43 protein-coding genes (1 of these 43 cut by a window edge) are annotated in these 57,671 nt (G+C 37.7%); 14 read left to right on the top strand and 29 right to left on the bottom strand.

Annotation, left to right across the window (positions count from 1 at the left end; all coding sequences use genetic code 11):
* Window positions 1-324: 324 nt before the first annotated feature.
* The gene (locus H1R81_RS09550) at window positions 325-2,769 is read left to right on the top strand and encodes an exonuclease domain-containing protein (RefSeq protein WP_181840480.1); all 2,445 of its coding nucleotides are present in this window, start codon (window positions 325-327) and stop codon (window positions 2,767-2,769) included.
* A 28-nt stretch (window positions 2,770-2,797) separates the two neighbouring features.
* Here the strand turns inward: H1R81_RS09550 and H1R81_RS09545 are convergent, their stop codons facing one another.
* Window positions 2,798-5,767 (bottom strand): 3-coathanger stack domain-containing protein, encoded by a 2,970-nt coding sequence (locus tag H1R81_RS09545; protein WP_181840479.1) that lies wholly within the window; start codon window positions 5,765-5,767, stop codon window positions 2,798-2,800.
* Window positions 5,768-6,342: 575 nt separating this feature from the next.
* Here H1R81_RS09545 and H1R81_RS09540 point away from each other — a divergent pair.
* The 3 genes from H1R81_RS09540 (at window position 6,343) to H1R81_RS09530 (ending at window position 8,436) form a co-directional block, all read left to right on the top strand.
* On the top strand, window positions 6,343-6,954 hold the full coding sequence (locus tag H1R81_RS09540; protein ID WP_181840478.1) for a hypothetical protein: 612 nt from the start codon (window positions 6,343-6,345) through the stop codon (window positions 6,952-6,954).
* Between the two features lie 79 nt (window positions 6,955-7,033).
* Window positions 7,034-7,447 carry a hypothetical protein gene (locus tag H1R81_RS09535; protein WP_220275197.1) on the top strand — a complete coding sequence of 138 codons (414 nt, stop codon included), beginning with the start codon at window positions 7,034-7,036 and terminating at the stop codon, window positions 7,445-7,447.
* A gap of 131 nt (window positions 7,448-7,578) precedes the next feature.
* Entirely contained in the window at window positions 7,579-8,436 is an 858-nt protein-coding gene (locus H1R81_RS09530; protein WP_181840476.1) for an alpha/beta hydrolase, read from the top strand.
* 176 nt (window positions 8,437-8,612) lie between these two features.
* Here H1R81_RS09530 and H1R81_RS09525 read toward each other — a convergent pair whose 3' ends face one another.
* From H1R81_RS09525 to H1R81_RS09455, 15 genes are all read right to left on the bottom strand, one after another.
* Window positions 8,613-11,231 carry an ABC transporter permease gene (locus tag H1R81_RS09525; protein ID WP_310588063.1) on the bottom strand — a complete coding sequence of 873 codons (2,619 nt, stop codon included), beginning with the start codon at window positions 11,229-11,231 and terminating at the stop codon, window positions 8,613-8,615.
* Between the two features lie 118 nt (window positions 11,232-11,349).
* Window positions 11,350-13,989: an FtsX-like permease family protein gene (locus tag H1R81_RS09520; protein WP_181840475.1), complete on the bottom strand. Its 2,640-nt coding sequence runs from the start codon at window positions 13,987-13,989 to the stop codon at window positions 11,350-11,352.
* A gap of 123 nt (window positions 13,990-14,112) precedes the next feature.
* Window positions 14,113-16,755, bottom strand: a complete 2,643-nt coding sequence (locus tag H1R81_RS09515; protein WP_181840474.1) for an ABC transporter permease — start codon at window positions 16,753-16,755, stop codon at window positions 14,113-14,115.
* 106 nt (window positions 16,756-16,861) lie between these two features.
* Window positions 16,862-19,519, bottom strand: a complete 2,658-nt coding sequence (locus H1R81_RS09510; protein WP_310588062.1) for an ABC transporter permease — start codon at window positions 19,517-19,519, stop codon at window positions 16,862-16,864.
* A gap of 97 nt (window positions 19,520-19,616) precedes the next feature.
* On the bottom strand, window positions 19,617-22,214 hold the full coding sequence (locus H1R81_RS09505; protein WP_181840473.1) for an ABC transporter permease: 2,598 nt from the start codon (window positions 22,212-22,214) through the stop codon (window positions 19,617-19,619).
* 89 nt (window positions 22,215-22,303) lie between these two features.
* On the bottom strand, window positions 22,304-24,913 hold the full coding sequence (locus H1R81_RS09500) for an ABC transporter permease (RefSeq protein WP_181840472.1): 2,610 nt from the start codon (window positions 24,911-24,913) through the stop codon (window positions 22,304-22,306).
* Window positions 24,914-24,983: 70 nt separating this feature from the next.
* Window positions 24,984-25,319, bottom strand: a complete 336-nt coding sequence (locus H1R81_RS09495) for a PadR family transcriptional regulator (RefSeq protein ID WP_181840471.1) — start codon at window positions 25,317-25,319, stop codon at window positions 24,984-24,986.
* A 308-nt stretch (window positions 25,320-25,627) separates the two neighbouring features.
* On the bottom strand, window positions 25,628-25,831 hold the full coding sequence (locus tag H1R81_RS09490; protein WP_181840470.1) for a DUF2892 domain-containing protein: 204 nt from the start codon (window positions 25,829-25,831) through the stop codon (window positions 25,628-25,630).
* A 58-nt stretch (window positions 25,832-25,889) separates the two neighbouring features.
* Complete coding sequence (locus H1R81_RS09485) at window positions 25,890-26,093, bottom strand: hypothetical protein (protein ID WP_181840469.1); 204 nt, start codon at window positions 26,091-26,093, stop codon at window positions 25,890-25,892.
* A gap of 12 nt (window positions 26,094-26,105) precedes the next feature.
* Window positions 26,106-26,312: a hypothetical protein gene (locus H1R81_RS09480; RefSeq protein WP_181840468.1), complete on the bottom strand. Its 207-nt coding sequence runs from the start codon at window positions 26,310-26,312 to the stop codon at window positions 26,106-26,108.
* 11 nt (window positions 26,313-26,323) lie between these two features.
* The gene (locus H1R81_RS09475) at window positions 26,324-26,650 is read right to left on the bottom strand and encodes a rhodanese-like domain-containing protein (RefSeq protein WP_181840467.1); all 327 of its coding nucleotides are present in this window, start codon (window positions 26,648-26,650) and stop codon (window positions 26,324-26,326) included.
* Between the two features lie 98 nt (window positions 26,651-26,748).
* The gene (locus H1R81_RS09470) at window positions 26,749-28,170 is read right to left on the bottom strand and encodes a rhodanese-like domain-containing protein (RefSeq protein WP_181840466.1); all 1,422 of its coding nucleotides are present in this window, start codon (window positions 28,168-28,170) and stop codon (window positions 26,749-26,751) included.
* A 275-nt stretch (window positions 28,171-28,445) separates the two neighbouring features.
* Window positions 28,446-29,081 (bottom strand): Crp/Fnr family transcriptional regulator, encoded by a 636-nt coding sequence (locus H1R81_RS09465; RefSeq protein ID WP_181840465.1) that lies wholly within the window; start codon window positions 29,079-29,081, stop codon window positions 28,446-28,448.
* A 147-nt stretch (window positions 29,082-29,228) separates the two neighbouring features.
* Window positions 29,229-29,981, bottom strand: a complete 753-nt coding sequence (locus H1R81_RS09460; RefSeq protein WP_181840464.1) for an NYN domain-containing protein — start codon at window positions 29,979-29,981, stop codon at window positions 29,229-29,231.
* Between the two features lie 35 nt (window positions 29,982-30,016).
* The gene (locus H1R81_RS09455) at window positions 30,017-30,265 is read right to left on the bottom strand and encodes a hypothetical protein (protein ID WP_181840463.1); all 249 of its coding nucleotides are present in this window, start codon (window positions 30,263-30,265) and stop codon (window positions 30,017-30,019) included.
* A 251-nt stretch (window positions 30,266-30,516) separates the two neighbouring features.
* Here H1R81_RS09455 and H1R81_RS09450 point away from each other — a divergent pair, with 251 nt between their 5' ends.
* Window positions 30,517-30,906: an STAS/SEC14 domain-containing protein gene (locus tag H1R81_RS09450; RefSeq protein ID WP_181840462.1), complete on the top strand. Its 390-nt coding sequence runs from the start codon at window positions 30,517-30,519 to the stop codon at window positions 30,904-30,906.
* A 167-nt stretch (window positions 30,907-31,073) separates the two neighbouring features.
* On the opposite strand, the gene H1R81_RS09445 is transcribed toward H1R81_RS09450, so the two are convergent.
* The 3 genes from H1R81_RS09445 to H1R81_RS09435 form a co-directional block, all read right to left on the bottom strand.
* Entirely contained in the window at window positions 31,074-31,814 is a 741-nt protein-coding gene (locus H1R81_RS09445) for a LytTR family DNA-binding domain-containing protein (protein WP_181840461.1), read from the bottom strand.
* On the bottom strand, window positions 31,811-33,556 hold the full coding sequence (locus tag H1R81_RS09440; RefSeq protein ID WP_181840460.1) for a tetratricopeptide repeat protein: 1,746 nt from the start codon (window positions 33,554-33,556) through the stop codon (window positions 31,811-31,813). Before H1R81_RS09440 ends, H1R81_RS09445 begins: the two co-directional genes overlap by 4 nt.
* A 493-nt stretch (window positions 33,557-34,049) precedes the next feature.
* Window positions 34,050-35,393 carry a flavin monoamine oxidase family protein gene (locus tag H1R81_RS09435; RefSeq protein ID WP_181840459.1) on the bottom strand — a complete coding sequence of 448 codons (1,344 nt, stop codon included), beginning with the start codon at window positions 35,391-35,393 and terminating at the stop codon, window positions 34,050-34,052.
* Window positions 35,394-35,522: 129 nt separating this feature from the next.
* On the opposite strand from H1R81_RS09435, the gene H1R81_RS09430 reads away from it, so the two are divergent.
* Window positions 35,523-36,632 carry a carboxypeptidase-like regulatory domain-containing protein gene (locus tag H1R81_RS09430; RefSeq protein ID WP_181840458.1) on the top strand — a complete coding sequence of 370 codons (1,110 nt, stop codon included), beginning with the start codon at window positions 35,523-35,525 and terminating at the stop codon, window positions 36,630-36,632.
* A gap of 234 nt (window positions 36,633-36,866) precedes the next feature.
* Here the strand turns inward: H1R81_RS09430 and H1R81_RS09425 are convergent, their stop codons facing one another.
* Window positions 36,867-37,421 (bottom strand): dihydrofolate reductase family protein, encoded by a 555-nt coding sequence (locus H1R81_RS09425; protein WP_181840457.1) that lies wholly within the window; start codon window positions 37,419-37,421, stop codon window positions 36,867-36,869.
* Window positions 37,422-37,715: 294 nt separating this feature from the next.
* Between H1R81_RS09425 and fusA the strand changes: the two genes are divergently transcribed.
* Window positions 37,716-39,806 carry an elongation factor G gene (gene fusA / locus H1R81_RS09420; protein ID WP_181840456.1) on the top strand — a complete coding sequence of 697 codons (2,091 nt, stop codon included), beginning with the start codon at window positions 37,716-37,718 and terminating at the stop codon, window positions 39,804-39,806.
* A gap of 98 nt (window positions 39,807-39,904) precedes the next feature.
* Here fusA and H1R81_RS09415 read toward each other — a convergent pair whose 3' ends face one another.
* Both H1R81_RS09415 and H1R81_RS27785 read right to left on the bottom strand, forming a co-directional pair.
* Window positions 39,905-40,750: a UbiA family prenyltransferase gene (locus H1R81_RS09415; protein WP_181840455.1), complete on the bottom strand. Its 846-nt coding sequence runs from the start codon at window positions 40,748-40,750 to the stop codon at window positions 39,905-39,907.
* Window positions 40,751-40,901: 151 nt separating this feature from the next.
* Window positions 40,902-41,033: a 3-coathanger stack domain-containing protein gene (locus H1R81_RS27785; protein WP_409013552.1), complete on the bottom strand. Its 132-nt coding sequence runs from the start codon at window positions 41,031-41,033 to the stop codon at window positions 40,902-40,904.
* A 503-nt stretch (window positions 41,034-41,536) separates the two neighbouring features.
* On the opposite strand from H1R81_RS27785, the gene H1R81_RS09410 reads away from it, so the two are divergent.
* From H1R81_RS09410 to H1R81_RS09400, 3 genes are all read left to right on the top strand, one after another.
* Window positions 41,537-43,171 carry a sensor histidine kinase gene (locus H1R81_RS09410; RefSeq protein ID WP_220275196.1) on the top strand — a complete coding sequence of 545 codons (1,635 nt, stop codon included), beginning with the start codon at window positions 41,537-41,539 and terminating at the stop codon, window positions 43,169-43,171.
* Window positions 43,168-43,950, top strand: coding sequence for a response regulator (locus tag H1R81_RS09405; protein ID WP_181840453.1), 783 nt, complete (start codon window positions 43,168-43,170; stop codon window positions 43,948-43,950). The genes H1R81_RS09410 and H1R81_RS09405 overlap by 4 nt, the downstream gene beginning before the upstream one ends.
* Before the next feature lie 165 nt (window positions 43,951-44,115).
* Window positions 44,116-45,432: a glucoamylase family protein gene (locus H1R81_RS09400; protein ID WP_181840452.1), complete on the top strand. Its 1,317-nt coding sequence runs from the start codon at window positions 44,116-44,118 to the stop codon at window positions 45,430-45,432.
* Between the two features lie 46 nt (window positions 45,433-45,478).
* On the opposite strand, the gene H1R81_RS09395 is transcribed toward H1R81_RS09400, so the two are convergent.
* From H1R81_RS09395 to H1R81_RS09385, 3 genes are read right to left on the bottom strand one after another with little or no spacing between them, the layout of a single operon-like run.
* A complete protein-coding gene (locus H1R81_RS09395; RefSeq protein ID WP_181840451.1) occupies window positions 45,479-46,027 on the bottom strand; it encodes an NADPH-dependent FMN reductase in 549 nt (182 codons plus the stop codon).
* A 2-nt stretch (window positions 46,028-46,029) separates the two neighbouring features.
* Window positions 46,030-46,332 (bottom strand): DUF1330 domain-containing protein, encoded by a 303-nt coding sequence (locus tag H1R81_RS09390; RefSeq protein ID WP_181840450.1) that lies wholly within the window; start codon window positions 46,330-46,332, stop codon window positions 46,030-46,032.
* Between the two features lie 35 nt (window positions 46,333-46,367).
* The gene (locus H1R81_RS09385; protein ID WP_181840449.1) at window positions 46,368-47,672 is read right to left on the bottom strand and encodes a hypothetical protein; all 1,305 of its coding nucleotides are present in this window, start codon (window positions 47,670-47,672) and stop codon (window positions 46,368-46,370) included.
* A 168-nt stretch (window positions 47,673-47,840) separates the two neighbouring features.
* Between H1R81_RS09385 and H1R81_RS09380 the strand changes: the two genes are divergently transcribed.
* Both H1R81_RS09380 and H1R81_RS09375 read left to right on the top strand, forming a co-directional pair.
* Complete coding sequence (locus H1R81_RS09380) at window positions 47,841-48,479, top strand: hypothetical protein (RefSeq protein ID WP_181840448.1); 639 nt, start codon at window positions 47,841-47,843, stop codon at window positions 48,477-48,479.
* Window positions 48,480-48,607: 128 nt separating this feature from the next.
* On the top strand, window positions 48,608-50,218 hold the full coding sequence (locus H1R81_RS09375) for a serine hydrolase (RefSeq protein WP_181840447.1): 1,611 nt from the start codon (window positions 48,608-48,610) through the stop codon (window positions 50,216-50,218).
* 43 nt (window positions 50,219-50,261) lie between these two features.
* Here H1R81_RS09375 and H1R81_RS09370 read toward each other — a convergent pair whose 3' ends face one another.
* The 4 genes from H1R81_RS09370 to H1R81_RS09355 form a co-directional block, all read right to left on the bottom strand.
* Window positions 50,262-51,782 (bottom strand): leucine-rich repeat domain-containing protein, encoded by a 1,521-nt coding sequence (locus H1R81_RS09370; RefSeq protein ID WP_181840446.1) that lies wholly within the window; start codon window positions 51,780-51,782, stop codon window positions 50,262-50,264.
* Window positions 51,783-51,846: 64 nt separating this feature from the next.
* Entirely contained in the window at window positions 51,847-53,175 is a 1,329-nt protein-coding gene (locus H1R81_RS09365; protein WP_181840445.1) for a leucine-rich repeat domain-containing protein, read from the bottom strand.
* Between the two features lie 118 nt (window positions 53,176-53,293).
* Window positions 53,294-53,587: a LytTR family DNA-binding domain-containing protein gene (locus tag H1R81_RS09360; RefSeq protein WP_181840444.1), complete on the bottom strand. Its 294-nt coding sequence runs from the start codon at window positions 53,585-53,587 to the stop codon at window positions 53,294-53,296.
* 378 nt (window positions 53,588-53,965) lie between these two features.
* Window positions 53,966-54,310: a four-helix bundle copper-binding protein gene (locus H1R81_RS09355; RefSeq protein ID WP_181840443.1), complete on the bottom strand. Its 345-nt coding sequence runs from the start codon at window positions 54,308-54,310 to the stop codon at window positions 53,966-53,968.
* Between the two features lie 557 nt (window positions 54,311-54,867).
* On the opposite strand from H1R81_RS09355, the gene H1R81_RS09350 reads away from it, so the two are divergent.
* Both H1R81_RS09350 and H1R81_RS09345 read left to right on the top strand, forming a co-directional pair.
* A complete protein-coding gene (locus H1R81_RS09350) occupies window positions 54,868-56,001 on the top strand; it encodes a hypothetical protein (RefSeq protein ID WP_181840442.1) in 1,134 nt (377 codons plus the stop codon).
* Between the two features lie 214 nt (window positions 56,002-56,215).
* Window positions 56,216-57,671, top strand: partial view of a TonB-dependent receptor domain-containing protein gene (locus tag H1R81_RS09345; RefSeq protein WP_181840441.1) — the 5' portion only. 1,121 nt of this gene lie beyond the right edge of the window; 1,456 of the gene's 2,577 nt are visible here — the first part of the coding sequence; its start codon is at window positions 56,216-56,218; its stop codon lies beyond the right edge, outside the window.

Raw genomic sequence — 57,671 nt, 5'->3', positions numbered from 1 at the left:
CAGACAAAAATTTCAGATAAAATCTGTACAAAGCCATTAAAATTAAGTAATACTCAAGACTCAATCAGATATTTTTAAATAGAATTAATCAGGTATTGATTTACCGAATAATTAAATAAACAAAACAATAACTGAGAATGAAAAAAATAATATCTATGCCATAAAACGGACAATAATACTATTGGCTTATTCATAAATTTATTTGTTAAAATCAAAAAAAATCCTTTGATTTAATCTCCTTTTCTATCGGTATTCTCATACATATGTTTCACACACCATAAAATTATATGCTATCCTGACAGAAGCATATTAAAGAGAAAATTCATGGAAAAAATTCTATTCTATGATACCGAAACAACAGGGTTACTTCCTACTTCAGACCGTCAGACAGAAAGACTTGAACTCTATCCGTGGCTTCTTCAAATCTCTGCTATCTTATATACTGAAAATGGTAATGAGCTAAGGCATATTAACTACTATGTTGAACGTGGCGGTATTAAAATCAATAATTCAAATATACATGGCATTACTCCTGAATTATTAGAGAAAAAAGGCAAATCAATTGGTCATGTGCTCAACAGATTTAAAGAAATATGCTCTGAAGCTGATTTAATTGTTTGTCACAATTATGTCTTCGACTCCACTGTTATCCGGACGGAATTGAAAAGAAATAAAATTCCTGACTTTCTTTCTGTTAAACCTTCTTTTTGTACTATGACAGAGTGTAGTCGGCTTTCGCGGGGTGTTGGCTTACAGAATTTGCATTTTGACGTATTTGGTAAAAGATTTGATAACCATCATAATTCCTTGTATGATACACGAGCTACGGCTGATTGTTTCTTCGAAATGATTAAAAAGGGATGGCTTGAAAAAAAGAACGGCACTTATCATTTTAATAAGCAGGCAGATACATTTGAAAGTAAGCCTGAATTTAATCTCGACCGACATAATGACAAATTTTACAATGCCTTCTCTGTTATTAATGAAAGCCGGAAAAACATTTTTCTGACCGGAAAAGCAGGAACTGGGAAAACAACTTTTCTGAAATATCTAAGGCGAAAAACTTCAAAAACAAGTATTACTCTTGCATTTACAGGTGCTGCAGCTATTAATGCAGGTGGGCAAACCATCAATAGTTTTTTTCAGTTAGATTACAGGCCTTTTTTACCGGATGACCCATTTCTAAGTAAAGAAAAAATATACAGTACTCTGAAATACACTACCAATAAAAGAGAAATATTAAATAAATTAGAGGTAATTATTATAGATGAAGTATCAATGGTCAAAGCTGATACGATAGATGCAATTGACAAAATTCTTCGGGTGTATCGTAAGAGGGAAACACAGCCATTCGGAGGAGTCCAAATGATTTTTATAGGTGACTTATTTCAATTGCCTCCTATTACTGGTGCTGAGTGGAGTGTTGTTTCTGAATTCTATGATTCAAGCTATTTTTTCGATGCCAAAATTATTCACAAACTAATTGAAAACAACAATCTGGTTTGTATGGAGTTGGAAAAGGTTTATAGACAAACCGATGTAGAATTTATTGATATTCTTAATAGAATAAGAATAGGGAATCATACCATTGATGATTTGAACAGACTTAATCAGAACAGAATCGATGCTGGTAATCTTAATAATCTGTTATTTGAGAACTATATTGTTCTGACAACTACAAATGCCAAAGTCAATGCAATTAATCATAAAAAGCTATCAGAAATTGATAGTCCGGAAGTAATCTTTACGGGATTACCAGAAGGAGTGTTCCCGGAAGATTTGAAAATTGCTCCTCAACAATTAAAATTAAAAGTTGGTGCTCAGGTTATGTTGCTGAAAAATACAGGTCGAAACTACAATGGTAAAATTGGCAAAATTGTAACAATTCAGGATCTTTATATTGAAGTACTTTTTGAGGGAGAAAAAACACCAATGCCAGTAGATATGGTTATGTGGGAAAATATTAAATATACCTACAACAAAGAAAAATATATTATTGACCAGGAAGTAATCGGGACTTACATACAGTTTCCGCTGAAATTAGCCTGGGCAATTACTGTGCATAAAAGTCAGGGACTGACTTTCGATAAGGCAATATTAGATATAGCTGAATCTTTCTCTGTAGGACAAGTATATGTGGCTTTAAGCAGATGTACTTCCCTGAGCAATTTGAAACTAATAGGTGGATTATCAAATGAGGTAATACAAATTGACCCCACAGTAGTTACTTTCTCAAAGATACGAACGCCAGATAACAAGATTACCATATATTTGAATGAAGGCAAAACCGATAAACTGTACAGCACTTTCAAATCTCTCATGTTCGACCAGAGAATAGATGAGGTTTTCAATCTTCTTCAGAATGCTGTTTATTTCCAGAATGATATTTTCTCTTCAATCTTCATGTATTCTTTGCAGGAATATATAGACAAGCACAGAAATTACCAGCAATCAATCATTAATCTCTGTAAAACAGAGAATGAGGCCACAGATGAAGACAAAAGACATAATATTTGGGTAGATAAGCAATCTTTGCTGAAAAATGATTTTAACAAACTGGCGGGAGCCATTCTGCCTTTGTCAGAAAAACTAAAAAGCATAGCTGAAGGCATGAAAATTCTCAGAAAAGAAGACTTGATATTCTCTCTTGTAAAACCAAAAATTAATAGAAATCTGGACCTTTGTATTGATGCCTACAATGATAAACAAAAAGAATATGATGAAGTAGAAAAAGAGTTGGAAGCCTTAAAAAACAAATGGTTCAATTAGTTTTTCTGGTTCTTCATATTCTGAATCTTTACTGCCCGCACCCACCGATATAAGCCCTGAAAACACTTCCATTCTGAGCTTCGAAACCCGCTTGTAATGTAATAGAATTACCCGCATTCATGGTTACAACCGAAGAGGTCAAAACTCTGGAGACTGTATTATTCGGCGTTTGGATAACCGTAGCTGCATCATATTTACCTGCCTGTATATTACCAGATAAGGTCCGGTTATTAGGACAGGGAGCACCAGTCTCCTCAACCAGTATATTATCTAAAAATAGACGATTCCCATTTCCGCCTACGTCTTCAAAAACTATCTGCACTGCACGCCCCGCAAAGGCCGATAGGCTTACCGTCTCCTTTCGCCATTGATTACAATCTATAGGTGTAAATAAAGAAGTCTGATCCGGAACTGTCGCCAGAGCACTGCCTGCTTTATCATATACAAGTTGCTGGGTGCCATCACAGGCTATAATCCATACACGTAATCTATCAAATCTGGTGGCGTCGTAGCGGGCATAGGCAACATCAAAGGTAAGCGTGGCTACGTCCATATTTGTCATATCAATAATACGTCTCAATCGGTCTATCCGACCTGTATTATCAATAGCAAGGTTATTAATCATGGCCGCATTTGTATGACAAGTAGTATTAAGGGTAGTCCACGCTACAGCATCATTGTTCAGGTTCTCGTTTATCCAGTTCACTAAGTTAGATGTAAAATTTTCATTCACAGCCTCAGCGATCTGTTTATTCGAATCACTCGGGAATGCATCATAAATATCTGTCACGCCATCGTTATCAGTGTCTATTACTTTGATATGATTGAGCAAAGTACTCAATGCCTGCGGCGCATTGGTCGGCGAAGTTTGTCCTGCCTGATTCAAGGTACTTTCACCGTGGCAGGAGGTACAGGTTCTTACTTCGCCAGGTCTGGCACTTAGCCATAAGCGTTCACGCACAATTCCTTTATTGTTCTGATCAGTCAGCTGCCAGGTAATAGCACGCTTGGCAGGTACTACCATCGCTACTGAGCCGTCGGCATGGATATTGGCACTTCCTTGTGCCCCTGTAGTTGGTGGGTTATATAGTGTAGCTACAGGATCATGAAGAAACTGGGCAATACCTCGCCTCCCCGGCCTTGGAGAATTCATTCCGCCAATACCCCGGATCTGGTCTGATTGCAAAAATTGCAGATGCTTTACTTCATATAGCGGAGTTGGGTAAGCCTGCTTAACGGTCTGATGAGCAAAACCAGCTACTTTCAGATTAAAAGGTTGTTGCTCATCTGCATCATCACGACTTGTGACATCTCTGATAGCTAAAACAGCGAGATTATTCCGACGAAGGAATTTACGGAAATCATGGAGGTTTACTCCTGCGGCTGTAAAAAGTGCCTGCTCTGATGGAGCTACATGCTCTGGATTTGTAGTCGGATTATCCGGGCGAGGTCTTGCCCTTACCTCAACGGGATACGTTTCCCAAAGGACTCCATTAAATCTTACAGAATCATCCGGGCTCCACCACCATACATTTTTAGTAATTCCTGTGCCTGTTAAAGCTGTTGCATTCGCTACAAAATATCCGCTCGCTGTAGAATCCAACAAACGAATCCGGTAATCATAGCGACTGACCGGAGCATTTGTTGTTCCTATATTCTGGTCATATTTTGGCGAATGTGAGTGTGCTGCGATTAATTTCCCATCAGATAAAGGGATTGGGTTACGATACATGCCCGAATGATTGGGAGAAGGAGGGGTATTGTCGTCTGTGGATCTTGTAGCCGGATGTGTAACATACTGAAATGTAATTTGCTCAGGATGCCTGCCAGGAGGAGCATTAACTTTTACTACCATGCCCGACCCATGTGTACCAAACTCAGGCGCTTCTATGCCATAATAAATACCCGGATATACAGGTGATTCCTGAATGTGAAACATCCCCCTGATAGGCGTTGGACTAATGGGTGTGTAGAAATCGTGCAGATTAGGGTCGTTCGTGAAATTCTGTGTCATATAATTCCCCATTTCATGCCTGCCCAGATGATTAAGAATTTCTAATTCACTGCCATCTTCATTCATCATCCAGGGGTTAAATATATTAAAGTTCTGAGGATTGGTATTTGCCCATTGAGGCAATGCCAATAAATCGTCACGCCCCGGACGAGGTTCAGGAAAAATCTCTATATCAGTAGAATTACTATATTTAGTTGCCCCGGCAGTTTCATCAGAATAATTAAACGTATTATAAACAGGAGCTTCCGTATCAGCATCTGCCTGTTGGTCACGCTGCAAATGATCCCATCGGGTAAAAATCACACGTCCGGCACGGTCGATTATAGGTGTGAAATCTCCTGATGGTGAATGCGTAAGCATTTCCAGACCGTCGGTCATTGAACAAGCCTTCGGGTCAAGCCGCCAGATACCTGTAACAATGGCTGATGACTCGTATTCATCATGCTGAGGATACAAGTGAGCTGCCCCGTTGCGAGGACGATCTGATATGAAGAGAATACGGTCGTCTGTACCATAAATAGGTTGTACATTATTATAATTAGCCGGTTGATTCGGCACTTTAGTGATCACAGGGGTTTCGTTTTCGCCTAAACCTGTAATTTCATAAATCTGCCAGTAATAGCTATTTACCTGATAACGGGCTGTAGCAGAACCAATTACCATGCTGAATAAAGCTTTTGTACCATCCCAATGCACCGATGGGTCACGCACAGCTATTGATGTTGCGCCCTGAAAACCAGCTTGTCCAAATCCTGCTGCCTGAGTCAGGTTTTTTAAAGTTCCGTTAGGGTATCTGATATACAGGTCTCCTCCTCTTGGAGCTGAAGAAGTGCTTCCATGATGATTTCCGAAGGTTTCTAAAGAAGTAGCAAAGCCATCAGGCTCAGGAATCTGTGTACAGAAAATAATCGGATTAGGTAACGTTTGTGCTCTGAGAAGTAAAGAACAAATAAATAACAGGCTAATAGTAAAAATTCTTTTCATGGTCTATTATGATTGGATGCTTAGGAAAAATCATTATCAAAGTTTAGTGTTTTGAACGACAATATTTCAAAGCAGCAGGTATTTGTATGCGTTATTTTACTAAGCGGCAATCTGGGAGTAATGCCTTAAAGTTTCTGAGGACTTTATCAATTATCACGATAACACATAATCGGCAAAGCCAATGACTCAATAACTTATATCCTTATTTTGGTGGAAAAATCACATAAGTATATCGCATAGCCGGAGGACGTTTTTCATAGCTTGAATTTTCATCAAAGGAACAATACAGAAGAATAAAAATCAATCACGGTTTGCCGTGATTTTACATTATAATTATTCGTTTGTTATCATCTCTGCATTCTATACTGTGTATTTCAGGGGTACTGGATTCCTTCTCACTACCTGTTCGTATGGTAAAAGAGAAAAGGCCTTTTATTGGTAGTTGCTTAAAAGCCCAGAAAAAATAATATTGATTAATCGCCTTATGCACAAAATGTTAAATGTCCTTAAAATACCAGCAAGGCCATTCAGAGAAGTTGTATTATACTTAAGTTTGCCCCACAAAAAAATTTAAAATGAAACCTTTAGCATTTATACTACTCGCTATATTTACTCTTGACCTTTATGGACAACAATCTAAATTTGATGAACATAACTGGAAAGCTCCGTATGAGCTTCCGTCCCCAAAAGGGTGGGCTATTGAAAGATTTATTATACCCATTAGTTTTGCACCTCAAATTCCGTACAAAGGGGTTGAGGACATTCGCTTTACTCCGGGCTGGGGTAAAGCAACCAGTGATGAGTATTGGAGCTACGCGTTTTTGTGGTATCTGGATGGAGAAGTAAATATGAGCGCCACTACGCTGAATAATAACCTGAAGGCATATTATACAGGATTAGTCAAGACTAATGGCCGTAATATTCTGAAAATTAGCCCAGTTGTCACTTCATTTAAAGAAATAAAGAAAGATAACGGAGATATACAAACTTATGTAGGGAGTATTCAAATGACGGATTATATGAGTCAGATGCCTATAACGCTTAATTGTAAAGCACATATAAAGTCTTGCTCGGACAAGCATAAAACTTTTGTTTTTTACGAATTATCCCCTAAACCATTATCGCATAAAGTCTGGATAAGCCTTGATAAATTATGGTTTGACTTCAAATGTAATAAATCAAGATAAAGAATAATTACTATCTTTGATTTAGATTTTCTTTTTAAATACTTGAGCTATGGGCACAACCTTTATAAGGCTGGTACTGATGAGTAGCATACTTCTCTTCGCTATTTGCAGTATTAAGATGCATGAGTATTCCGGTAGCATAAATCATTGCTTTTCGGTATCAAAGCAAGTATCTGACACTACTTTTATACTTAAAATAGAAAATGAAAAAAGAATAGTTGATGCCGCCCTGCGAGCTAAATTAACTCATGAGCTAAAAGCGGTAGTTGCCAAATACAAGCTAAAAAAGCCCTACAAAATTGCTATGGGTTTTACGAAGGGAGCAAGAGATGTAGAAACTTTTCTTTTCGGAGAACAGATTTTTTACACTTTAGCCGAAAGTGGCTTTGCTATTACTGGCATCCCCCTTGATATGCCGGACGAAAAGCCAAACGCAATTCCTCAAATAAGAGTAATGAATAATATCATTTATATTATTCTTTCTAAAATGTAAAGAAAATGTCTTTATGAAGATTAAAGTTTTATAAAATATTCTTCAATTTAACATTCTGTTCTATAAAAAGATAAATTTGTTTAAGTAAGGCAACCTTGCTTAAATTGGCATCCTGAAAGTATTACCTGACTATGAAACCTCTGCAAATCTTTTTACTGTTTTTCTTTCCTATTATTAGCTTCGGACAAAACAATAACTCTCCAATCAATAGTAAACCATTTATATTAGGGCAAATTGATGAAATTCAGTCAGAGCAATTATCAGAAAAAAGAATACTCAATATATACATACCTGAAGGATATGGGCTGGATACCCTTGGTTATGATGTTGTGTATCTATTAGATGGTTCACAAGACGAAGACTTTATTCATATAGTAGGTCTTTACCAATTTAATACTTTTCTCTGGATAAACCGTGTTCCAAAATCTATTGTAGTCGGCATTGCTAATGTAGACCGCAGACGAGATTTCACGTATCCAACCACTATTACGAAAGATAAAGAAAAATTCAAAACTGCTGGTAATTCAGATAAATTTATTGCTTTTATTGAAAAAGAATTACAACCCTATATCGAAAAAAAGTTTAAAGTTAATAATAAAACCATTATTGGCCAGTCTCTGGGAGGCTTATTAGCCACTGAAATTTTATTAAAAAAACCTACTCTATTCAATCAATACATTATTATAAGCCCAAGTATATGGTGGAATAATGGTTCTTTACTAAACCTTGATTCTGTTGTTCTGCGAGAGAATTTTCTACAGCCAACCAAGGTGTATATTGGTGTGGGGAAAGAAGGACTTACTCCAACCGAAATCCCGAGAGTAATGGAAGTAGATGCAAATTTACTGGCTGAAAAGCTAAGAAAGACTAATAGTAAAAACCTAAAAGTTTATTTCGATTACCTCCCAGAAGAAGACCATGCCACTATTACACATCAGGCTGTTTTTAATGCTTTACGCTTGTTAAATCCAGTTTCAAATACTCATTAAATTATTTATGGGCATCACCGGCTATAACGAACAGGTGTATAAACAGGGAATGTTCTCCAGGGAATTATTCTCAATAAACTTCCAAATGTGCTGCATAATTGCAATAACTACTTAATCTTGCAGGCTGGTCCATGATTATCTGATGCGGCTCTCTTCACTGTTCGAGCCTTTGTAATCTACTCTGACCTCAATGATCTCACCGGATTCATCAGTGCAGCTTTAATTGCCTGAAAACTTACAGTTAGCAGAGTAATAAGTAAAGCCCCTGCTCCGGCAGCAGCGAAAATCCACCATGAGATACCTGCCCGGTAATCATACCTCATCATCCATTGATTCATAAAATAATAAGCAACCGGTGAAGCAATAAATAAGGCTAAAATTACTAACATCACAAAATCTTTTGATAGCAACGCCCAAAGATGTGCTACCGATGCCCCTAATACTTTTCTGACGCCTATTTCTTTGGTACGTTGCTCGGCTACAAATGACGCTAAGCCAAATAAACCCAGACAACTGATAAGCACCGCCAGAATAGTAAAGAAAAGGGCTAATTTACCGATTCGTTCTTCATCACCGAATTTTTTACCATAGAGATCATCAACAAAGCTATATACAAACGGACTCTCAGGATTATGCTTTCTGAAAACAGTTTCTACTTTGCTTAGAGCTTCTGAAGTACTCATAGCAGGAGCAAGTTTAACCAGAATCACATTAACAAATCGGGAGTCTGCAATAAAAAATGAAGGAGCCACAGGTCTGAAAGGGTTTTCTTTAATCATGTCTTTAATTACCCCTATTACTTTATACGCTCTACCGTTGGTGGTGACAATTTCATTAAGTGGGTCTTTAAAACCCATCATTTTCAATGCTGACTCATTAATAATCATGGCCGCCGAATCTGTCGAAAAAGTTCTTGAAAAATCACGACCCTTCACAACCTGCCAACCGATTGTTTTTCCGTATTCATGTGATACAAGATTAGCCATTAATAGCGGTTTCCCTTCCGGGCTTTTTCCTTTCCATGATATATTGGTGGTGCCTCCTGATTGATTCGTAATCGAACCGGCAGAAACACCGACTTCATAGACTGCTCCACTATTCTGCAAGTCAGTCTTTAATACTTTGAAATGTTTATATAGTTCGGGGGTATTCATATTCACCTCAATCAGCTTATTGCGGTCGTAGCCTACCGAGCGATTCTTGGCATACTGAATCTGACGAAAAACCACGACCGTACCAATAATCAAAGTAACCGAAACCGTAAATTGAAGTACTACTAATACCTTTCGGGGAACTGCCGCAAAACGACCCATCCGGAAAGTACCCTTTAATACTTTAACTGCCTGAAAAGAAGACAGATAAAAGGCAGGGTAGCTTCCTGCAACCAGGCCCGTAATGAGGCTGAATCCTAATCCTGTAAACCAGAAGAGAGGATTTGTCCACAAAATACCGATCTTTTTATCAGCTATCTGATTAAATAATGGTAATGCTAATTGAACAATCAGAATTGATAAAACAAAAGCAAATAAAACTACTAAAAAGGACTCACTGAAAAATTGTATAATCAACTGTCCGCGAATAGACCCGACCGCCTTACGGATACCAACTTCTTTGGCTCGTTTCTCCGAACGTGCCGTGCTCAGATTCATAAAATTGATACAGGCTAATAATAAAACAAATGCTCCGATAATTCCAAAAAGCCATACAAACTCAATCAACCCTCCTGTATTTATCCCATCCTTGAAATCAGAATACAGATGCCATTTACTCATAGGATGCACAAAGAACTCGGGTTTATAGCCTGGTGGGTCTGCTCTGTTTACTCTTATGTCTTTAATTTTTGCTGAAACCTTATCAAAATCTGCCCCCTGTTTTAATTGTGCATAAATCTGATACGAATTTGAATCCCATTCTCCTTTGTCTCTTCTCACATTTTCTCTGCTTGCCTCGTACAGGCTCCAGGAAGCAAGAAAAAGTACCTCTTTAAACGTAGTATTGTATGGAAAATCCTCATAAACCCCTACTACCTTTACACTCTCTTTATTATCAATTTTAATGACCTTGTCCAATGGATTTTCTAAGCCAAAAAAATCTTCAGCCAAAGATTCTGAAATCAATATGGCATTTACATCTTTCAAACCATTTCTATTGCCCATAACCATTTTTACAGATACCATATCTACAAAAGACGGCTCTACATAATTACCTGTTTTTATGAATTTTTTCTCTCCTGATGCCAATATCAACGAATGGGTATTCGAAGAAAGGCTGACAGCTTCAAAATCAGGGTATTTGGTTCTTAACTCTGCTGCCAGAGGAATAGGCATGACATCGTAGGTAGACTTTTCAACATCGAATTTGACAAACTGAAACAAATGCCCCAACCGGTCATAATTTTTGAAATGTTTATTATAGGAAAGTTCGTCATGTACCCATAGCCCGATAAGCATGGTGACGGCCATACCTGCTGCCAGACCAAAAATGTTGATAAAGGAATAGCCTTTATATTTGAGCAGATTCCTGAACGCGACTTTGAAATAATTACTAATCATAATTTGTATATATAAAGGGGGTGAACTATTTGTATTCCGTTTCAATGCAAAAGGCTTAATAAAACTCAGTACGCCTACCACATATTCTTTTCTGGCCGTTTTTAAGCCAAACACCCGAATATTCTTCTGAAAACGCTCATAGAGGTCTCCCTGCACCTCTTCCAGCAGATGAGGTGCGCAGAACCATTCAAGAAGTCGGTCTGCCCAGCGAGGGGGTTTTATGTTGTCTGAACTTTGATTCACCTGATTGAACTGATTACATTGATTTTATTTGAAACTATGATTCATGAATTAATGATTACCACTTTTCATCAGTAAAACCAGGTCAATCAGCCATATCATAGTTCAAGACATCACTCAATCACTCATTTTTAAGTGTCTTCACCGGGTTCATCAATGCTGCTTTGATTGCCTGATAACTTACCGTTAATATGGTAATAACCATTGCCCCTATACCAGCCAGGGCAAAAACCCACCAGGATATTTCTGTATGATACGTGTATTTCTGTATCCATTTCTCCATGAAATAATACGCTATTGGAGATGCTATGAATAGTGAGATAACAACCAATAACACAAAGTCTTTTGATAGCAAAGCCCATAGGTTACTGATAGAAGCGCCTAATATTTTGCGGATACCGATTTCTTTGATGCGTTGCTCGGCTACAAACGAGGCCAAGCCGAACAAGCCTAAACAAGAAATCAGGATAGCTAATATGGCGCAGAAATTTGCCAATTGGCCAATGCGCTCTTCAGCAGCGAATTTTCTGGCATATTCTTCATCTACAAATTTGTATTCAAACGGAGCAGTAGGAATCAGTTTTTTGAAGACTGCTTCTATTTTTGGCAATGCCTCAGACGTGCTAATAGATGGATTAATTTTGATATTTATCGTATTGGGGCCTCCGTGGGCACGTATCATAAAGATAACCGGGCTGGTTGGCTCATAAGGTGATTCCATTACCATATCTTTAATAACACCAAGGATTTTATAGTACCGCGTTTTCTCCCGAAATTTCCAGCTTACGTCTTCTCCTACAGGATTCTTCAAACCCATATATTTAACTGCCGCCTCATTAATAACCATACCTGCTGAATCTGATGCCAATTGTCGGTTAAAATCACGCCCTTGTTTAAATTGCCAGCCTACTGTTTTACCGTACTCCGGCGTCACCATTAGCGAACCGAAGCTTTTATCTCTATCAGGAGTTCTGCCTCTCCACTCAAAGCCATCATTACCTGACCATACTTCAGTAGGTTTACCCATTGATTCGGCCATTTCTGTTACCGCACCTGTACTAAGTAATTCGTTTCTGAGTAAATCATGTTTACCATAAAAATCTCCTGATTTCATATCTATCATAATTACTCCCTCACGGGTATAGCCTACCGGACGATTTTTGGCAAACTGAATTTGTTTGAAGACAATGATAGTGCCTATAATCAGGGTAACTGAAACCGTGAATTGCACTACTACTAAAACTTTACGGGGAACTGATGCAAAACGCCCTACTCTGAAAGCGCCTTTCAATACTTTTACAGGTTGAAATGAAGAGAGATAAAGGGCGGGATAACTACCTGCTAAAAGACCAGTCATTACAATAAATCCAAGACATATAAACCAGAAGTAAGGATTAGCAAACGGAATTATCATTTCTTTTGCTGCCAATTGATTGAACCAGCTAAGGCTAAGTGCTACAAACAAAAGTGATAATATGAAGGCAAAAGCAACTACTAAAAATGATTCACTAAAAAATTGCCAGATAAGTTGTGCCCGCATAGAGCCTATTGCTTTGCGCACGCCTACTTCTTTGGCACGTTTTTCAGAACGGGCTGTGCTTAGGTTCATAAAATTGATACAAGCTAATAGTAGTACAAAAGCCCCTATAATGCTAATGAGCCACACCATTCTCATGGCCTCGGTATCCAATTCTCCACTGCGATTATAATTATGCAGATGCCAGTCATTCATCGGCAATAGAAATACCTGCGGATTAAGTTTAGCCTGATCTTTATAGCCATCACCCAGGTTATTTAAAATAGCATCCTTAATATTGGTAGTTGCCCTGGCAAAGTCTATTTTATCATTTAGCTGAGCGTAAATTTTAAGAAAATGGTTATCCCAGTCGTTCATAGCTTTTTCTTTTAACCATTTGTTCTGAGCTACCCATAAATCAAAAGGGCATATAAATTTGAGCTCATTAAATTGAGAATTCAAGGGTAGATCTTCATATACTCCTGTTACTTTTACATTTGTTTCATTACTTATTTTTACAATCTGATTGACGGGATTCGTATCGCCAAAAAGTGCTTGTGAAGTAGATGCTGAAAGCATAATTGAATTAGGGTCCTTCAGGCCATTCCGTGAGCCATATTGCATTTTCAACGTTAACATTTCAGGTGCTCCCGGACTCATGAATAATCCTTTCCTACCAACTTTATTTTCTCCTGCGCTTAAGACATTATCTACATTCCATGAGGTAGCCACAATATGTTTGAAATTATCATGATGGTTGATTTGCAAGTCTGTCAAAAGAGGATATTGCACAGAATTGCTGATACCTACACCGTGCTCACCAACCTCTCTGATTCTTATCTGGGCAATTTTGTCATGGTTCTGATGATTCTTGTTGAAGCTCAGTTCATCATAAATCCATAGGCCAATAAGCATTGCTACAGCCATACCAGTAGCCAACCCCAGAATGTTAATGAAGGAATATCCCTTGTATTTAAGGATATTTCGGAATGCGATTTTAAAATAATTGCTAATCATAATTTTGTTATATATGGAGGGTGTTAGTTCTGTTTTTCGTCGTAAAGCAAAGGGTTTGATAAAACCCAAAACGCTAATTACATAATCTCGACGGGCTGATTTTTCTCCGAATACCCGTGCATTCTTCAGAAATCGCTCATGCAAATCTCCCTGTACCTCTTCCAGCAGATGAGGTGCGCAGAACCATTCCAGTAACTTATCTGCCCATTGGGGAGGTTGAGATTTCATAAGATAATTTCGTCACTAACCCCTAAAGGGGATTTTTTTAAAAGTTGACACTATTTTCATTTAATCCTATTCCTCATGCATAAGCAACTCCCCTTTAGGGGCTGAGCGGACGCAGCGCAGGGCTTATTCTGTCTTTAACGATTTCACCGGATTAATCAGGGCAGCTTTCAGGCTTTGGAACGAAACTGTTAAAATGGCTAATAAAGCCATAAAAAGCCCCGTAGCAATAAATATCCACCCATTGATATGAATCTTGAATTCAAAATTCTGTAGCCAGTTATCTATTGCCCACCAGGCTACCGGTGTGGCTATAATGATAGCAACCAGAACCAATTTCAAAAAGTCTTTTGAGAGCAATACGAGAATACTACTTACAGAAGCACCCAGAACCTTTCTTACGCCTATCTCTTTGGTGCGTTGCTCAGCAATGAAAGTAGCTAAACCTAACAAGCCAAGACAGGCAATAAGTACTGCCATAAAAGTAGCGGTTTCAATCAAACGAGCGGTGCGCATTTCTGACTGATATGCTTTCTCTAATTCTTCATTAAGGAAATTGTATTCAAATACTTGCCCTGGAAAAGTGGCTGTCCAGAGTTTTTCAATATGCGCTACTGTTGCCTCTATATCATCTGCACTTAAGTGAGTATTACTCAACTTTATACCTCCCTGATAATAGTGTTTAGGAACTACCTGTATTAAGGTTGGGTCTATTTTCTGATGCAAAGAGTTAACATTGAAGTTTTTCACAACCCCTACAATTGTTCCATATTCTTCACCATTACCATAGTAAAATTTTCTACCAATAGCCTTTTCTGGTTTTTTAATGCCCATTCTATCCAGATATATCTCGTTGGCAAGTGCTACCAATGTAGTATCATTGTCTTTCAAAGCCCGCCCTGCCAATAACTGAATACCATACGTATCTAAGAAATGAGAATCTCCCATTTTCATCTGTGTTTTAATCTGAACAGGACTCTCGATGTCTCTTATTTCTGTTAACTGCATCCAGTTACCTTCAGACGAAGCACTATTCATAGAGAAACTTACATCCTTTATTTGTGCCGAGCTAACTAACTGATTACGGAATGACTGTAATTTAGCAGGGCTATTATCAGGCAGATTTATGGTAATAATGGCATCTTTGTTAAAACCTAAGTCAGCTTTCTGGAAGAAACTTAATTGCTTATCAATAAGTATGGCCGAACTGATTAAAACCAGCGATACGGTAAACTGAACAACCACTAAAGCCTGACGTAAAGAAAACACCTGTCTTATATGCGGCATTTTGTTTTTGTTCAAAGCCCACATAGGTGTCATGCCCGATAATTTTATAGCAGGATAAACACCTGCCAATAAAGTTGTGATGACAAATAAGCCAAGCACAAACAACATATTGTTCAGGCTAAACAAATCTGTCATTCGGATAGGAATATCCAGTACAGCAGCAATAGAAGGTAAGGCTAACTCAGCAGTTAATACTGCCAACATGATAGCTGTGCCCGTGATAAGTCCGGCTTCGGTCAGAAACTGATAAATTAATGACTGACGACTACTGCCAATCACCTTACGGACTCCCACCTCCTTGGCACGTTTGAATAATTGTGCTGTGCTCAGATTAATAAAATTGAAACAAGAGATTAGTAATACTAAAAGACCTATTAGTGATAAGGTTTTCAGTAATTTAGTATTGGCTGTGCGTCCACCTAAATTGCCTGTATAATGTATATTTTTTATTGAACTGAGCAGAAAATTTTTATCAGGTAATGCTTCTTTGCCGATGTATTTTTCTACGATATGCTTAAATCTACCTTGTAGAGCTTCAGCTTTTACACCTTTTTTCAACAATACATATACCTGATGATTATCATTCCAACCATTCCATTTATCAAGTTCAAAATTAGGATTAGTGCCTTTTAAGGTGGAAAATGAAACCAACATATCGAAAGGGAAACTACTGGTGGTTGGATAATCCTCCAACACCCCTGTTACCATCAGGTCTTGCTTATTATCAAAGCGGATCGTTTCACCTAATATATCAGTCTTGCCGAAATATTTTTCAGCATATTTACGGGTTACAATAATTGTATTAGGCTGGGTAAGTGCTCTGTTGGCATCACCCGCCAGCCATTGATAATCTAAGGTTTTAAACAGATTATTATCTGCAAAAACAAAACTTTCTTTAAATCGATTGTCTGAATGGCCTGCCGAAAAAGTAAAGCCCCATTGTTTCAATATAGGCACAATTTTTTCTGCCTCCGGTAAGTCGGCATATAATGCCTTGGTCATACCTGTATAAGTACCAGGATAAATGTGGTCTTCTTTGATGTTCTGTGTTTCAACCCGATAGATGCGGTCTAATTTACTTTGAGCCAGGTCATAACTGGTTTCATGCCTGACAATCAGGAAAATAACCAGAGCGCAGGCCATTCCTAAAGTCATACCTACGATATTAATGGTAGTAAACCTCAGATTTTTCAAAAGGTTTCTGAATGCGATTTTAAAATAATTGCTTATCATAATTTGTAGTAATAAAAAGTTTGATACTTCTATTGGCTTTTTACGCTTTATGGCAAAGGGTCTGAGAAAACTCAAAACCCCTATTGCATACTCTCTTCGTGCTATTCTCTCTCCAAACAATCTGAAATTCTTCTGGAACCGTTCATATAGATCTCCCTGTACCTCTTCCAATAGATGAGGCGCACAAAACCATTCTAACAATTGGTCTGCCCAGCGGGGTGGTGTTATATTGTCTGAACTTTGATTCACCTGATTACACTGATTTTATTTGAAATGATGATTATTAATGCTTGTCAAATATCTCTCATTACCTAATCATAAAAATCATTTAATCAGGTAAATCAAAATTCAGACATCACTCATTCTTCAACGTCTTTACCGGATTCATCAATGCCGCCTTAATAGCCTGATAGCTGATGGTTAATAAGCATATTACCATTGCACCCATACCAACTATCACAAAAATCCACCACGAGATTTCTGCTCGATACGGATATTTCTGCAACCAACTACTCATGAAATAGTATGCGATTGGCGTGGCTATAAGGCAGGAGATCATCACCAATACCACAAAGTCTTTTGATAGCATACGCCATAGACTCTCCACACTGGCTCCTAATACTTTACGGATACCAATCTCTTTAGTTCGCTGCTCAGCTACGAAAGAAGCCAGACCAAATAATCCTAAGCAGGAAATAAAAATGGCGAGTATAGCGAAGAAAGTAGCCAGATTAGCCACGCGATCTTCATTACCAAATTTTTTCGCATAAGCTTCATCTACAAACTGATAATCGAACGGACTATTAGGGGCTATTTTTTTAAAAGATGCTTCTATTTTAGGGAGGGCATCAGCTGTACTTACCTCTGGATTAATCTTTACAATTACATAATTTTTGTAGCCTTGCAAGAAAAAAATAGTAGGTTTGACAGGCTCAAAAGGAGATGCCATCACCATATCTTTTACAACCCCTACTATTTTGAAATGCTCTCCGTCAAAAAAATCGGTGTCCCATCTGATATTTTCTCCCACCGGATTTTTCAAGCCCATCAATTTAACGGCAGCTTCGTTTAGAATAAACCCTGACGAATCGGTTGGGAAATCTCTGGAAAAATCTCTTCCATCAACAAATTGCCAGCCGATGGTTTTACCATATTCATAGGTTACACCCAGCGTACCGAAATCTATTTGTAGCGAAGGATCTTTATCTTTCCATTCAAAACCTCCGTTCATTGAGCCAATATCTGCCAGTGAGCTCGCTGATTCAGCCATTTCAACTACCACACCTGTATTTTTCAAATCGGTTCTTAATATTTCATATTTACCCCTTAGTTCATCAGTTGTTTTAGGGATCATTAATAAGCCGTCACGCGTGTAACCAACCGGACGGCTTTTGGCGAACTGGATTTGTTGATAAACTATAATGGTTCCGATTATGAGCGTAACTGAAACAGTGAATTGTACAATGACCAAGGTCTTACGCGGGATTGCCGCAAGGTGGCCTAAACGGAATCGTGACGACGAACCGGTTCCTTTTAATGCTTTGATAGGCTTGAAAGACGAGAGATATAATGCAGGATAAACACCCGCCAATATTGAAGTAAGTACAATAAAGGCAAAATTAGCTAACCAGAATAATGATTCTCCCCAGAGTATAGAAATACTTTTATCAGCCACTTTATTGAACCAAGGTAAAATTGCTTGTACCAACAAAACAGACAGCGCAAAAGCCAAGGTTACCATTAAAAAAGACTCGCTGAAAAACTGCCCGATTAGTTGTCCGCGAACAGAGCCAATAGCTTTACGGATACCTACCTCTTTAGCTCTTTTTTCAGAGCGGGCAGTACTTAGATTAACAAAATTGATACAAGCCAATAATAAGATAAAAATGCCGATGGTACTATAAAACCACACCAATCTTAGAGGTTCGCTGGTGGTATTCAGACCGTTCTCCCATGCTGAATATAAATGCCAGCCGCTCATAGGCTGGACAAAAAGTTCGGGCTTACGAGAAGCATACTCAGCATCTACATGTTTCAGTTTAATATCTTTTATTTTAGCAGATACCTTATCGAAATCTGTATTAGGAGAAATTTGTGTATAAATGTGCAAGAAATTATTTCCCCAATCATCCTGATGATCTCTTATATAATCATACGAAGCAACTAATAATTTAAATGGAGCAATGAAGGCTATATCTTTAAATTCAGAGTTATGTGCAAAGTCAGCATAAACCCCTGTTACTTTTACATTTAATTCATTATCAATTTTTATGACTTTGTTCAATGGCTCGTCATCACCAAAGAGTGTTTTTGCCAATGTCTCTGACAGCAGAATTGTATTAAGTTCTGAAAGACCAGCCCTTGTGCCTTTCAGCATTTTCAGGCTTAACATTTCGGGTGCATCGGCCTCCATGTAGCTTCCTTTTTGTCTGATATTTTCTCCATTCGATGAAATAATATATTTCTTCGTCTGAGTTGCCATTACTACATATTTAAAATCACCAGAAAAGGAATTACGTAACTCATTTCCTAAGGGTATCGGGTTATTCTCATGGGTACTTCGTTCTCCACGAACGGTCTGGTGTTGCATCACTCTGCCAATTCTATTATGATTTTCATGGCCTTGATTAAAAGTCATTTCATCATAAATCCACAAACCTATAAGCATAGCAACCGCCATGCCTATAGCCAAGCCAAACAGATTGATGGCAGAATAACCTTTATATTTAAGGAAATTCCGAAGGGCGATTTTAAAATAATTGCTTATCATAATTTTATTATATAGTGATTGTGACATTTCTTTTTTTCTTTTCAAGGCAAAAGGTCTGATAAAACCCATTACCCCTTTTATATATTCTATACGGGCTGTTTGCACGCCAAACAATCTTATATTTTTCTGAAACCTTTCATGCAAATCTCCCTGTACCTCTTCCAATAGATGAGGTGCACAAAACCATTCTAACAATCGGTCTGCCCAGTGGGGTGGTGTTATATTGTCTGAACTCTGATTCACCTGATTACACTGATTTTATTTGAAATGATGATTATTAATGCTTGTCAAATATCTCTCATTACCTAATCATTTAATCAGGTAAATCAAAGTTCAGACATCACTCATTCTTCAACGTCTTTACCGGATTCATCAATGCCGCCTTAATAGCCTGATAGCTGATGGTTAATAAGCATATTACCATTGCACCCATACCAACTATCACAAAAATCCACCAGGAGATTTCGGTTCTGTAAGTGTATTTTTCCAACCAACTACTCATAAAATAATAAGCGATTGGCGTGGCTATCAGGCAGGAGATCATCACTAATACCACAAAGTCTTTTGATAGCATGCGCCATAGACTCGCCACACTTGCCCCTAATACTTTACGGATACCTATCTCTTTAGTTCGCTGCTCAGCGACGAAAGAAGCCAGACCAAACAAGCCTAAGCAGGAAATGAAAATGGCGAGTATGGCAAAGAAAGTTGCCAAAGTACCAATACGCTCTTCTGCCCTGAATTTGTTTTCATATTCCTGACTGGCGAATTTGTAATTAAAGGAGCTATTGGGAGCATATTTTTTGTAGACAGGCTCGATTATATCCAAAGCCTCTCTGCTTGATATTGCAGGATTGATTTTAATATCTACGATATTGAAAGGTCGCTGGCGGTCATCTATCATAAAAACCGTAGGTTCGATAGGCTCAAATGGCGACCGCATCACTATATCTTTAGTAATACCAATAATCTTCCAGTTTTTATCATGCCACCTCACTATTTCGCCAATAGGATTCTTCAGCCCCATTTGTTTGATAGCACTTTCGTTAAATATGAATGCTGATGAATCGGTTGAGAATTTTTCAGAGAAATTACGACCCTCCTTCATTTCCCATGTTACTACTGTGCCATAGTCCGGCTCAATACAGATAGTACCAAACATGGCCTGCACATTCGGGTCTTTGCCTCTCCATTCTAAATTATTAGCCGAAGACCAGATACCTGTCATGGGGCTCGAAGAGCGTGCTACACCTGCTACGGCATTGGTCTGTAATAAGTCATCATGAAAAGCCCTGTAATTTTTCTGAATCTCTCCGGTTGTCAGAGGTATCATTAGTAAGCCCTCCCGGCTATACCCTACCGGACGGTTCTTGGCAAAGATTATCTGACGGAAAATGACAATTGTTCCAATAATTAATGTAACTGAAACCGTGAATTGCATCACTAACAGGAACTTACGAGGCATAGCTGCCAAACGCCCTGAATGAAGTGTGCCTTTCAGTACTTTGACGGGCTGAAACGAAGAAAGATATAAGGCAGGATAGCTACCTGCTATTAAACCCGTGAATATGGTAAAGCCTATGCCAGCCAGCCAGAAAAAAGGTTCCCGCCATAAAGGGAACGTTTCTTTATCGGCAACCTTATTGAAAAATGGTAAAGCCAGCATAACAAGAACAATTGATAAAATAAATGCAAACATTACTACTAATAAAGATTCACTGAAAAACTGGGCAATCAACTGTCCGCGAACGGACCCGATAGCCTTACGAATACCTACCTCTTTGGCACGTTTTTCGCTTCGGGCAGTGCTCAGGTTCATAAAATTGATACAGGCCAATAGTAGCACGAAAAAGCCTATGATGCCAAACAGCCAGACAAATTCTATACGTCCGCCTACATTTACACCATTTTTGAATTCGCCATACAAATACCATTGGTTCATCGGGAACAAAAACAATTCTGGTTTGGAGGCGTCTTTTGAGTGTTGATATAATACATCCCTTATTCTCTTATCAATAGCAGTCTTATCATAATCCTTGTTTAATTGTACGTAAATATCAAAAGAGCTACTCAGCCAGTTATCTGCTCCTGCTCCACCACTAAAAATCAGGCTAACCGGTGCGATAAAGTTCAGGTTATTAAACTGACTATTTTTAGGCATATCTTTATATACTCCCACCACCCTTTGTTGAAAGGCATTATTCAATTTAATCGGTTGATTGATTGGGTCAACAAGTCCGAAAATCGTTTTTGCCAGAGATTCGCTCAATAAAATAGCATTAGGGTCCGTCAGAGCATTTCTGGCCCCACTCAACATTTCTAATGATAACATTTCCGGAAATGCAGGTTCAGAGAAACAACCCAGTTTTGTAAAAACCTTATCATCATGGGCAATAATCTGTTCGTAGGTCATAGTGGCGGCTACATTCTTAAAACTACTGCCGTAAGTAGTGCGAAGCTCAGAAGCCAGAGGCATTGGCAATGTAGAAAAAGTACTGATTTCATTACCTAAGTGCTGGTTTTCCATTACCTGAGCGATGGAGTCATAATTCTTATGGTATCGGTTATATGACAGCTCATCATAAATCCATAAGCCTATCAGCATTACTACAGCCATACCCGTAGCCAGGCCAAAGATGTTGATGAAAGAATAGCCCTTATAACGGAGCAGATTCCTGAATGCGATTTTAAAGTAATTGCTTATCATAATATTTAAGTATAAAGACGATTGAGATGACTTAACATTACGCTTCAAGGCAAAGGGTTTGATAAACCCAAGTACTCCTTTGATGTATTCCCATCGGGCTGTTTTCTCGCCGAAAAATTTCAGATTCTTCTGAAATCGCTCCTGCAAATCTCCCTGCACCTCTTCTATTAAGTGAGGTGCACAAAACCATTCTAACAATTGGTCTGCCCAGTGGGGTGGTTGGGGTCTCATAGTATTTTGGGTCTTTATTTATTGAGTAATTTAGCGAATGAGTGATTGATAAAAATAAACCCTAATCACTCATTCACTCAATCACTCATTCACTCACTTTTCAAAGTCTTCACCGGATTCATCAATGCGGCTTTAATAGCCTGATAGCTGACTGTCAGTAAAGTAATCAGTATCGCTCCTAAGCCTGACAGGGCAAAAATCCACCAGGATATTTCTATGCGATAAGTATATTTCTGCAACCAGTTATTCATGAAATAATAGGAAACCGGAACTGCCAATAGCAGAGATGCCAGAACAAACAGTACAAACTCTGTTGATAACAGACGCCATAAACTGAATACTGTTGCACCCAATACCTTGCGGATACCGATTTCTTTGATGCGTTGCTCGGCCACAAAAGAAGCTAAACCAAATAAGCCCAGACAGGAAATGAAAATGGCGAGGATGGCAAAGAAAGTTGCCAGTCTACCGATACGGTCTTCTGTAGAAAACTTCAGAGCATATTGCTGGTCTGTAAATTTATAATCGAACGGGCTACCCGGATTAAATTTCCTGAATACACCTTCCACTTTAGCCAGTGATTCACTGGCACTCAACTGAGGATTCAGTTTGATATTGATTACGTGTGTCCAATTATAATTCAGAACAAAAACGGTTTGGTAGACAGGTTCAAATGGAGATTCCATCACCATATCCTTAATTACACCTAATACCTGAAAGGGATTGCCGTTCCATTTGATAATTTTCCCGACGGGATCTTTTAACCCCATATATTTAACCGCGGTTTCATTCAAGACTATGCCGGAAGAATCGGTGGAAAAAGTTCTTGAGAAATCCCGTCCCTGCGTAAATTGCCAACCTACTGTTTTACCAAAATCATGTGTTACGGCCATCACTCCCAATTGTTCTTTGAAATTAGGGTCTTTACCCTGCCAATCAAACCCGACTAAACGTGAGCCTAATTGGGTGGCTGCAGTTGATGAGGTGGCCATTTCTATAACAGCTCCAGTTCTTTTCAACTCACTCCGCAATGCATTATATTTACCATGCAATTCGGGTGTGTTCATATCAACGGTAATGATACCAGTACGATCATAGCCAATCGGCCGATTTTTGGCGTGCTGAATCTGGCGGAAGACGATAATTGTGCCGATAATTAATGTTACTGAAACCGTAAATTGTACTACTACCAGAACTTTACGGGGAAGAGCAGCAAAGCGCCCTGCTTTGAAAGTACCTTTCAGAACTTTTACAGGTTGAAAGGAGGATAAATATAATGCCGGATAGCTACCGGCTATCAGACCTGTTATCAAACTAAAACCTAAGCCCATCAACCAGAAAACAGGCTCTTTCCAGAGTAAGGTGAGTTTTTTATCTGCTACTTCATTAAAAAACGGGAGCATAAGCCATACTACAATCAATGATAGTATGAAGGCAAAGGCAACTACTAATAAAGATTCGCTAAAAAACTGGTAAATCAGCTGTAAGCGAACAGAACCAACCGCCTTACGGATACCTACTTCTTTGGCACGCTTCTCTGAACGGGCCGTTGAGAGATTCATAAAGTTGATACAAGCCAAAAGAAGTACGAATACGCCAATGATTCCGAATAACCATACATATTGTATCCGTCCTTCAGGATTCCGTAATTTATCCCATCCTCCATACAAATGCCAACGGCTCATAGGGTGTAAAAAAATCTCGGGATTCATATAGGCTGTTTCAGGGACATTTTTCAACCTTAAGTCTTTAATCTTCTTAGAAACTGTCTCAAAATCAGTTTTGGGAGCAATTTGCACCAGAATTTGCCAGGAATTATTACCCCAGTGCGCATTAGCCTTAATCCAGGGTTCTGATGAAACATACAAATCCCAGGGAGCAATGAAAGACATATCCCTAAACTCTGTGTTATAGGGAAAATCTTCATAAATGCCCGTCACTTTTACTGGTAGTTTATTGTCTATCTTAACTATCTTATCGATTGGGTCGGCATATCCAAAAAGTGCCTTTGCAACTGATTCAGACAATAAAATTGAGTTCTGGTCTTTTAATCCCCCTCTCGTACCTTTGAGCATCTTTAGTGTAAGCATCTCAGGTGCTTCCGGGCTCAGGTAATTGCCTTTTTTTGTAAATTTCATACTTCCATACGACAGAATATGCTCACCAGTCCAGGAAGACATCACTACATGTTTGAAATCTTCTGAGAAATCTGTTTTCAAAATAGTTCCCAAAGGAATAGGCTGGGCTCCCCCTGCTCCGAACTCTCCGTCAATGGTAGCACCCTGCATGACCTTTGCAATCCGGTCGTAATTCTGATAATATTTGTTGTAGGATACTTCATCATAAATCCACAAGCCAATAAGTATAGCTACAGCTAAACCGGAGGCTAATCCGAAGATATTAATAAATGAATAACCCTTGTAACGGCGCAGGTTTCGGAATGCGATTTTAAAGTAATTGCTTATCATAATTTGTATGTATAAAGAAGGTGATACTTCTGCTTTTCGTTTTAAGGCAAAGGGTTTGATAAACCCTAATACTCCTTTTATGTATTCCCATCGGGCTGTTTTCTCACCAAATAATCTCAGGTTTTTCTGAAATCTTTCATATAAATCCCCCTGTACTTCCTCCAATAAATGGGGCGCACAAAACCATACTAATAATTGGTCTGCCCAGTGAGGTGGTGTTGGCTTTTGCATATCTGCTGTTGCATGGGGCAGAGGGCTTGGGGCATGGGGTTATGTACCTCTGCCCTTAGCCTCATGCCCTCTATCGCGATGTTGAAAAAATTCTTAGTGGTATATTATCCCATAGACGATTGCGTAATAAGCGAATTTCGTCAAGTGTGCGATTACCTAAAGCTGTTACCTGAAACAGGCGTTTTCTACGGCCGCCTCTTTCAGCAGTGGCATCTCCCATATAAGACGATAACATGTATTTTTCTTCCAGGCGATGCAAGGCTGCGTGTACTGCGCTGACACTCACCGACCGTCCTGTTTGTTGTTCTATTTCTTCTGTGATTGACACTCCATAAGCTTTGTCGCCCAAAATCGCAACGGTCAATAACACTATTTCTTCAAATTCACCTAAGTACGTTCTTTTCATACAATTCTATTATTTCAACTTTTGTAGAACATATTAATTGAGTGATTTACCGGGCTTCTGGATTTTGCTGGTAAAATTACATCAACTTTTGTAGAACAAATGATATGCCAAGCCGAAAAACCCACTAAAATATGGTATTCCGACTATTTCCCTTAAAATAAAGTGTCCGAAATCGTACAGTTGACTTGTCCGATAGCGTACGTTGATGGAATGATTTTTTACTAATTTTGCCCTCTGAGCTTAACCCGAAAACAAAAAATCCTATCGTTTAAAGCGATAGGATTTTCTGGTTAAAGTATGCTATTTGCTTACTTTTTAACACTACAGGTATTTATACCAAAAATTGTGTATAACGGGCAAAAGCTAACAAGGCTTGTAACGACAAATATACTTGCCACCACCATAGCTAAAATACCCCAGGTACCTGAAACTACATCAGTATAGTATAATACTATCAGCACAACAGAAACCATCAACCGAATGATACGGTCAATCTTACCAAGATTTTTCATATTTCAGAAATTTACAGTAAATTGTTATTTGTTTGACTTAATGTTCTGGCTTAAAAATCTAACTTTTTTTATCAGGCATCACCAGGCTTTTCACCAAATCACCAACCACAAAACCAAAGTAGGCACCTATAGGAATCATTGTTTGCCATTGCGATTTCAATGGACAAGTACCTGTGATACACCCTATTTCTTTCCAATACAGGTATCCTCCTATGGCTCCTAAGCCCGTACCAATCCAAGTCAGAAATTTAACATATTTCATATAATTATCTGTTTAGCTCCTCCGTCTATTCCGTCTGTCAGAAGGAATGTTGCATCCGTTTACACCACATCCACTATTAAAAATGGCCTGGGCAAGTAAGAAAAAGCCAATGATACTTAAAATAAGCTGATCTTCTGCTATGGACATAGAAATAATCGTCACTCCGGCTATCAGTCTTAAGATTCGTATTAAGTTCCAGTCTTTCAATAAGGTATTCATGTTATCAGCTTTTAACGTGGAAAACTTCCTATTCCTCCTGAGAGGTTATATACATTCCTGAACCCTAAACCTGCCATATAATTACATGCCTGCGCACTACGATTACCACTTCTGCAATAGATCAGATAGGTCTTGAGAGGGTCGAAACCGGCTACTTTTTTCTGAAAATCTGCTCCCATTATATCTACATTTAGTGCCCCTTTGATAGCTCCCTGGTGATATTCACCTGCAGTACGGACATCAAGCAATACGGTATTTGTATTTTCTGTCAACAATTGTTTAAAAGCCTGACCTGATAAATCCTGATACTGTTTTTTTGTTTTAAAAAAATCGAACATTTTTTTAGATGATTAAAATTAATGATACTACAAATTTCAACAATCTCTCTTTTTTTTACTGTGATTTTTGTTACATAAGTCTAAAAACTTTTTTGCTTCTACAGCAGCGTAGTTGGACAAACATATTGGCTGATATTTACTTTGCTGGTAGCTTTGATTGCCTCAAACCCACCTGTTATATTTATCAGATGAGTATAGCCACGTGCCTTTAAAATTGAAATAGCAACCATAGAACGATACCCTCCGGCACAATGTATATAATATGTTTTGTCGGGGTTAATCTGTGCCATATAATTATTCAGAAAATCAAGTGGCATATTTTCGGCATCTATGATGTGTTCTGAGTCATATTCACTTTTTTTCCTTACGTCAATCACAGCTATGCCGGTTTGAGTATTATGTAGTTCGGCAAATGCTTCGGCGGTTATTGTTTCTACTGTCTCTGTTTCTTTACCTGCTTTTTTCCATGCATCAAAACCACCCTCCAGAAATCCTATGCAATTATCATAGCCTACTCTTGCCATGCGCAAAACCGCCTCTTCTTCTTTTCCTTTATCGCTTATTAATAGAACAGGCTGTTTCAAGTCAGGAATCAAAGTACCAACCCATGATGCAAACTGGCCGTCAAGTCCGATATTGATTGCACCCGGAATAAACCCTAAAGCAAAATCTTCGGCTTTGCGTGTATCCAGCAACAAGGCACTGGTTTCATGTAAAGCCACCTCAAATTCTCTTACATTCAAAGCCTTGCCGCCTCTGTCAATTACTTTGTCTAAACTCTCATAGCCTTTCAGATTCATTAATACATTGTAAGGGAAATATCCCGGAGGAGGCACAAGGCCAGTAAGTACTTCTTTTACGAACTGTTCTTTTGAGAGGTTTACATCAAGTGCATAATTAACTTTTTTCTGATGACCTAACGTGTCTGTTGTTTCCTTGCTCATATTTTTACCACAGGCACTGCCTGCTCCATGATTAGGGTAGACAATAATGTCATCACTGAGGGGCATAATTTTATTACGGAGTGAGTCGTATAAATGCCCGGCTAATTTTTCCTGTGTTAATTCGGCAATTACGTGTTGTGCTAAATCAGGGCGACCGACATCATTGATAAACAAGGTATCTCCAGAAAACAGCCCTACTTCTTTTCCGTTTTCATCGCTCAATAAATAGCAGGAAGATTCCATTGTGTGTCCGGGTGTATGCAATACTTTAATAGATACCTTCCCAACCTTAAACACTTCTCCATCTTCGGCAATATGTGCTGCATAGGCAGGTTTAGCCGTTGGCCCAAATATAATTGTTGCACCTGTTTTATTTGCCAGTTCGATATGGCCAGATACAAAATCAGCATGAAAATGCGTTTCAAAAACATACTTTATCTGGGCATTGTCTCTGTCAGCTCTTTGAATATAAGGCTTGCTTTCACGAAGCGGGTCAATAATGGCTGCTTCACCGTCTGATTCTATATAATAGGCTGCTTCAGCTAAGCAACCTGTATAAATTTGTTCAACTTTCATAAATTTAAATGTGTCTGGTTTTAAATTTTAATAATCTTTACAACAAAGTTATGGCCTGCTCTTATATACATCTGTAACATTTCTCACACTCAACTCAAGTCTATACAGTTTTGTAGTAAATAGTATCTTTTACCTAAAGATATGAGGGCTTTTTAAGAGAAATAATGATTAGAATCATATTTTAAAAGACCTGTCCGTATTGACTTGGCACAAAAAACAAGAGTGGCTTGCGTTCAGGCAAGCCACTCTTACTAAATACCCAATGAGAATTAAGGCTAAAGCAAGTCTATTTTATTTCTTGACAATCTTACTTTATTCATTTTTTCCAATTGCTTTAATAATCGCGAAACAACTTCTCTTGAAGTAGCTAACTCATTGGCTAATTCTTCGTGGGTAGTTACCAATACTTTACAGTCACAAGCTTTTGCTTTCTTTTTTAAGAGCATCAATAAACGGTCATCTAATTTATGAAAAGCTATCTGGTCAATCGTATTCAGCAAATCTTCAAATCTTTTCTGATAGGTCATAAAAACAAAATATTTCCATGAATTATATTTGGTCATCCACTCTTCAACTTTTTCTACAGGCACACTGATAAGTGTCGTTTTTTCTTCGGCCACGGCCATTATTTCACTTCTTTTTTGTCCTAAACAACAAGTTAAAGACATAGCACATGAATCCATACCTCCGAGATAATATAATAAAGCCTCTCTCCCCTCATTATCTGGTCTGAGAATCTTGATAGAACCTTGAAGAATAATCGGTACAGAACGTATATAACCGCCTACTTGCATGAGTATATGGCCTTCGTCAATGGTTGTGTAATTTCCGACTTCTGATAACTCCTGCAATAATTCAAACTCGAATATACCCGTAAATTTCTCTTGTAGCAACTTAATACTGGGCTTCATAGATTAGCTGTAGTTAATGATTTTTTTACAATAATATATTTTTACTAATTGCTATCAAAAAAGTATAGGCTGTTTTAAGGAGTTAATTTGATTGAGTAATGTTGAATTAGACAACCAATTGCAGTAAATGACTGAGCGAATGGTGTTTTAAGAAGATGGGGGATTTCTTCTTACTAATGGGTGATTGAACCCACCAACCTGATTTTTTATAACTGTATAATTCGGGAGATTTTCAAACAATTGAGTCAGATTTTTGAATCCAAATGCTCTGGGGTCAAAAGCAGGGTCTATCTTTCTGATGGTTATTCCAACCTTTGAGATATGTGTTTCTGTATCTTCGTTTACTGTAATATCAAAGGCTTTATCGATGAGTGAAGCAAAGGGTGGAACAACAGGCACAGGGCTTTTGCTCTTCTTTCTCCTTTTATCTTTGATACTTGTTACAGGTGCAGTTATTTCAAGAGCAATATTCTCGCAATAAGTAAATATTTCACAAGACTGTACAAATGCCATAGGAGTTTTTTTTTCACCTATTCCCATCACAAAAATTCCTTCTTCTCTAATTCTTTTAGCCAGTCCTGTATAATCACTATCACTTGAAACGATACAGAAACCTCCTACTTTTTGACTATGCAAAATATCCATTGCATCAATAATCAGTGAGCTATCCGTAGAGTTCTTACCTGTTGTATAAGAAAATTTCTGAATAGGATTAAATGAAAAATCATTCAGGCTTGTCTTCCAACTATTTAATGAGGTGTTTGTCCAGTCGCCATAAATTCTTCTGATTGTAGCTTTACCATATTTTGAAACTTCTTCAATAATTTGTTTTAGTAATTTTGGTTGTGCATTATCAGCGTCAATAAGTAAGGCGATATTAATAGAACTTGGTAAATCCATCCAAATGGTATATTATAAAACTTTGGTATTTAATTTTATTCCTTAAAAACAGAAATATTTATTATGCCTGCTTTAGGTGAAAATGAAGAATTGTACTTTAATTTCGACTTATCCAGTAGGCCTACAAGGAGCTTCAGTTTATCATGTATAAGGTCTCCGCAGATTTTAATCATTAAACAAATCTTGCAATCATTTTCCACAATTTCATGCGGACTGAGTTCGCTTTTCTTCAGAGCATCCAATACCTGTGCCTGGAAGGTAATTTTTTTTGCTTCTTTTTTCATGACAACGGTTTTCTAATGGCTATGAGGGTAGTTTCTTCCCCGTGTTAATAGTAAAGGTAGATAAAAAATCGTAAAAACCAACTTAAAGCGTATAAATCTACTGTTAATCTTAAGGTTTATTATTCAAAGGTATTAAATGTATGAACTGCAAAGGGAGAGTCCCTCATTCAAAAAAACGTACAAGAATAATTGCAGTTAACAGAGCAAACAAATCTGTCAATTTTTTTTATCTTTACCGGAAAAAATTGTGCATGACTATACCCACCGACAGACCTGTGTATGAGGGTGAAATTGCCACCTATTGGTTTGAGGATAATATTCTGGTTTCACTTTCTAAAAGCCCTAAACGCACTGTGGAGAATATCAGCGGCAATGTGGCTTTGGTGAAAAAGATTACCAACCATTCGCCTGTACCTTTGTTAATTTACTTATCAGATTCTCCTGTACCAGATAAAGCTACACGAAAGTTTTCGACCGAGCAAATACCCGTTATATACTCAGCTATGGCTATGGTAGCCAAACCAGGTCTTTCTAAGTTTATCATGAATATCTTATTCAGCCTGAAACCTCCGCCGATTCCGATGAAAAGTTTTTCAGAGGCGAAAGAGGCGATGGAATGGTTGAGGTCTTTGAATTTATGAAAGGTTTCAGAAAGCGGGGAAGAGTGATAACAACAAAAAAACCCCTTTACAGGGGCTTGAGGTATATTTAGGCAATAAGGTATTTTATCTGAATACTATATGGTTGTGTTTATTGTTAAAACAACTATTGTCGTTATTTAGTTCCTTCACTGCATTTCTGCCAAATATTAAGGTGTTCTGATTACTGCCAGTTTCTTTATTAAATCTGCTTTATTGCCTTCGGGAATCTGAATCGGATTTTCCTGATTCTTCATATACAGATGGTCTCGTTCAATACGCTCAATACAATTAAGGTTAATAAGCAACGACCTTGATAAGCGATAGAAATTCGGTGTTGAGAAATACTGTGCCAGATGCCCGAGATTCATTGAAAATAAGTAAGGGTTCATTTCTTCTTTCAGATAAACTTTTACATAGGACCCATCGGCTTTCAGATAGAGTACTTCTTGCTTTATCAATTTTTTCAAGCCTTTATCGAAAGGAAGAAAAATAGCTTCTGCCACGATAGGGTTCGTATTTGCAGGGAGGTTGGCTTTATAGTTATGATAGGCTAATTCTACTTGCAATGCCAGTTCATTATGTCTGAATGGTTTCAGTAGATAAGCTGCCGGAGAAGTATCTTTAGCCCTTTGAAAGGTCTGCATCTCTGAATTGGCCGTCAGATAAATAATTGGCATAGGGTGCATTTTTATTAAGTCTGTAGCTGTTTGTATGCCATCATGTGCCGATGTCCTGAGCATAATATCAATAATGGCTATATCGGGTAGCTCTTTTTTTAAAGACCCAATCGCCTCATCTGAATTTCTGGCTATTGCTGTAATTGTGTGGCCGGCTTTTTCAAGTGTTTCCTTAATATCTATTCCTGTCATCACTTCATCTTCAATAATCAATACTTTTAGTACACTCATAGCAAAAAATCTGGTTTAAATTTCATTGTAAAGGTTGTGCCATTTAAAGAGTCAAAACTATAGGAACCACGCAGTTGCGCTACCTGCATCTGGATAAGTTTCATTCCGAATGATGTTTTAACTGCTTCAACGGAAGAATTGTTTTTTAACCCTGAACCATTATCCGATACATTTAGTATAAGTTCTTCTCTCTCTCTTTTGCAATTAATGGCCAATAAGGGCATAGGATTATCAGGAAAAGCATATTTACACGAATTAGTTACTAATTCAGTAATGATTAAACCAACAGGCAGAGCCTGATCGGCATTTAACTTCACCGGTTCAATCGAATAAGCTAATTCGACATGTTCATAGGCAAAGGTCTGCACTACCACCTCTACTATTTCTTTAATGAAATCTGACAGGTTAATAACAGCCAATTCTTCTTTATCATACAATTCCCGGTGTAGAATAGCCATTGATTCAATTCTCAACAGATTGTTTTCTGTGGCTTGTTTACTGGCCGGATCAGAAAACTGATTGGCCTGCAAGCTTAAAAGGCTTGAAACCAATTGCAAATTATTCTTTACCCGATGATTTTGCTCTTTTATTAAAACAGCATTCCTTTGACTGATCTGACGGTTCTTAAGATATAACTTATAATAAAAAAAACTCAACCCTCCGGTAAGTAAAAATAAAACCCCAAGTGCTCCTAAAAACAACTGCTGAGTATGCACATAGTCATTTTTCAATATTAACTCTTCGTCTTGTTTCTTCAGTAATGCTTCTTTTTTCTGTGTTTCATATTCTATTTCTAATCGGGTAATAGCTCCTTCCTGATTGGCTAATAGTTCTTTCCTTTCCAAGTCTTTTACTTTTTCTAAATGTTTAAAAGCTTTATCCCACTGCTTAGTAGCCTTATAATAATTCATATAGGCAGTTTCCAAATTTCTGAGCCATGTATAATTGTGCAGATGATTTTTTTCATAAAATTGCTGAACCTGTACTAAAATAGCAGGTACTTTTTCAGTCTGATTAAAAGCTATATAGGCCGAAGCCAGAAATAACATAGCCGATATCCGTTCATTTTCTTCTTTCAACTGCGTGAATTCGTTAAGCGATTGTTGGAAATAAAGAATGGATTTAGGGTCTTTTTTTAATAAAAGTAGTTTCCCCGATGATATCCTGATATTGGCCAAAGCCATAGTGTCTTTTAAAACTGTTGCTAAAGCTTCAGCCTTTTTATGATAGTAAAATGCACTATCAATACTAAACGTGATCGTCTCGGGCTGATTTACCTTGTTTTCTAATATCTCATCGGCATACAATTCTCCTATGCTTGTATAAACGCGCATCAATCCCACGGGTGAGCCAATACGCTTAAAAACACCTTTTGCTGCTTTTAAGTAATTAAGTGCATTATCATAATGCCCTTGTCTCTGTTCTTTTTCTCTGAGCCTGATGTATAAACGTCCTAATTCGTACGAATCTCCGAATTTTTCCTGAATGCGGAGTGATTTCATGAACCATGCATGAGCAGTAAGATGATTTCCGGCACTTAGCTCAACTTTGCCTAACAGATAATAGGCTTCTGCCATTTGGAGAGAGTCTTTTTTGAGTATTGCTGCCTTTAAAATGCTATCTGCATAAGCTATCTTTTCAATATGCTCTGCTGAATAATTTGTTTTTTGCGCAACAACTATATGAAGCCCTGAGAACAGACTTATGGCTGTTACTAAATAAAAGACTTTATAGGGAAGCATGAAAAAGAAATTAGTAGCCAAAACTAAAGAAAAAAAATGACGGGCAATAGTTTCGTATAGAAAAACTCTTACTTGACAAAGTAAAAAAACGACTTCACAAAGTGTCGGTTGACTGACATGCTTTTGTTCCTGTATTTTAGGACAGCAATACTTTAGAACCCAAAAAGTTACAGCACTATATGTACCTTTTATCCCACTCTTTTTATAAAAGTGATTATAAAAAACTGTGTATTTAGTAATGAAGTATTCATAAGCATATTACTTAATGGATTTTAGCCTAAATCTACCAGGTATTATCGCTATGTTTAAATATTTCCCGATCAGAAAAACCCTGTTACTAACTATAACTCTGTTTTTTAATTAAAATTAACGCTGGTAAAATTGCGCTAATGAGACACAAAGTATGTCTTTCATTGCGGTGACTAAACTTTATTTATTCTTATGGAAGCTTTGATACTGAAGAGTATCAAGGCTTCTGCATTTTTAACAAATATTAACTATTAATTACTTCCTTTGCCACTCTTTCGCCAGAGAGGACAGCACCTTCCATATAACCATTCCAGATGTCGGCGGTTTCAGTACCTGCCCAATGAATATTACCTACCGGCTCGCGGAGTGCCTTACCCACTGATGTCCAGACACCAGGGGGCATCAGTCCGGCATAACAGCCACGGGTAAATTCTTCTTCTGCCCAGCTATGATCAAGATAATGAACAGGGTTTCTGGCTTTTTCTCCATAAAATCTGGAAAGAGTATCAAGGGCTGAGGCCTTGCGGGCTTCGGGCAAAAGTTGTGCAAATGCCTTAGCCTGATTACCTAATACGAAGCCCATCATAATACCTTTACTACCGTCTTTCGGTGAGTTATCGAAGGTAACGGTTACGTGGCCATCATTTGTAGCGGATAAACCGTTTAGGCCTGCTTCCCGCCAGAATGGTTTATCATAAATGGCATAGGTTTTCCAGACAGTTCCCATCGGCATTCGCTGGGTCAATTGTTCCCGATTGGCGGGCATACATGGTGAGTAATGAATTCGCCCTGCAAGTGTAGGTGGCAAGGCCACAATCACTTTTTTGGCCTTAAGTTCAAAACCATCTCCTTTTACCGTCACCAGACTATTCTGCTGACTGATAGAACGCACGACACTATTCAACCGGATATGTTCTTTAAACGTTTCTGCTAATCTTATAGCTGGTTGAGATGCGCCTCCTACCAGCCTTTCTTCCTGTGCGCCGTTTTTCACGTTCATCAGCATATCCAAATCAATGCACGATTTAGTATAAAATAAGGCGTGTAGCATTGATATTTCATTAGGGTCTGCCGCCCAGATGGCTTCTGCTGCCAGTTTAAACATAACCTTAGCCGTTTTGAAAGACATCTGTTTATCCATCCAGCTTGCTAATGTCATCGAATCATAGTATTCAGCATCAGGCGTATTCCAGGGGTTTTGCAGATCAACTGTTTTAGATAATTTGTTCATGCGCTTGATAGCCATATCTAAACTCAATAAAGAAGGAATAGGCAATGGCGGAATGATTCCTTTATAATGCTTCAGTTTATTATTATAAAGCAATGAACTCTTCCCTTCATCATAAGTCGGGAAGGTCTGCACGCCAAATTCTTTGGCTAAAGCATACATTCTATCCTGTGTTGGCCCTACCCATGCGGCTCCTAAATCTACGTAGCTGCCATCTTCAAAGTATTGCGTGTGCACTCGCCCCCCTACCCTGTCTCGGGCTTCTAATAAGATTACTTTTTTACCTGCTTTGATTAGTTCACGGGTAGCAGTAAGCCCGGCATAGCCGGCTCCGACAATGATGGTATCGTAGGTTTGCATAAAGGTTAAGAGATTGAGGACGTGACCCGAATTTGAGTATTTTATTTTTCTCTACAAAAAAAATAAGAATCTTTTATGGAAAATCTTCAATGACTGCATCAATCAATCAAAAACCTAATTTTTTCATTTATGAAACAATCTTTCCAACTAAATATTGAGAATCCCTGTCATGAACATTGGGAATCATTTACGCCAACAAGCACTGGAGGTTTCTGTGCTTCCTGCCAGAAAAACGTGATAGATTTCAGCAATATGCCTGAAAGCCAGCTGGTAGCTTTTTTCAAAGACAGATTGAAATCATCTCATAATCTTTGCGGTCGTTTCAGAGAAGATCAGTTAAAGAAAAACTATGTCGTTGAAGAGTGGTTTCCTACATGGAGTATTCAGAATGACCAGTTACAATATGAGATTCCGGTAGCTGTTATCGCTCAAAAGAAGTATAAGCAAGCTATAAGATTACCCTGGATTCAGCACATGAAAGTAGTGCGTAATATGGCAGCGGCGGTATTGACTTTATTGTGCATTGAAGAAGGCATGGGGCAAAACAGGGTAATTTCAGGACAGGTAGTAGATGCAGAAGGTAAAGAAGGGCTACCCGGGGTTTCTATTGCCATTAAAGGTACAACAAGGGGAACGGTATCAGATGCGAATGGTAATTATAGAATAGTAGCCTCTGATAATGATATACTGGTTTTTAGTTCTATTGGATATGAGACCACAGAGGAAAACGCCACAGCTACTAATGACTTAATAAAAATAGAAATGAAGGACTCTGAAATAAAATTAGGTGAGATTGCAGTCGTTGGTTATACTCCTGTCAGAGGGAAAGTATCTTTAGGAACTGGTGCTATTTGTATCAGGAATGATGTAGAATACCTCCCAACCCTTAAAAAATTTGCTACGAAGATAAATATCCGGGGCAATGCTGTGCAAAATGGAGAATTGATTTTAGTGCCTGAATTAGTGACTTCGAAAGATTCGACTGGTAATTCTTTTGAGCGTGCAAACGACGAAAAATGGTTCAGAGACAATGGGTTTCAAGAGATAACAAGTGTTCAACTCTATGATTATTCAGGGAGAATTTTTCAGGAGAGATTTACGAAGGTAAGTGATGGAATGATTAGTGTGGATGTACGAGATATTCCGATAGGGACATATATTGTCCGTGCTGTTTATAAAAATGAAAGAAGTCTGGCAGAAAACGAGATTTCAACAGTACGAATACTAATTGAGAGATAATAAGACTGTGATAAATAGGTTTGACAATTACGAATGGTATCTGGGCTTTATTTTAAGAGTATAAAGCTATGTGCCGAACTTTCCACACAACTTTAGCTCTTTACCAAAACTAATGAAATACTGCTGTGACTAAAAATGTGGTTTGAGTTTAATTTGCTGATTTGCAGAGAGTGGGAGGATTAACCCCCCACTTCTTTTATGTATAAAGCGCATTTCTTCTGTTGCAAAGATTCTTTATTGCTTTATATAATGAAGCGCCACGCCTCCTGACTTGAAAATCTTTGATTCTACTAATTTCAAATCCAATTTCTCCGGTAAATTAGTATGATCGAATAAGCGTCTTCCTTCTCCTACAATAACAGGTTGGTAGACAAAATGAAACTCATCAACCAAACCCATTTCAATTAGTTGAGATGGAAGGTTCACGCCACCTAACGAAATATCCCTGCCTGGCTCATTTTTTAATCTCACTATTTCGTCATATAAATCTGCCCGCGCTATCCTCGAATTTTTATCTTCAACGCTATCCAGAGTTCTGGAAAAAACAAGTTTCTCTATAGAATCAAATACCCGGGCAAATTCGTTTCCAATTTCATTCATTGACCGAGTTTTTGCGACATCAGGCCAGAAAGGCACCATTAATTCATAAGTGATACGTCCATAGATAATCAGGTCGGTCTGTCGCAGGAGGTCAGTAAAATACTCATGTATTTCTTCGCTGCCGTTTCCTTTGGTATGATCACAGCACCCATCTAAAGTCAAGTTGATACCATAAATTAGCTTTCTCATCTGATTGATTTTCGTTTTTAGGCTTCGTTAATAAATATTCAACTAAAGTTAATTTTTATTGTTTGTTCACGAAAAAAAAAGGCCGTTAAACTTTTTGGGGTTCACTATAAAAAACACACCTTCTTTAAACTCCTGAGATTTCTTGATAAAAAATAAAACTTCGTTGATTTTATCAAAAAGTATTCTTAATTTTGCACCCCGAAATGGAATCCTAATTTAGCTTGGATAAAAGTTTCTAAACAAAATTGTCTGATAATCAGACCCTTAAAAACATTTTGATAAAAAAATAAAAAAATGGCACGCGATTTAAAATTTACAAGAAACATCGGTATTGCTGCCCACATTGACGCAGGTAAGACAACTACCACAGAGCGTATCCTTTATTATGCTGGCGTGAGCCACAAAATCGGTGAGGTACACGATGGAGCTGCTACGATGGACTGGATGGAACAAGAGCAAGAAAGAGGTATCACCATCACGTCAGCTGCTACTACCGTTGGCTGGAACTACAGAGACCAAAAATATCACATCAATATCATTGATACCCCTGGTCACGTTGACTTTACCGTAGAGGTAAACCGTTCATTACGTGTATTAGACGGATTAGTATTCTTATTTAGTGCCGTTGATGGTGTTGAGCCTCAATCAGAAACTAACTGGCGTTTAGCCAATAACTATAACGTGGCTCGTTTGGGCTTCGTAAATAAAATGGACCGCTCAGGTGCCGATTTCCTTAACGTGTGTAAACAAGTGAAGGAAATGTTAGGTAGCTATGCAGTACCTCTTCAATTGCCAATCGGTGCTGAAGACAACTTCAAAGGTGTGGTTGACCTGGTTAACTTCCGTGGTATCGTTTGGAACGAGCACGATAAAGGTATGACTTTCACTGAAGTACCTATTCCTGACGATATGATGGAAGAAGCTACTGAATACCGTGAGAAATTATTAGAAGCAGTAGCTGAATTTGATGATACTTTGATGGAAAAATACTTCGAGGATCCGAATTCAATTACTGAAGATGAAATTCTGGCAGCACTTCGTCAGGCGGTTATCAGCATGAAAATCGTTCCGATGCTTTGCGGCTCATCCTTCAAAAACAAAGGTGTACAAACCATGCTTGACTACGTAATGGCATTGTTACCATCACCTTTAGATAAAGAAGCCATTAAAGGAACAGACCCTAACACTGGTGCAGAGGTAATCCGTAAACCAACGGAAAGCGATCCGTTCGCTGCCCTTGCGTTTAAAATTGCAACTGACCCTTACGTAGGGCGTCTTTGCTTCATCCGTGCTTACTCTGGTGGCTTAGATGCTGGTTCTTATGTATTGAACAACCGTTCAGGTAACAAAGAGCGTATCTCTCGTATCTTCCAGATGCACGCCAATAAACAAAACTCTATCGAGCGTTTAGGTGCTGGTGATATTGGTGCGGTAGTAGGCTTTAAAGATATTAAAACTGGTGATACCCTGTCAGATGAGAAAAATCCGATCGTTCTTGAATCGATGGTATTCCCTGATCCGGTTATCGGGTATGCAATCGAGCCTAAGAAAACAGCCGATCAGGATAACTTCTCTAAAGCAATCACTAAGTTGATTGAAGAAGACCCAACGCTTCAGGTTGAGTCAAACGAAGAAACAGGACAAACCATTATTCGTGGTATGGGTGAGCTTCACCTTGAAATCATCATCGACCGTATGCGTCGTGAGTTCAAAGTAGAAGTTAATCAGGGAGCACCACAGGTAGCTTATAAAGAAACAATCACTAAATCTATCGAACACCGTGAGGTTTACAAGAAACAATCGGGTGGTCGTGGTAAATTTGCTGATATTGTATTCGAAATCGGGCCGCGTGAAGATGGCAAACAAGGCTTAGAATTCGTTAATAATATTGTGGGTGGTATTATTCCAAAAGAATTTATCCCATCAGTACAAAAAGGATTCGAACAAGCAATGGTAAATGGCCCGTTAGCAGGTTTCCCTGTTGACTCAATGAAAGTCCGCTTGTTCCACGGTTCTTACCATGATGTGGATTCTGACTCACTTTCGTTTGAAATGGCTGGTCGTTTAGGTTTCAAAGAAGCTGCTCGTCAGGCTGGGCCTAAATTATTAGAACCAATCATGGCAGTAGAAGTTGTTACTCCTGACGAATATACAGGACCTATCACTGGTGACCTTAACCGTCGTCGTGGTATGATGAAAGGGATGGATACAAAAGCTGGTTCGCAGGTAATCAAAGCTGATGTACCTCTATCTGAACTATTCGGTTATGTAACTGACCTTCGTACGATGTCATCAGGTCGTGCAACTGCGAACCTGACATTCTCTCACTATGAGATTGTTCCGCAAAATATTGCAGAAGGCGTAATTGCCAAATCGAAATCATAAGATTTAGATATTAATCTATATAAGAAACACCTGCTTCGGTTTCGAGGCAGGTGTTTTTGTTTGCGCAATGAGAAGAGATGTTCCGCAATTTGAAAATCTTACCTCATATACAACCAGATATAAAACCCATTCAAACACAAAGAGGCTAATAAATTCAGCCACATCACATGGTGGAAATCGGCTTGCCCACTGTCTTTTAATACCTGTAAAAACCACCAACTAAAATAAGCTAAAGTAGGCAGGTTGAATAAGAGCAGGATAATAAAATCTGATTCGGGGAAATATAAAAAGAACAGACTAAATGCCACAGTAAAAACCGCCGCAGTAAAAATAAAAGTACCTTTGATACCTAAAAGCATACTCATGGTTCGGTCTCCACGCTTGCGGTCTTCTTCATGCTGATATACCTGTGTGATAGGATAAATAGCCCATAACATCAATGTGCTGATAATGGCAGGTAATAAGTGAGGTTGCAGAAACTCATCGTTATTACTCACGGCCAGTATGATTGTATAATAAGTAAATGCGCCCTGAAACAAGCCTACAATAAACCAGCTGAAAACTGCATATTTTTTTAAACGTACTTTATCGTCACTATAGGCTTTTGATACCATACTATAAATAAAAATCAGTAGAGCAAAAAGTGGATTGACAAACAGGAAGCCTAAAATAACGGCAATAGTATCAATAACCCAGGCAACCCAAAAGAGCTTATCATCAACTGCAGGTGGTTTTTCAAGGCCTCCGATGCTTCCTTCGTCTTTATCGAAATAACTATTATAGGCATTACTTGCCGTATAGATAAGCAAATGTAGGATAACAAAAACCCAGATGGCCCTGGATTTGTCAACGATGGTAGCCTGGCTTATGGCAAACCAATAGACTGGCATCAGAAAAAAAGAAAAAGGAATACGCAGGTGTAAGAGAATATCTTTAGCGGTCATGGGCTTATCTTTTTTGTAAAGATATTAAAATCTCTTGCAGATTTGTAGTTTGTGCTGGATTTATTAGAGTAGGAAATTACATTTTACAAATACAAAAATCCTGATTAATTCGATGATACAGAATTAATCAGGATTATCTATTAATTCTAAATTAATTACATCCTCCGATCTCCGCCTTAAAAACAGTGCCGCTTTCAGCCTTAAAACCCTGATTTAACTGAACTGACTTGTTTGAACGATAAGTAACATTTGCCGTGCCTGTTAATTTATTGGAGGCCGTAATGATTTCATTTGTTCCCGGGCAAATAATAATAGGTGTGGGATTGTTAATAGTAATACTTTGCCACTATGCATAAAAATTCGTCAAAGCAAAAATTGTGATGAGTAAAAATCGCATATAATAATAGTGTTTATTATTGGTTTCAAGGGAGAGCATTCTTAAGTATGCACAGAATTCTTCCTTAAAAGAAAAACAATAGGTAAGATTTGAATTGGAGTACTGCTCAACGAAGGGAAAATGTAAATGAAAACCCTATTGCTGCGATTGAAGAAACCGACTAAAAATCAGGATATCAACCGAATAAAAAAAATGAAATCACATCGTTTGATCTCAGGATTTTTTTAGTAAGATTTGTCAATCATTTTAATGAAATCAACAACAATTGCCTGACTTAAATGTACTTCAAACACCATCCATCTTTTCTGATTTTATTTGTATTTTTTTCATTTTGCAGCCTTTTTTCAAAGGCGCAGGGAAGTGCCGAAAAATCTAAATTACTCGGAGGAATGATATATGCCCAACTTGAGGAAACAAAAAAAGACTATGAAAAAGCTATAGCCAAAGGGGATTCCTTAGAGGTTGCCGATGCATGTTATAATATGGGTAAAAGATACATTAGCATAGGAGACTTTTTCAATGCTGAAAAAATGTTGACGAGGGCACTCCGCATTTTAGAGCCTTTAGGCCCTTCGGAAAATCTTGGGAGGGTATATATTTTTATGACTAATTTTTTATTAAGGAATGACAAATATGATGAGGCGATGGAAGTTGTACAAAAAGCAGCAATCAATTTCCGCATTGTAGGTGCTCAGGAACGTCTAATGAGTGCCTATATTATGTTATGTGGGATTCACAACTTAGGAAACGAAGCAAGATTAAAACAACCTCAAAAGTACAAGAGATATTCTTTAGATAGTGCTAATTATTATCGTAACCAAGCCGATAAAATTGGCAAAAGTTTAAAAAAACTTACTCATCCAGGTAACATTGCCTTTAGTAATGACTTTACCTTTGAGCATAATGATGCTAGCCTCTCCATTAAATCTTTAAAAAAAGCATATAATTTGTCTCTAAAAAAGAGAGCTACTTATGAATTATTTTCGAAATCTCTGGACTTAGGGACTACTTATTTTCTTTTACAGAATTTTAGTGAAGCTAAAAATTGGCTAGACAAAGCGAAATACATAGCTGATACTTCTAATACTGGTAGTTATGATGATAAAAATAGGTTATTCAAAACTTACTATAATCTAAACAAACAAACCCAAAACTACAAAGAAGCCCTTCAATATTATGAACAATATCATGAGCTATTACTAATGGCTATAAGCAGTGACCGTGACGGCGCAGTTTCTCGCTTAAAAATAGAATATGATACCCAAAAGAAAGAAGCCGAACTCAAAGAACAGGAAAAATTTACTAAAATCGCTATTGCTATCGGGGCTTTTGCCCTGCTTACAAGCATTATCTTCTTCTGGTTCTTTAGAAAATACAGAATCCTCAGTAAACAAAATGAGGCTCTGGTCTCTGAACAAAATCATAGGGTGAAAAATAACCTCCAACAGGTCACTAATCTACTCAGTCTGCAATCTAACCGATTAAATGATGAGAATGCCAAGAGGGCTGTTAATGATGCTTTGTTAAGAATTGAAGCGGTTTCTATTGTCCATCATCGTTTGTATGATGGTGCCAGGTTAATTGAAATTGATTTAGCAAGTTTTATTCCCGAATTAACGGAAGGCATTTTAAGAAGTTATGATTATCCTGATTTGCAACCTGATTATCAGATAGCTTCTCTCTGGCTGCATGTTGAGCAGGCTTTGCCATTGGGACTCATTATCAATGAATTGGTAACCAATGCCTGTAAATATGCTTTCCCTGAAAATCCAATCCCTGCCTTAACAATTCATTGCTATGAAAATGAAGGACAGATTCTTCTGCAAGTCTCTGATAATGGTCTGGGTTTTGAACAAAGCACCAAGAAAAAAACATTTGGCCTAAAACTGATTCAGATATTTACTGAAAGACTCAAAGGCAAATCAGGCTTTGAAAATGAGGGTACAGCATTTTATCTGACATTTCAGAAACAGGCTATCAAAACAAAGAAAAATCTGGCAACAACTAAAGTTAGCACCACATGAATCAGATATTACGCATTATGATTGTGGAAGATGATCCCCTCACTCAGTTTACGATTGAGGAAAATCTTGTTAAGGCAGGTTTTATCGTGTGTGGTAAGGCTCATGACTATGCATCAGCTATTCAGATAATGAAAAAAGAACTGCCGGATATGGCATTAATTGATATTGACTTTGGGGGCAGCCAGCCTGATGGTATTGAGACAGCCAAGGAACTGATGCGTATCAAATCAATACCATTTATCTATCTGACGGCATTTACAGAAGCTGAAACTTTCAAAAAGGCAAAAAAGACGAATCCATTAGCATACCTCCATAAACCATTCAGGCCCAGCGAACTGACCATGCAGATTGAACTGGCCATCCACAATTTTTATCAGGGTAATATGGTAGATATAGTTTCGATGCCAGATCATATTTATATACCTGACGGACAAAACAAATTAGTACGCATTAATTACAAAAATATGTACTACGTAAATGCACATAAGGTTTATACCGAGTTTTTCCTGACTCAGGAGGAATTCCAACGGATATATCCTGATAAAAATTATCATGCCCAGATCCCTAATGTCTTTTCTGTTGGATTCGGTCATTTATTGAGTTTTCTACCTGATAATTTCTTCAAACTCTCACGCTCAATAACTATTAATTTAGACCATTTGAATAAGATTGAAAGCAATCAGATATTTGTTGGCCCTCATGAATTGCCTCTGATTGAGGGGGGGCGTAAACTCCTTTTAGAACGACTTAATGTTATCCGTTCCAGAAAAAAGAAATAAATCTATTTTCAGGTTTAACAGTAAAGAAGACTCACCTTTGTATCAATCTTAGAAATATCTTAGCACAAACTAAGAGGAGATTTTCTTACTTCCTATTTTCAGAATTTGTTTTTTTTACCCTATTTTTGAAAACGGATCGTGTCTTATTGTCAACCTGAATTACTTATGAAAACTAATACGGTTATTTTCTGTCTATTATGCGTTTCGTTGTTGGTTAATGGGCAGAAAAGCAACAAAACTACAGATAAACTCTCTGATGAAGCCTTATTAGACCTTGTTCAAAAACAAACCTTACGCTATTTCTGGGATTTCGGACATCCTAAAAGCGGGCTTGCCCGTGAGCGTAGCAATACCAATTTCGGGTATGGACATGAAACCTGTACCATTGGTGGAACCGGATTCGGGGTAATGGCCATTATAGCAGGCGTTGAGCGTGGTTGGATAAAAAGAGAAGAGGGAGCGGAGAGAATCAGGAAAATTGTCAATTTCCTTTTTAAAGCCCAGAGTTATCACGGGGCTTTTGCTCACTGGATGGATGGCGAAACAGGGAAGACCATTCCGTTTGGCCGTAAAGATGATGGAGCAGATCTGGTAGAGACCACTTATCTCTTTCAGGGTCTTTTGTGCGCCAGAGAATATTTCAATAAAGATAATAACGTTGAAAGAGATATACGCCAGAAAACCACCTGGATGTGGGATGAACTCGAATTTGACTGGTTTACGCAGGGTTCAGTTAATCAGCTATATTGGCATTGGAGTCCAAACAATGGTTGGGCAATGAATTTTGAACTACGAGGTTGGAATGAAACGCTTATTACCTATATTTTAGGGGCATCTTCCCGCCGTTATCCTATTACACGCGAGCATTATATTAAATGCTGGGCACAGAGCGACCATTTTAAAAATGGCAAAGAATTTTACGGGATAAAACTGCCCTTAGGCTTTGACTACGGCGGACCTTTATTTTTCTCACAATATTCTTTCTTAGGTTTAGACCCGAGAGGCTTGAAAGACCAATATGCCGACTACTGGCAGCAGAATCTTAACCATACTCTGATTAACTATAAGCATTGCGTAATTAACCCGAATAAATTCAAAGGCTATGGCCCAAATTGCTGGGGATTGACGGCGAGTGATAATCACGAAGGATATAATGCACATTCCCCTGATAACGATTTGGGCGTTATTACTCCCACAGCCGCACTATCGGCATTTCCTTATACACCTAAAGAATCAATGGCGGCGTTGCGTTATTTTTACGAAGAAAAAGGTGCTCAACTCTGGGGAGAATATGGCTTTAAAGATGCCATGAATGAATCTAAAAACTGGGTGGCAGAATCTTATCTGGCTATTGATCAGGGGCCTATTGTAGTGATGATAGAGAATTACAGAAGTGGTTTATTCTGGAAATTATTTATGGGTATTCCCGAGATTCAACAGGGATTGAAGAAATTAGGATTTGAAAGCCCAAAGATTAAATGAGGGCAGAGAACAAGGGGTGTATAGGATATTCAAATATGAAATTTTACTATGAGTCCCATCTCCACATTAATAGTTTTATAAAAGCTTCAGCAAAACGCTTCACTTTTTGTTCAGTTTCAGGGAGAGTAAGTTCCCCCTGTTCATTAATTTTCCCCTTTATACCGCTAATTAATAAGAGAGTTTCCTCATTAAAATCAGCCCCCAGGGTTCGCAGAATTAGTTGTAATTGCTCATGCCCTTTTTCGCCTGATGCCGATGCGGTAATAATACCCAGCGGTTTATCAGAAAATACCACTGTTGAGACTGTCCACTCCAGCGCATTTTTCAAACTTCCTGGAATACTGAAAACGTATTCGGGTGTGCAAATCAACACCCCATCGGCTTCTGCAATTTGATTTCTGAAATCTGTTATAAGTGGAGCTATTTCTTCATTATCTAAGTCAGGATTAAAATGGGGTAATTCTGCTATCTTATCAAAAATGGTTAAGTCAATATGCTCTTGCATTAACTCACCTATTTTTTTTAATAATCGTTCATTATTTGAGTTGGCTTTAGTACTTCCTAAAATGCCTAATACTTTCTTTTTCAATACCATATCTACATTTTATTTCCTTTTACCAGAAGCATTGATTGAACAGAATCATTTTTCAAATGGATAAATTTCAGACGTCCATCATCTTTCATATATGCCTGCAAATCACTTTCTGACTCAAAAGTCACAAAATGTATTTCATAAGGTTTTTCACCTTCTGCCACTATATAAGCTGGATTATCAGGTCTGACCCTGTATAGCAACTTACCATTAAATTTCTCTATTAAGGGTAGCACATTGTCTTCAAATTCATGAAAAACAGCTTCTTTGCCTTCTTTTACAAAAATCAGTTGGGTAATGTAAATCATAGTTAAGAATTTTATTTATTAATAGCTTATTAAGCTCATTTTGCCGCAAACTCATGCCTACCTCCCGCTCCCTCAATCCATGTGTCTTTTACTGCCCCAACTCCATCAAAGCGATACTGCAGGCCTACGATTCCGGTAGAATTATGTTTGAATGTAAGTGTATGAGCCTTTTTGTCGTTGACAAAAAAAGTCATTTGCTTATTGCGGGTTTCAACTCTTAGCTTCGTCCATTGGTTTAAATCACAACCAAAGCCCGACAAATCGTTATCTGTACTGGCTACATTGATACCACAGGCATATAAATTAATATCGCCGACACAGGTTCTGGCAGAAAGTGGTATAATAATAATATCGTCTTTGCATTGAATTAGTATCTGTATTTTCTGGCAGGTGCCTGTTCCCTCTGAAAAATCATTTTTTAGTACAGTTTCAAAAGTAAAATTATCATTCATCAATTCTCCTAAATCTGTCTGATTAAAAAACCTGATTCTTGGAGATTCGGGGTGAAGCGAGAGGTTATACTTTTTCAGCAAGTCTCTGTCTACCCTTATTTCATTGTCTTTCAATACTTCCGGTTTGGTAAAATATAATGGCATCTGTCCATCATTCTTTGACTCCACCAAAGTCAACCAGTTATCCGTTTTAATCTGCAGATCATGCTCTTTTACTATCTGGTTGTTTACTATCAGTTTTGTTCTGAAAAAACCCGGATAATAGTACATGGCAGAGTGATTATGTGCGATTCTATCTACTTTTTTCCTTCGCCTTAAATCCCAGGTCTGTACAATAAATACCGAATCATTGGGTTTGGCGGCTGTTGCATCATAGGTAAAGATTACCGAATTAGGTACCCCTTGTGTGACAACTTTGTTTGCTTCAAAAGAGAATTTGGAATAGTCTATTTGTTGCTCTTCTTTCCTGTTCATAAAAGCAATAAGACTGATAATTACCAATGTACTGATAATACCATAGATAAAATATCTTCGCTGATTTTTGTTAACAACCTGCGCAGCAGGAGAAGCCACGGGTACTCCCTGAATAGAAGAATCAGGAACGGTTGGCTGAACAACAATACTCCTGGTGAAATCTCTCCAGTTTGTAAAGCCGATAAACTGCGCTAACGTATTGAGTGTAGTTAAAGACGGAGAACTATGATAACTCGCCTTGCCAAATATCCTTTTAAGCGTAGACACGCTTATCTGAACGTTAGTCTCAACAAATATCTGGTCATTAAGTCGCTCAAAATCATAATTCAGCCATAAAGTGCTGCTTCCCCAATTGAGTTTATCCTCAATCGCTTTTTTACATTTTTCAATATTTTCTACCTCTAAGTGCTCCATTTTAAATTCATAATTAGCGCTTGAACGAAAATGAACCTGTTTTGGAACATATTTGGACAAGTATTAGCTTCTTCTTTCTTACAAATTTGCCAAAAAAAATCCATCTAATACAATTCTAACAAACAGATTATTCTCACATTTTTAATCTAATCCAAAATCTCAGACATTATGAAAAAATTATTAGTACTCCTGCTCTTTGTCATTATAAATAATACTTTCGGACAAAATAAAATGCAAAAAATAGATTTGAAAGACGGCTCTAAGTGGTCAGTCTATAATCGATTAATGCCAGTCTGGAAAGACACCATTGTTCTTGGTAAAACCGAAACAGACGGCATGATGGTATTTAATGATTTCCAGATGAGTAATGGTATAATTGAATGTGATTTAAAAGGTCAGAATATTGTACAACAAAGTTTTATCGGGATTGCCTTTAACATTCAGGATGATAAAACCTACGAGCACGTTTATTTTCGTCCATTCAATTTTACGATTCCTGATGCGGCCCGACAAAAGCGAGCAGTGCAATATGCTAACCTACCCAACCAGCCCTGGTTTAAATTGCGGGATGATACTCCGGGTAAATATGAAAAGGGAGTAAATCCTGTACCTGACCCTGACGGCTGGTTTCATGTAAGAATAGTGATTGAGAAACCGCTTGTAAAAGTATTTGTGAATACCAGTAAAGAACCTTGTCTGGTAGTAGAAAGTCTGGCCGCGAATACAGCCGGTAAAATAGGTCTATGGACAGGGCCGATGACACTGGGTACTTTTACGAATCTGACGGTTTCACCTACTGATAAATGATTATTTGAGTTTGTATAGCAATGACCAGTTAATCTACTTTTTAACAAATTTTAACAGGTACTATTTACCAGATTTGTGCAACATTGCACCCAAGGTCAATGTCTTTGTTCGAAAGGAATACAAACATTATGAAAAAACTATTAGTAGTTGGGTTATGTCTCTTGACACATCTTTTACGCGCACAGGATTTCAATAGATTCACGAAAGATATTGAGACCTATACCCAACTACTAAAAATGCCTGCCATGGCAATTGGTGTGGCCAAAGGGGATAGCTTGATTTATTTTAAAGGAATAGGTTATGCGAATCCCGATACCAAAGAGCCTGTGAATGCTGACCATATTTTTGTTATTTCATCGCTTACCAAGGGTATGACCTCAGTAATAATGCAGCAAATGGAGGCAGAAAGAAAACTCCGTTTAGATGATTTACTGAACAATTTCCCTAACCAGTATTTTACTAAAGAACGTTGGGATGATAAAACGACACTGGCACATATTTTAAGCCATACCTCTGAAAGCAAACCTATCGGAACGGGCTTTGTGTACAATGGTGGCAAATATAATACAGTCTTTAATGCCATCAGGAGCATTAATAAAATAGATTCTGCCAATGATATAACACGACCATTTACTTATGAAGTAGAAAAACGCCTGATTGAGCCTTTGAACCTCAACCATACCATTGCTAAATATAATGCTGCCAAACATGAAAAGCTCATTAATAGCGTAGCAAGATTGTATGCTTATAATGACTCGCTAAAGGCTTATACTAATTCGAGACTTAATTTTCCGAATATGCAAAGTGGGCCTGCTTATGGGATGATGAGCAGCGTACGTGACTTAGTAAAATATAGTGCGGCTCTTGATAAAGGAACAATAATCTCAAAAGAACGTTACAAAACAATAACTACCCCCTTTTATAAGGGTAGTCCACAGGGTATGGGGTGGTTTACAAGTAAAATTAACGGGCTTGATATACATTGGGCCTATGGGTATGGGGCTGATGCTTCCATCTTACTGAAAATTCCTTCCAGAAACCTTACTTTTGTGATGCTGTCCTCAACCGATATGGCTTCGGCTACTACCCGATTAGGGTTTGGGAACCCGTTTAATGCACCTTTGGTTTGCGCTTTTCTCAAGACTTTTGTGCTAAATAAAAAAGAAGGTATTTCTTTCAATAAAGATATTACAGCAATTGAAAACCAGATAAAAACGCTTCCATCGAAATTCAATTTTGAAGAACTTTTTGCTTATGCTACTGTGATGAGTTTTGCCCCTCAGTCACTAACTGATGGTTATCCTTCAAGTGATGAATTATTGAAACTATTAATTAAATATTATCCTTTTAATGCTCAATGGGATACTCCTACTGCTTATGAAATAATAGCCAAATCAAAAGATAAGACTATACAAAGTTTCGGAAAAGACCTTGCGCTTAAATACTGGAGCAGTTTGCAGCAGCACCCTGGAAAATCATTCTATAGCGGGGTAATTCTTGAAAAGTCTGAGCTAACTAAAGTTGAGGGGATGATAAAATTTAAGATACTATCCGATTACGATAATTATCAGGAGCAAGGCTATAAATTTGATGCGATGATGAAACTGGCTAAATATTATTTACCTACTGACCCGACTTTAGCTAAGAAGTACCTAAGCTGGCTGATGAAATACAAAGAATATATAGATCGGCGCGACAGACAGTATAATGAGGCGAAGGAGTTGTTGGAGAAGAATTAGCTATTGATGGTAATTATCAGGTAAAATAATGGATAGCAATACATTAGTTACAAATATCAATTTTAGTGATAAAATCCTTATACACCTTCACCGATTTTAACTGACCCGAATTTACGCAGATTGTTTGTATTTTATTATCATTACATTGCGCAACAGTTAATTTCAGATTTTTGCTTATATCTAAACTCGTTAATTGGTTATAATCACAAATTAATACGTCTAAAACTGCATTTTTTGAAACATCCAGCGTAGTTAATTCATTTTTACTGACAGCCACCAAATCTAAAGATGAATTGTCTGATAAATTTATATTTGCTAATTGGTTATTCTGTAATCCCAAAGTTTTTAAAGCTATATTCTTACTTAGGTCAATATTAGTCAGTTGATTTTCAGAACAATGGAAAATTTCTAATCCTATACAATCTTCTATATTCAGGCTTTTAATTTTATTAGAATTGCATTCAAGCGTTTTCAGTGCTGGAAGTTTCCCGAGAATCAACTCAGATAATTGATTATTATAACAGTCAGCTCGTTCAATTCTGAAATTATTACTTAAATTCAAACTACTTAATTGATTACTTGAACAATATAATTCCAGTAAACTTGTACTTTTAGTTAAATCTAAGGCTTCTAATTTATTTCCAGAACAGGTTACTCTTTTTAACGAGATAATCTGGCCGATATTCAGGTTAGTTAGTTGATTACCGGAACAATCTAATTCTTCTAATTTTCTATTCCGGCTTATATCTAAAGTCGTCAATTTATTATTTCTAAGATTAAATAATAATAAGTTATCATTTTTAGTAATATCTAATTTATCAAGAAGATTGTTTGAACAAATTACAGTTAATAATTGTGGGTTATTACTAATGTCTAAAGTACCTAACTCATTGAAAGTGCAGGTTAAAGCGTATAAATAGATATTCTTACTAATATCTAAAGCATTAATTTTATTTTTGTCACATGAAAGCGAGATTAACTTTCCATTTTTACTTAAATCCAAACTTTTGAGAAAGTTACTCTTGCAATCTAAGTTTCTTAAATTTGTAAAATGTTCTATCCCTGTCAGGCTATTAATATTTTTATTGGTAATGTATAAATTTTCAACTGCCAGTGCGCTTCCTCTGAGTAATTTCCCATCTTTTATATCATCTATTTTGTTTTCAATTAATGCTAATTCAAAATTAGGATCAGGAATATCAATAAACTTAGAGGCCGTTTGACCGCTAAAAGGTATAACTGTCTTATTCCCCTTATTGTCTGTAGCTGTCACATTTCCTTTGATTTCAGTTTCAAAAGGAGTATTTTTAATAGTATAGGTTGTATCTTTTATTCCTTCTACTATTACTCCATTATAAGTAACTGAATACAGTACATTATACCCTTCAGGGTCTTGGGCACGTGTCCAGTTCAAAAGCAACGATTGTCCATCCGCTTGTAACTTAGCTGTAACAATAAAGCCTTTAGGTGCAAGATTAGGCTCTGCCTCTTTATTTTTTTTGCAAGAGCCGAGTAAGATTACTCCAATGGAAAGAATAAAGCAGTTTTTTAATAAATTAGTCACGTTTAAAGTAATTTAGATTACTAAACAAATATCTGTTTTTTAAAGACAATTTACTACAGTTAAACTATTTATTCTCACAAACTTCATAACCCACCCATTTATCCTTTTCCCAACCGGAAACAGGAATCTGGGAGTAATCATTGATACAGATAGTTGAAATTCTGTTTCTGTAGCATAGCAGATAGACTAATTTAAGATTCCGGCTGATACTTAGGGCCTCCAGCCGATTGGTGGAGCAATCGAGATAAAATAAATCTTTGTTTTTACCTATATCCAAATAGGTCAGATTATTTGATTGACAATAGAGATATAGTAGACTTGTATTTTTACTTATATCCAGGCTTTCTAAATTATTTTTGAAACATTGCAGATGAATCAATTCAAGATTCTTGCTTACATCTAATTGCCTTAACTGATTAGACTGACAGAAGAGCGAATAAAGCATCGAGTTCTTGCTTATATCGAGTTCGGTAAGGTGGTTATCTGAACAGTATAAATATTGTAATAAGGTATTTTTGCCAAGGTCCAATCTGGTTAGTGCATTAAATGAGCAGGATAATTCAGTAAGAGCTAAGTTTTTACTTAGATTTATTTCGGTTAATCGGTTATAAGCTATACTTAACTTCTGTAGATTTATATTCCTACTTACGTCTAACGTGCTTAATAGATTGTAGAAACACCACACTTCTTTCAGAGCCAAATTGTCTGAAATAGTTAAATCATTGAGTTTATTTATCTGACAGTAAAGTTCTTCTAATGCCGCACACTTATTTATTTTTAAAGAATTGATTTCATTACTATGGCAGTCAAGGTATTTTAATGCTCTATTAGTATTCAGATGCAATTCCTTTAAAAGATTCCCCTGACAATCAAGATAAGTTAGATTAGAGAAAGCCTCTATTCCTTGCAGGTTTCTGATGAGTTTACCGGATATAATAAGTTCTGTTACTCTCAATGCAGCATTTCTTGCTATTTGTCCATCTTTTTCATCATCTATTCTTTGCCTGATTAATTCATTTTCAAAAGCAGAATCCGGGATACTCGCATAGCCCGATGCCGTCTGAATAATAAACTTCGCTGCTGTACTCCCTCCTTTACCATCTTCAGCGGTAATACTCCCTTCAATATCACTGCCAAATGGTAAGTTAATTAATAAAAATTGTGTATCCTTGATTCCTTGAATATGTTTTCCCTGATAAGCCACAGTATAACTTACCTCATCATTATCGGGGTCATGTGCGGGTGTCCAGGTTAAAAGAACAGACTTGCCATCATTTTGTAAAGCAGCGTCCACTATAAAACTTCCGGGAGGGTTATTAGCAATTACCTCCTGGTCAAACTGGCAGGCACTTGCTATAAAAAGAATGATAAGCAGGTAAGTAAGAGATTTCATCAGCCCTTGATTTTCTGCTTCTGACTGCTCTGTAGTTTATGTAGTTGGACGATTATGTATAGCTAAACCTGTAATAATTATTTTACGGCAAGATTTCTTAAAAAAAGTAACCATCGTCTTAGGCAACCATACTTTCAATCATTTCGCGACGACGACGAGAAACGCTAATAACTATCCCGTTTGTAAGGTATAGATTTGAACTCGCAGAGTCATAATAATGAATATGGTTGCGGTTAATCAGATATCTCCTGTTGGCTCTCAGAAAATTTTCATGTTCAAAAAAATCTTCGTACTTTTTGAGATTAAATCCTGAAATCAATGTCCGGCCACAGCTCAAAAAAATCTGGGTATAATTAGTATCGGCCTGAAGGAAGAGAATCTGTTCCAAAGGAATATTGGCAATGAGTTTCATACGCTAATTCGCAGTCAAGAGTTTTCTTCTGATACTCTTATCTGTTGTTGAAGTTTATACAATTTATTTTCCTGACTTAAATTTTAATTAACGGAAACCAGCATATATTTAGTATTTTGCAAAAAGAGAAAGTTTTCAAAAGGGGCTAATATTGAAGAAGTTGTAAAAAACAAAGAAAGACTTAAAAGAAGAATTTACGTCTTTCTTTGTTTAGCAGTTTGACGGTTTTGCCATTAGATAACCATATAACAGCACGAATTAGACCCAACCCATTTGCTGTTATAGTAGACTGTCAGTAAAGCAACAGTCTTAATCATTAGACGGACATGACCCTCTGAGGTAACGCTCCTTGATTATCTTTTGTCTGTAATAGCATATCTATGCTACTGCGACCATTTCTTCGCAAGCAGTTGCGCATTTGAGACACGCTTCAGCACAAGCTTTGCAGTGATCCATACCCATTGCGCCATGTTTTTCACATTCTTCCGCACAGACATTACAAATTTCTATGCAAACCCTACAATAATCGTAGCTATACTTGCTGCCTAAACTCATAAGTTCTACAGCAGAACGACAAATGACTGCACATTCCATATCCAGTCGGATACAGTGTGTCAAATCTTTCACATTTGTTTCTTTAAGACATTCGGTTGCACAGTGGCTACAGGCAATTGCGCAAGCAATACATTCATCGATACAATCTTGAAATTTTTGATGTGCCATAATCCTAAATTTTTTAGAATAATTTCAAAAAAGATGTGCCACAAGAAAAATGTAGTTTTACTGGGTTGATTTTTACACAAAAAATCTTTGCAGATGAGAATCCAAATTTGCCTCGCACCTGCTTAAATAATAATAAACCACTAAAACCCTGTTTTTTAACACAAAAAGCCCTCATTTAGAGGGATTTTTATCCTAAAATCTCTATTAACTTCGTTTTGTGTGATTTTTTATTGGTTTTTACGAAGAAAAAATGTAAAATTTGTTGTCGATCTAGGGCATGTAGATTGACAAGCAAAAGTTATATTAAACTCAGAAAATCGTAGGATTCTATCTTACGATTTTTTTTACATCTGTATATACGAGTATTAAGCAGACCTGGATTTAAAAATTTTATACTTTTTAAAAAAAAGATCAGATAGCTTAAAACTTTGCCTGTTTAGCTCTTTCTCTATAAAATCACGGCAAACCGTGATTGCCCAGCTCATTGATAACAGATACATTTATGGGTTCATCAGACACAATTTTTAGTTATGAGATATTCCTTTATTTTATTATCCATGATAATAAGTAAAAGCTTCGCACAATCTACCACACTATTACCAAATTCTGTAAAAATAGGCAATGTAACGTCTTTAGGCACTTGTAATTCCACAACCAGAGGAGTACAGGTGTTTAATACGAGTGATGGAAAAATGTATTTTTGTAATGGTACTGGCTGGGTAGATATGGCAGGTGGCAGTGGCGGAAGTCTTACATTGCCTTACAGTGGCAGTAGCTCTACTTCATCAACTTTGTTTTCATTAACGAATAGTGGCTCAGGGAGAGGCATATCTGTAATAACCGGAAGTAACCGGGCAATCTATGGAGAAAGTACAGGAGGTGCTGGTGTGTATGGCGTTAGCGATAGCAATGCTGGTCTTTATGGTGTCAGTAATACTGGCGTTGGGGTATTTGGCTATGCCAACAGCGATTTTTCAGGGTATTTTAATAATAAAGCTAAAGTCGGTTTCAATCTTGCTGTGGGTCAGCTGACTTATGCACAAACCATTGCCCGACTACATATTAAGGCCGATGGCAATGGTGGTTGGGGGCAACATATCCGTATGGAAAACGGAAATGACAACGGTTATGGCGAAATTTTACATGATTCTGATGGCATGAAATTCAGAAATTTCCAGGCTAATGAAAGTTTCATTTTCAGAAATTCAGCAAATAGCACAGTTTTCACGATTAATAGTAGTGGTAATACTTCGGCAACAGGAAACATTTATGCAGACGGTAACGCTATCATTTCGGGCGGAGCTGCAATAGGTACAGACTTAAGTATAGGTGATGATGTAATAATTTATGGCAAAGCTTCGGTTTCGGGCAAGGTAACGGCAGAGGGTCAGGGCATTGTACTAAACAATACTGCCTCTACTTATATTATCAGACACGAAACCGAAGGCTATTCATTCTCTAATCTCGCTGCTGGCGCTACTATTATTAGTACGCTTGGTTATTCTGGTTTCTCAGGCGTACCTATGGTTTCAGTTGCACAGGTAGAGAGTGGCGCTGGCAGTTGGGATAAAATTTTAGTTGTTCCGTACAACGTTACAGCTACATCTTGTAGCCTACGGTTCACCAATGTAAGCAATAGCAGTATTTCGGCGTCAGGAACCTGGCATTTTACTATTATTGGCCCCAAATAATTTCTCATTGTATTATTCTAATAAATATCGAAATAGTTATATAACCAAATAAGCGTAAATTTCCACCCATTTAATTAGTTTTACCATTCTCCCTATTAGCTCAAACATTCATCGGGCAATATCCTATGTTCATCAGTCTAAATCTTACACTTATCCTTTTTCCGTTTCATGATTTAGCTTTATGACGCAAATTTGCATCGTTAAAAACTAAATCATGAAAAAAGTTACACTTAGTATTATTTTTATTGCCTCTATTTTTACGTCATTTGCCCCTGCTATGGCACAGTTCCCTATGGGTGGTAGTAGCACTACACAAAAAGCATTACCGGGTACAGCAGGTGACCAGACTCCAAAAGGAAATAGTAAAATTACGGGAACAATCGTAGATTCAACATCCAACAAAACTGTTGAATTTGCAAGTATTGCCTTGCTCGACAAAACTACAAATAAGCCAATAGATGGAACTATGGCTGACGAGAAAGGCAAGTTTACTATGAATAAAGTTGCCGCAGGCACATTTAAACTGCAAATTACATTTATCGGATACAATACCAAGTCATTAGATATTACTTTAGATAAGGGTCAGGAATTAGATCTGGGTAATGTGGTTATTTCCAGCAGTGCCAAAATGCTGAATGAAGTAACAGTAACCGGACAAGCCGCCTTGATTGAAGAAAAGGTTGACCGCTTAGTCTACAATGCAGATAAAGATATTACTGCCAAAGGTGGTGATGCCGCAGATGTATTACGCAAAGTACCTTTATTAACAGTCGATCTTGATGGTAACGTATCCTTAAGAGGCAGCCAGAATATCAAAGTTTTAATTAACAATAAGCCAAGTACTATTATTGCCAGCAGTGTGGCAGATGCCTTGAAACAGATTCCTGCCGACCAGATTAAAACAGTTGAGGTAATTACCAGCCCGTCGGCAAAATATGATGCTGAAGGATCTGGTGGTATCATTAATATTATCACTAAAAAGAACAATTTACAAGGATTAAGCCTGAATATAGACGGTGGTTTAGGTAACCGAGGTTCGATGTTAGGCTTGAATGGAAGCTATAGAAGAGGGAAAGGTGGTGTAACTTTAGGTGGTTTCGGGCGTGGAATCTACAATACTATTACCAAGACCTCGCTTGATCAGACCAGTATCGTAAATGGGGTTTCTACTTTAACCAAACAAACCGGAGATGGTTCAAGCCATGGATTGTTCGGACAATATAACTTAGGTTTTGACTACGATCTGGCCAAGAATCAGAGTTTAACAGCAGGTGTACGTTATGGTGTGCGTAACTTTTCTAACCAACAAGACCTTATTACAAAACTCTATAGCAACGGTATTCTTAACTCTGATGCCAGTTCAAGAAGAGACGTAAATGCTGATAATTTGTCAGGAACAGTTGATGTAAACCTGGATTATTTGCATACCTTCAAAAAACCGCAGCAAGAATGGAGTATTTCTACCTTGTATAGCCGTAACGATCTGACCAATAATTTTGATGCAAACCTAATGGATCCCGAGGGTATTACCTTGAGTCGTCAACGCAATATCAATACCAATCTTAATCAGGAGTTTACATTTCAAAGTGATTATCAGACACCTATCAAGAAGAACCAGATGTTAGAGTTCGGTGGCAAGGGTATCTTCCGTGAGGTAAATAGCGACTACA

It is taken from the genome of Emticicia sp. BO119 (genome assembly GCF_013912375.1).
Classification (GTDB): Bacteria; Bacteroidota; Bacteroidia; order Cytophagales; family Spirosomataceae; genus Emticicia.
The sequence above is the reverse complement of the archived record's forward strand: the minus strand, read 5'-3'. Positions and strand labels throughout refer to the sequence as shown.

Bases quoted from the DNA above. Each gene is read 5' to 3' on its own strand.
- H1R81_RS09445 (WP_181840461.1), bottom strand. From the start codon at position 31,814: ATGAGTGTACTAAAAGTATTGATTATTGAAGATGAAGTGATGACAGGA.
- H1R81_RS09450 (WP_181840462.1), top strand. From the start codon at position 30,517: ATGACTATACCCACCGACAGACCTGTGTATGAGGGTGAAATTGCCACC.
- H1R81_RS09440 (WP_181840460.1), bottom strand. From the start codon at position 33,556: ATGCTTCCCTATAAAGTCTTTTATTTAGTAACAGCCATAAGTCTGTTC.
- H1R81_RS09375 (WP_181840447.1), top strand. From the start codon at position 48,608: ATGAAAAAACTATTAGTAGTTGGGTTATGTCTCTTGACACATCTTTTA.
- H1R81_RS09360 (WP_181840444.1), bottom strand. From the start codon at position 53,587: ATGAAACTCATTGCCAATATTCCTTTGGAACAGATTCTCTTCCTTCAG.
- H1R81_RS09480 (WP_181840468.1), bottom strand. From the start codon at position 26,312: ATGAATACCTTATTGAAAGACTGGAACTTAATACGAATCTTAAGACTG.
- H1R81_RS09410 (WP_220275196.1), top strand. From the start codon at position 41,537: ATGATATATGCCCAACTTGAGGAAACAAAAAAAGACTATGAAAAAGCT.
- H1R81_RS09530 (WP_181840476.1), top strand. From the start codon at position 7,579: ATGAAACCTCTGCAAATCTTTTTACTGTTTTTCTTTCCTATTATTAGC.
- H1R81_RS09470 (WP_181840466.1), bottom strand. From the start codon at position 28,170: ATGAAAGTTGAACAAATTTATACAGGTTGCTTAGCTGAAGCAGCCTAT.
- H1R81_RS09465 (WP_181840465.1), bottom strand. From the start codon at position 29,081: ATGAAGCCCAGTATTAAGTTGCTACAAGAGAAATTTACGGGTATATTC.
- H1R81_RS09535 (WP_220275197.1), top strand. From the start codon at position 7,034: ATGAGTAGCATACTTCTCTTCGCTATTTGCAGTATTAAGATGCATGAG.
- H1R81_RS09520 (WP_181840475.1), bottom strand. From the start codon at position 13,989: ATGAAATCTCAACCTCCCCAATGGGCAGATAAGTTACTGGAATGGTTC.
- H1R81_RS09500 (WP_181840472.1), bottom strand. From the start codon at position 24,913: ATGCAAAAGCCAACACCACCTCACTGGGCAGACCAATTATTAGTATGG.
- H1R81_RS09380 (WP_181840448.1), top strand. From the start codon at position 47,841: ATGAAAAAATTATTAGTACTCCTGCTCTTTGTCATTATAAATAATACT.
- H1R81_RS09430 (WP_181840458.1), top strand. From the start codon at position 35,523: ATGAAACAATCTTTCCAACTAAATATTGAGAATCCCTGTCATGAACAT.
- H1R81_RS09435 (WP_181840459.1), bottom strand. From the start codon at position 35,393: ATGCAAACCTACGATACCATCATTGTCGGAGCCGGCTATGCCGGGCTT.
- H1R81_RS09385 (WP_181840449.1), bottom strand. From the start codon at position 47,672: ATGGAGCACTTAGAGGTAGAAAATATTGAAAAATGTAAAAAAGCGATT.
- H1R81_RS09350 (WP_181840442.1), top strand. From the start codon at position 54,868: ATGATAATAAGTAAAAGCTTCGCACAATCTACCACACTATTACCAAAT.
- H1R81_RS09415 (WP_181840455.1), bottom strand. From the start codon at position 40,750: ATGACCGCTAAAGATATTCTCTTACACCTGCGTATTCCTTTTTCTTTT.
- H1R81_RS09490 (WP_181840470.1), bottom strand. From the start codon at position 25,831: ATGAAAAATCTTGGTAAGATTGACCGTATCATTCGGTTGATGGTTTCT.
- H1R81_RS09395 (WP_181840451.1), bottom strand. From the start codon at position 46,027: ATGGTATTGAAAAAGAAAGTATTAGGCATTTTAGGAAGTACTAAAGCC.
- H1R81_RS09460 (WP_181840464.1), bottom strand. From the start codon at position 29,981: ATGGATTTACCAAGTTCTATTAATATCGCCTTACTTATTGACGCTGAT.
- H1R81_RS09405 (WP_181840453.1), top strand. From the start codon at position 43,168: ATGAATCAGATATTACGCATTATGATTGTGGAAGATGATCCCCTCACT.
- H1R81_RS09365 (WP_181840445.1), bottom strand. From the start codon at position 53,175: ATGAAATCTCTTACTTACCTGCTTATCATTCTTTTTATAGCAAGTGCC.
- H1R81_RS09550 (WP_181840480.1), top strand. From the start codon at position 325: ATGGAAAAAATTCTATTCTATGATACCGAAACAACAGGGTTACTTCCT.
- H1R81_RS09475 (WP_181840467.1), bottom strand. From the start codon at position 26,650: ATGTTCGATTTTTTTAAAACAAAAAAACAGTATCAGGATTTATCAGGT.
- fusA (WP_181840456.1), top strand. From the start codon at position 37,716: ATGGCACGCGATTTAAAATTTACAAGAAACATCGGTATTGCTGCCCAC.
- H1R81_RS09425 (WP_181840457.1), bottom strand. From the start codon at position 37,421: ATGAGAAAGCTAATTTATGGTATCAACTTGACTTTAGATGGGTGCTGT.
- H1R81_RS09495 (WP_181840471.1), bottom strand. From the start codon at position 25,319: ATGAAAAGAACGTACTTAGGTGAATTTGAAGAAATAGTGTTATTGACC.
- H1R81_RS09545 (WP_181840479.1), bottom strand. From the start codon at position 5,767: ATGAAAAGAATTTTTACTATTAGCCTGTTATTTATTTGTTCTTTACTT.
- H1R81_RS09505 (WP_181840473.1), bottom strand. From the start codon at position 22,214: ATGAGACCCCAACCACCCCACTGGGCAGACCAATTGTTAGAATGGTTT.
- H1R81_RS09355 (WP_181840443.1), bottom strand. From the start codon at position 54,310: ATGGCACATCAAAAATTTCAAGATTGTATCGATGAATGTATTGCTTGC.
- H1R81_RS09390 (WP_181840450.1), bottom strand. From the start codon at position 46,332: ATGATTTACATTACCCAACTGATTTTTGTAAAAGAAGGCAAAGAAGCT.
- H1R81_RS09455 (WP_181840463.1), bottom strand. From the start codon at position 30,265: ATGAAAAAAGAAGCAAAAAAAATTACCTTCCAGGCACAGGTATTGGAT.
- H1R81_RS09485 (WP_181840469.1), bottom strand. From the start codon at position 26,093: ATGAAATATGTTAAATTTCTGACTTGGATTGGTACGGGCTTAGGAGCC.
- H1R81_RS09400 (WP_181840452.1), top strand. From the start codon at position 44,116: ATGAAAACTAATACGGTTATTTTCTGTCTATTATGCGTTTCGTTGTTG.
- H1R81_RS09540 (WP_181840478.1), top strand. From the start codon at position 6,343: ATGAAACCTTTAGCATTTATACTACTCGCTATATTTACTCTTGACCTT.